This is a genomic window from bacterium SCSIO 12643 (assembly GCA_024398135.1).
Classification (GTDB): domain Bacteria; phylum Bacteroidota; class Bacteroidia; order Flavobacteriales_G; family Salibacteraceae; genus CAJXZP01.
Window position 1 is genome coordinate 3,460,286 of the sequence record CP073750.1, and the last position, 57,671, is coordinate 3,517,956.

Genomic DNA, 57,671 nt, shown 5'->3' on the forward strand with positions numbered 1-57,671 from the left:
CAAAAACTCTTAACAAAAGGGTAGATTTCCCCTTCATTTTCCTAACAATAATCGTATTTTCGCGGCACTTAAAAAATGCAGTGAAATGAGTATTAGATACGTTATTGTTGAGTCGGAAGTAGGTGCCGGAACGAGAGGTGCTTCATTAGGATTTAAAGCCATGGAAGTGGTGGGGTGGAACAATAAAAGTGAAACCTTATCTAAATACAATCACAAGACCGTTGAGGTATACAACCAAGATTTGTACCGAGACGTTGATACTCCTAATGCTATTCGTATTGAAACTGTAGTTAAAGTGCTGGAAAATGTAACTGAAGCAGTGCATACCGCTATGGAAACTGAGTTTCCGATTGTGTTGTCCGGAGATCATTCTATTGCTGCCGGGACGATTGCGGGTATGAAAAAAGCATATCCAAATAAACGCTTAGGTGTGGTTTGGATTGATGCTCATGCCGATATTCATTCGCCATATACCACACCATCAGGAAATGTGCATGGAATGCCATTAGGTTCTGCGTTAGGTTTGGATAATCTGGAATTAAAAATCAATGAGCTTAGCGATAAAGAAGTAGCTGCCTGGAATAGGATGAAAGGTCTTTCAGGAGTAGTTCCTAACGTATTACCAGAAGATACAGTGTATTTTGGAGTAAGAGATACAGAAGAACAAGAAGACGAAATCATTGCAAAACATCAAATCAGGAATTACCGGGTGGAAGAGGTCCGGCATAGAGGCATGGATGTTTGTATATCCGAAGCCATAGAAAGATTAGACCACTGTGATATGATTTACATTTCATTTGATGTAGATAGTATGGATTGTGATTTAATTTCTCATGGTACAGGAACACCGGTTTCAAAAGGGTTTGATGAAAAGGAAATCAAAGAAATCATTACAGCTTTTATTGAAACTGAAAAGGTAGGATGTCTGGAGTTTGTAGAGATCAATCCAACTTTAGACGAAAAGAAAAATAAAATGGCGGAAACAGCTTTTGAAATTCTGGAAGATGTATTGCCGCAAATTGAGAAGGTAAACCAGTAAAGTTTATCAGCGAAGAATGGAAAAACCACGATGGTTTTTTACAAAAAGCATAGCAATGAATATTGAACAAAATATAATAGAAAACGTAAATAAAGTATTAATCAAACTGTTTGGAGATCAGGATTTCCCTTCGATTCAATTACAAAAAACACGTAAAGAATTTGAAGGAGATTATACTGTAAATGTCTTTCCTCTTTTAAAGATTAGTCGTAAAAATCCAATGGAAACGGCTCAAATGATTGGAGAGGAAATGACCCAGATGGTTGATTTTATTGAATCTTTTGAGATTGTAAAAGGATTCCTGAATTTAAAAATCAGCAATTCATACTGGAACGATCTTTTCCAACAAATTGCACAAACTGAAAACTGGGGATTTGCGCCAGATTCAGGAAGAACAGTAATGGTTGAGTATTCTTCACCGAATACGAATAAGCCGTTGCACTTAGGTCATTTAAGAAATAATTTCTTAGGGTATTCGGTAGCAGAAATTCTTAAAGCAAACGGACACCATGTAGTAAAAACACAGATCATCAACGATCGTGGAATTCACATTTGTAAATCCATGATCGCATGGCAACGTTTTGGAGATGGTGAAACACCGGAATCATCAGGACTTAAAGGAGATCATCTGGTAGGTAAATACTATGTGAAATTTGATCAGGAATACAAAAAGGAAATTGCTGATTTAGTAGCAAAAGGGGCAGAAGAGGAAGAAGCAAAGAAAAATGCACCAATTCTTAAGGCAGCACAAGAAATGCTGCAGCAATGGGAAGCAAAAGAGCCTGAAGTATATGCACTTTGGGAAAAAATGAACGGATGGGTTTATGCTGGGTTTGAAACAACCTATAAATCAATGGGAGTTGATTTTGATAAACTTTATTATGAGTCAGATACTTACCTGTATGGGAAAGACTTCGTAACAGAAGGATTGGAAAAAGGAATTTTCTATAAAAAAGAGGATGGTTCAGTTTGGATTGACTTAACAGCTGAAGGTCTAGATCATAAACTGGTTTTACGTGCAGATGGAACTGCGGTGTACATGACACAGGATATTGGTACAGCGATTCAGAGATACAAAGATTATCCAAATCTAAATCAACTGATATATACAGTAGGAAACGAACAGGATTATCACTTCAAAGTACTGTTTATCATTCTTCAAAAACTCGGATTTGATTGGGCCAAAGAATGCTATCATTTGTCTTATGGCATGGTGGAGCTTCCTCATGGTAAAATGAAGTCTAGAGAAGGAACAGTGGTCGATGCAGATGATTTGATGCAGGGCATGGTAGATGATGCTAAAAAGGCATCTGAAATTCATGGACATATTTCTGATCAGACCGAAGAAGAACAAAATGCACTAGCCGATAAGGTGGGTAAAGGTGCTTTAAAGTATTTCATTCTTAAAGTAGATCCGAAAAAGAAAATGTTGTTTGATCCGTCAGCATCTATTGATCTGAATGGGAACACTGCACCGTTTATTCAATATGCACATGCCAGAATTCAATCAATCATTCGCAGAGCTGGAGGTGTAGAACCAGTAAAAATATCAGAAGATCATCTGACCGAAAAAGAATTGGATTTGATCAAAACGATGAATGATTACCCATCAATCATTGCGGAAGCAGGGAAAAACTATAGCCCGGCTAACATCGCGAATTACATTTATGATTTGGTGAAAATGTATAATTCATTTTATCAATCTACCCCAATCTTCAACGAAGACAATGAACCTTTAACGCAATTCAGAGTTTTATTGTCCGATCAGGTCGGTAAGACGATTAAATCAGGTATGAAGCTTTTAGGTATTCAGGTACCTGACAGAATGTAGCCATTTTGAAGAAGCTATCGAAGTGAAACAGATGAACATCGAACGAAAACAATTATTATTGCAGCTATAAAATACATCCATGTTTAATAGATTACAAGAGAGATTAGAAAAGTCGTTTCAGACCCTAAAAGGTCAGGGGAGTATTACGGAAATTAACGTAGCTCAAACGATGAAGGAGATCCGTAGAGCGTTGCTGGATGCGGATGTGAATTATAAAATCGCGAAAGAGTTTACCAATACGGTAAAAGAAAAAGCTTTAGGTGCGGATGTACTGACGGCAATATCTCCTGGTCAGTTATTGACTAAGATTACCCATGATGAGTTAGCGAACTTGATGGGAGAAACCGTTGAAGAATTGGATTTAAGTGGAAATCCAGCGGTGATCTTGATGGCAGGACTTCAAGGTTCTGGTAAAACCACCCATTCAGGTAAATTGGCAAATTTCTTAAAAACCAAGAAGGGAAAGACTCCGTTATTGGTTGCTGCCGATGTTTACAGACCTGCAGCGATTGATCAGTTGCATGTGGTGGGAGAGCAAATTGGTGTGGATGTATATTCTAACAAAGAAGAAAAAGATCCGGTAAAAATTGCTGAAGCAGGTATTGCCCATGCAAAAAGTAATGGACAAAATGTGGTAATTGTTGATACCGCTGGTCGTTTGGCTGTTGATGAGCAAATGATGCAGGAAATTGCTGCTATTAAAAATAGCATCAATCCGAAAGAAACTTTGTTTGTCGTGGATGCCATGACCGGTCAGGATGCGGTAAATACTGCAAAAGAGTTTAATGATAGATTAAACTTTGATGGGGTAATTCTTACCAAATTAGATGGTGATGCTCGTGGTGGTGCCGCTTTATCGATTCGTCACGTTGTTAAGAAACCAATTAAGTTTATTGGTACCGGTGAGAAAATGGAAGCGTTGGATATTTTCTATCCGGAACGTATGGCCGACCGTATTCTCGGTATGGGGGACGTGGTTTCCTTAGTAGAGCGTGTTCAGGATCAATTTGATGAAGAGCAGGCCCGTAAGCTTCAAAAGAAAATTGCGAAGAACCAGTTTAACTTTGATGATTTTCTACAACAAATTCAACAAATCCAGAAAATGGGTAATGTGAAGGATTTGATGGGAATGTTGCCAGGTATGGGGAAAGCAATGAAGAATATTGACATTGAGGATGATGCTTTTAAACATATTGAAGCAATTATCTATTCAATGACACCTAAAGAAAGACAACAGCCACAGATCATTAATGGTTCACGTAAAAAACGAATCGCAAAAGGAAGTGGAAGAGATGTTCAGGAAGTGAATCAGTTGATGAAACAATTCAACGATACCAAGAAAATGATGAAACTGATGAACAATAAGTCTGCGATGGCCAATATGATGAAACATTTGGGTGGAATGCCAGGAATGGGACAATAATAGCAATCAAAACGAAATTTAACTAAACAGAATAACGAAATGACTTTATTAGACGGAAAGAAAACTTCTAACGAGATTAAAGAAGAGTTAGCCATTGAGGTAGCTAAGATTAAAGCAGAAGGAGGAAAAGTACCTCATTTAGCAGCAATATTAGTTGGAGATAATGGAGCAAGTATCACTTATGTGAATGCTAAAGTGAAAGCTTGTGAAAAAGTTGGTTTCGGTTCTAGTTTAATTAAAATGCCTGTCGAAACAACTCAAGAAGAATTGTTGGCTAAGATCGAAGAGTTAAACAATGATGATGTGATTGACGGATTTATTGTGCAGTTGCCATTACCGGATCATATCGATGAAGAAACCGTTTTAAATGCTGTTTCTCCTATCAAAGATGTGGATGGATTTCATCCGGCAAACTTTGGTAAAGTAGCTTTAGGGTTGCCTTCATTTATTCCGGCAACACCAAACGGAATTTTAGAATTGTTGAAACGCTACAATGTAGAGACTTCAGGAAAGCATTGCGTGGTTGTTGGAAGAAGTCATATCGTAGGATTACCGATGTCCATTTTAATGGGACAAAACAATTATCCGGGTAACTGTACGGTAACTTTAACGCATTCCAGAACAAAGAATCTGGCAGAGATTACTAAAACTGCAGATATCCTTATTGTCGCGTTAGGTAAGCCTGAGTTTGTAACTGGTGATATGGTAAAAGAAGGCGTAACGGTGATTGATGTAGGTATCACACGGGTGAAAGATGAAACGAAAAAATCAGGTTTCCGTTTATTGGGAGATGTTCATTTCGATTCAGTAGCACCAAAGTCTGAGTTCATCACTCCGGTTCCAGGAGGTGTAGGACCAATGACAATTGCATCATTAATGCAAAACACTTTAAAAGCCATTGACTTGAAGTAAGAATCAAAAGATAATAATAGGAAAACCGATATTAGCGTATCGGTTTTTTTGTGGAATAAATTAAGGATAAAATGAAAGGTTTAATAATACATGGTAGTTCAAGAAAAGATGGCAACACGAGTTTAGCGATTGAAGAATTGAGAGGACTTTGGAGCTCTGATAGAATAGATTTAGTAGATTATGCAATTGCCCAATATGATTATGAACATCAATATAACGATGATGACTTTATAGCGTTGATGCGTCAAATCGTAGAATACGATGTGATCGTTTTTGCCACACCGGTATATTGGTACGCCATGAGCGGAGTAATGAAGACCTTTTTTGATCGAATCACAGATTGTTTAAAGGTTGAAAAAGAACTGGGACGGAAACTCAGAGGTAAAAAAATGGCTGCAATATCGTGTGGCTCAGAATCAGGAGAAGTATTTGGGTTCTTTTATCCATTTGAAAGTAGTGCTGATTATTTAGGAATGGATTATTTAGGACATACACATACCTGGGTTTCTGATACGGAGTTGACTGATGAGGTGAAAGAAATTATTGCAGAGTTTAAAAATAAACTTGAAGTTTAACCCTATCTAAAATTGAGATTAAAGTTTATGAAAAAGTGGATATTATTCGTTCTATTATTTGGACTTGGGACACTGAAAGCGCAACAAGCCATGTATGAGATTTGTCCGATTAAAAATTCTGAAAGGATTCCGGATGTTGAGGTATTGGATCAAAATGGAGAGTCAGTTAATTTAAAACAATATATTGGAGAGAGGCCAGTGGTGGTGGTTTTCTACCGTGGCGGTTGGTGTCCATTTTGCATGCGTCATTTGGCAGCTTTACAGGAAGTACATGGAAAGATTAAAAAAATGGGATTTGAACTCATAGCCGTCACACCAGATGATTTTATTCACTTTGATACGACCATTGCAAAAAGTGGAGGTATTGATTACAAATTGTTTTCTGATAAGAATATAAATGCTATTAACGGATTTGGAATTGGATGGAAGATTGATGATGAATTATATCTGAAATATAGAAATGAATATCATATGGATACCGAATGGTGGACCAGTTCAATTCATCACGTATTACCGGTACCTGCAGTATTTGTGATCAAATATGGTATTGTTCAATATCAGCATGTAGATCCGAAGTATTCACAAAGATTGTCACCAGATATCCTAATTAGTTTCTTAAAGGCCGTACAGGAGAAGTAAGTTTAAATTAGGAATACAACCTTGAAACCAAAGTTTAAGTATATCTTGTCAGATGTTATAAAATTCGGGATAAAATGCGATATATAGGGTTTTTATTGTTTCTGTTTTCATTGCACGCGGTGGCACAAAATCCACATCTGGAAGCTTTTGCTCCCCTGGTGAATAAAACCTGGAAGGCGGAAGGAAAATGGAGTAATGGAAGTAAATTTATACAAGAAGTAAGTTTTAAATATGACTTACAGAAAAACGTTGTGGTTACGAACTCCAAAGGGTTTATCGACTACTCTCAAACGAAATTAGGAAATCGGAATCATGGTGTACGTATGTGGGTCAATGAAGCCAAAGCAATAAAGTTTTGGGAGTTTGATGTCTTTGGTGGAGTTACCAAAGGTACCGTGACTACTGAGAATAAGAATTTCGTTTATACCTACGATTATGGTGGTACAATAGTCACTGATATGTGGGAATACGTTGATGAGAATACATACAGATTTGTGGTGGGTGTATTTAAGGATGGAAAATGGGAGAGCATTTATCTAGATACACAGTTTAAAGCCGTACAGTAAGAATATTAATAATGCCAAAAAGCTTTTATTTCATAATGATTTGTCTTTTCACTTATGCTTGTGAAGGGTATGAAGTTAAAAATGGACAGGTATATTATAAAGATTGGAATGAGGCGCATGGAACACGAGAAAATATAATTTCGAAAGCAGATGCGCAGACTTTTGAAATACTGGGAAATGAAGCCTATGCGCGAGATAAGAATTATGTGTTTTACCATGGGCAAATTATTCATGGAGCCGATCCGGAATCGTTTGAACCTTTAGAAGGGCTATTTGCCATAGATAAAGAACGCGCGTATTATTCAGGAGATTCGATAGAAGGAGCAAGTAGCCGGGATTTTAAAGTTTTAGAAAGTGGATATTCTGCCGACTATAAAGACATATACCTGCAAAGAAAACCATTGCACGTATGTTCTGTAGAAGGTTTTAAATTCATTGAAGCCACAGATGATAAGAGGTTTTTCACCAGATGGTCTACTGATGGATGTCATTACTTTTATTTAGAATATAAAGTACCTTCGGACGATTATGAAAAGATAAAAATTTATCCAAAAGGAGAAGGGTTTTCAACTGATGGTACGTATATCTACTTCTGTGGAAGAAATATAATGTTTAACAAAGAAGGAGAACGAATACTAGATACGGTGGATCTCGCTACTTTTGAAGTGGATGGTATTGATTGTAGAGATAAGTTTGGATGTATCAATGTTTTCCATGGAAGAGAATTCTGCGAATAAATATGAATTTAAATCAAATCACTATACCATCTGTTGATGTAAATCGGGCAGTAGATTTTTATCAAAAACTAGGATTAGATTTAATAGTAAAATCTAATGATCATTATGCCAGATTTGTATGTCCTAATGGGAGTAGTACTTTTTCCATTCATGAAGTTTCTGAACTGAAAGAGGGAGAAGGAATTTACGTGTATTTCGAATGCGAAAATTTGGATGAAAAAGTTCGGGAGTTAAAAGCAAAAGGTGTTGAATTTGAGGAAGACCCTACCGATAGAAGTTGGCTTTGGAGAGAAGCCAGACTTAAAGATTTGGATGGGAATCAACTGATTTTATATTTTGCTGGAGAGAATAGATTAAATCCACCCTGGAGATTAAAAAATACTGAAATAAAAGGATGAAGATTTTACTGATCGAAGATGAAGCCAGTGTATCATCTTTTATAAAAAGAGGGCTTGAGGAAGAAGGGCATATTGTAACTCAGGCATTTGATGGTGTTACCGGAGTTAAACTGGCAGATGATTCGGAATTAGATTTAATTATTCTTGACGTTATCATGCCTGGAATGAATGGTATTGAAGTCTGTAATATCCTAAAAAATGAAAAGGAAATTCCAACACCGATCATTATGTTAACAGCTTTGGGAACAACGGACGACATAGTAACCGGGTTAGATATAGGAGCAGATGATTACTTAACCAAACCGTTCAAATTCAAAGAATTATTAGCCCGGATAAATGCACTAACCAGAAGACGAAAAAAATCAGAAAAAAAGGAAAACGAATATTTACAGGTTCAGGATTTGACTATGAATCTAGGCTCAAAAGAAGTATATCGAAATGGAATTCAAATTGAATTGACCGCCAGAGAATTTAAGCTATTAGAATACCTCCTTAAAAATAAGAATAGGGTGGTTTCACGAACCAGTATTCTGGAAAATGTATGGGAAGTAGATTTTGATTTGGGAACTAATGTGATTGATGTATACATCAATTACCTTCGGAAAAAAATCGAACAGGGTTTTGATTCCAAAATCATTAAAACGGTAATTGGAATGGGGTATATCATTAAGGATTAGATTATGCGGATCAGTACCAAATTATCCATTACATTTTCGATCATTGCAAGTGTCATTTTTGTGGTGTTTGGGATTCTATTATATTGGTTTTCATCTGATCATAGAAAAAATGATTTTCTGAAACGATTGAGAGAACGTGTGGAGATCACGGAGAAAATCTTTTTAGAAAAAGACTCCTTTTCTGATGAAGAGTTTGAAAAAATTAATGATCAGTTTTTACATACTTTACCACAAGAGACTGAAGAAGTGGTACCTATTGTTCATGGCCGGAAGCCTCAATTTAAATATGATTATCCCAAGGAAGTGGTCATCAGCTTAATCCGCAATGGGAATATAGAATTTGAGTGGGATGGAAATCAGGGCGTCAGTAAGCTATTTCATGTAAAAGGAAAGGATTATCTCATTATTGTAACAGCAAAAGATGAGGTAGGATTAGATTATTTGAAATACCTGCGAAACATTGTGGTATTGTTGGTCCTATTAGGGATTCCCATCATTTTTGCTTTAGGGTTTGAAGTGACAAAACGTGCTTTAAAACCCATTTCATTGAAAATTCAGAACGCGAATAAGATTAGTGCTTCGAGTTTACATTTAAGACTCAGTGTTTGGAATGAAAATGATGAACTTGGAGAATTGGCGATTTCCTTTAATAAGCTTTTGGATAGATTAGAATCTGCGTTTGAGGCGCAAAAGTCTTTTATCAATAATGCGTCTCATGAGCTAAGAAATCCGTTAACTGCCATTTTAGGAGAAGCAGAGTTGGCGGTAAGTAAATCCAGAACCAATGAAGAATATGTAGCGTCTCTCAAAGCAATACTAAACGAAGCAGAAATTTTGAATTCTACGGTGAATAATCTACTTCAACTATCAAAGATATCGGTTCAGGACATTGGGCTAACCTATAAGGAAGTAGAATTTGAAACATTCCTGGGTTCTGTGCGTGATAGTTATGAGTTCATCAATCCAGAACATCAGTTAAAATTAGATATAGAAGAAGTTAAAGACAATAAGATTCTATGTAATCAAAACCTGCTCAAGACTGCATTGATCAATATTTGGGACAATGCATGTAAATTTTCTTCCAATAAACCGGTTGAGATAAATGCTCAGTTAGATAACGGATGTATCATCTTAAAAGTGGTTGATCAGGGAGTAGGAATTGAAGCTGAAGATTTAGATAAAATTGCAACCCCATTTTATCGAGGTAAGAATGTAATCAATGTAAAAGGATCAGGAGTGGGCTTGTCATTAAGTGCAAAAATCATTGAATTACATAAAGGGAAGTTATCAATAGATTCCCTTTTAAATGAGGGTACAACTGTTACCATTTCTATGCCTGTAATCTGAGATTAAGAAGATTCTAATCTGATTTTAATGTCAGATTAAGATGGTTCTAATATGATGTTTGGATTATTGTTATTAACCTATAAAAAATGTATACATGGAACAGACATCTATTCAAAATTCAGGATTATTTGCGCATATTAAACAAGACTTACCATCCAGTATTGTAGTCTTTTTCGTTGCTTTACCACTATGTTTGGGTATCGCATTAGCGAGTGGGGCCCCACTATTCTCAGGGTTAATTGCGGGTATTGTTGGAGGTATTGTAGTTGCAGCAATTAGTAATTCTTCACTAGGAGTTAGTGGACCGGCAGCAGGTCTTGCTGTAATCGTATTAACATCAATCAAATCTTTAGGTGGTTTTGACGATTTCTTGGTAGCTGTGATTATCGCTGGAGCAATTCAAATTGTTCTTGGATTATTGAGAGGTGGAGTTATAGGTTACTATTTCCCGTCTTCCGTAATTAAGGGGATGTTGGCGAGTATTGGGATAATCATTTTCCTAAAGCAAATTCCACATGCATTTGGGTATGATGCGGACTATGAAGGTGATATGGCTTTCCAACAAGCTGATGGAGAAAATACTTTTTCGGAGTTAATCAATATGTTGGACTATATAACTCCTGGAGCAGTAATTATTAGTGTGATATCTTTAACGATTCTGTTAGTTTGGGACAATTATTTATCTAAGAAGCATAACATTTTTAAGTTAGTCCAGGGTTCCTTAGTAGCCGTAGTTTCAGGTATTGTATATCAAGTTTTGGCTACAAAGTATTTTCCTGAATATGCAGTCTTAAAAGATCATTTAGTAGAAGTTCCTGTATCAAAAGACTTATCTAGTTTCTTAGGACAGTTTACATTACCTGATTTTGCCAGAGCTTTTGATAGTGATATATGGGTTGTTGCATTTACAATAGCAGTTGTAGCAAGTTTAGAGACACTTTTAAGTGTGGAAGCTACTGATAAATTAGACCCAAAGAAAAGAACAACAAATACCAATAGAGAGCTATTGGCTCAGGGAACAGGAAATATGATTTCGGGTTTAATCGGAGGTCTTCCAATTACACAGGTAATTGTTAGAAGTTCGGCTAATGTTCAGTCTGGAGGGCAAACAAAATTATCTGCAATCATGCATGGATTCTTCTTATTGATTTGTGTGGCATTTATACCAGACATTTTAAATATGATTCCATTAGCATCTCTGGCATGTGTACTTTTCATTGTAGGGTATAAGTTAGCGAAACCAAGTCTGTTCAAAAGAATGTATGAATTAGGTTGGAGCCAGTTTTTACCATTTATTGTGACCATTTTAGGTGTTGTATTTACAGACTTATTAAGAGGAATTGCTATGGGAGTAGTAGTAGCAGTAATTGTTTTGTTAAGAAACAGTCTTAAAAACTCTCACTTCTTACATCCTAAAACAACAGACAATGGAGAGCATAAAGTAAAAATGACTTTAGCGGAAGAAGTATCATTCTTAAATAAAGGCACAATCCTAAAAGAATTAAATAGTCTGCCTAAAGGAACTCATTTAGTTATTGATATGAGCCATTCTGTAAGTATTGATTATGATGTGTTAGAGATTATCGATAATTACAAGAGTACCGCTAAAAATAAAGGAGTAACTGTGGATCTGATCAATAGAGGAGACGAGCCAACAGCCGACTATTAAGCAATGGTCTTCGGACCTCATTGAAATCAAAGCTTTGAAAAAAGAGAATCAATATAAATCATACGATTATATGGTGCTTATGGATTTTTCTGAAGCATCATATATCGCTTTGAAGTATGCGATTTCAATGGCAAAGGTGCAAAATGCATGTATCCATATATTTCATGTGATTGATCAGGATGAGAAAATCGCAGATGAGAATCTGGATTCTTTGACACAGATTATCGAAAAAGAACGGAAGTCAGTCACTATTTTGCAATCTTCCATATGTGAGATGATTCATACTGAGGGGATTGAGACGAAATCTTTAGTAGAGTTTGGTGACCTTATATGGATGATTAAAGATCAAACACAGAAGATTAATCCAGATCTTGTTTTCGTAGGTAAAAAAGAAGGAAAAAATAAAAATGATAGTCGTTTAATTAAATATCTGCTAGACGATTACAAAGGTTCCATTTTGATTGTTCAAAAAGATCAACAATTTAAAGAGTCGTCACAAATTGTTTTAGGGTGTAGTAAGCGAACACTTAGATCTTGTAACATTGATTTTGCTTTGGAGTTGGGAAAGCTTACCCGCAAAGCTTTGCATGCATTTCATATACAGAAAAGCAATTTTTATTCTAAATCGGAAGGTTTATCTGATGAGTGGAAACAGCTTGAGAAAAATAACCCCGAGATAAAATGTACCTATCATAAAGGGGCGCAAATCATAGATGGAATGATCACTTTTATGCAACAAAATAAAAGTGATTTGGTATGCTTAGGGAGAGGTAAAAGAAGAGAATCTCTATGGAGTAAGGTCTTTGACTCTTCAGGTTATTTGGATCAATTAGTGGATCGGATCAATATTCCAATATTAGTTTTAGAAACTAACCCTGAAATGTAAAACAAGTTGTTTTGCCCTTATTTAGAAGCTTTCAAAGAGAATTTGCTGGAGATAAAGTAGCGAAAATTCCGCAATATATTTACATTCGCATATGCTTTCTCGAAAAACTAAATATGGATTAAAAGCACTGACCTACATTGCCCGACACCAGGAAAATGCTCCTGTGCAGATTTCTGTCATTGCTGAAAGTGAAAATATTTCGCATAAGTATTTAGAGAGTATTTTGTTGTCGCTTAAGAAAATGGGGTATGTAGGGTCCAAGAAGGGTAAAGGGGGAGGATACTACCTCCTAAAATCACCCGCTGAGATTGGTATGACTGATTTAATTCGAAATTTGGAAGGCCCAATTGCCATGTTACCATGTGTAAGTTTAAATTACTATGAAAAATGTGATGATTGCCCGGATGAAGATGCGTGTTCTGTGCATTTACTGATGATTCAGGTTAGAGATAGTACCTTAAAAGTCCTTGGAAATAATACCCTGGCAGACATTATTTAACATTTTACTGGATAATTAATTTCTAAATTATAGTTCACTAATGGATTTCGTATATACATTTGCATAATTATCCTAGTATTCCGATAGGGTAATAGTAATTTAAAAGAAAATCTGGGATGGGCATAATTCAATTGAAAGGTGAACAGCGTAATTATCAATCCGATAGCACATCTGAAAAACCAATCCGAAGTGTAGTAAAATCAATAAGTTGGCGTGTAGTAGGTACAGTGGATACAGTATTGATCTCCTGGTTGATTACGGGCACACTTACATTGGCATTTTCCATCGGTGCAGTGGAGTTGGTGACGAAGATGTTGTTGTATTTCTTTCATGAAAGAGTTTGGGCATCTATAAAATGGGGGAAGTCAAATGGATATTAATGAGGTTAACAAAGAATTAAATCAGAAATCTCCGACTGAGATTATACAGTGGGCTCTGGGTTTAAACAAAAAGTCTGTGGTGACAACAAATTTTAGACCTTACGAAGGCGCTATTTTGCATGCGGTTAGTAGAGTCAAAAATGATATCGATGTGATTTGGTGTGATACAGGTTATAATACTTCTTATACTTACAAACATGCAGATGAACTAATTAGAACCTTAAACTTAAATGTTCATATGTATGTCCCGCAACAAACTGAGGCTTATAGAAAAGCCTTGATGGGAATTCCGGAGGTGGATAGTGAAGAACATAAGGTATTTACAGACCAGGTGAAGTTAGAACCTTTTAGAAGAGCAATGGCCGTCCACCAACCTGAAGTTTGGTTTACCAATCTAAGAAAAAATCAAACTGCATTTAGAAATAGTATTGATGTGGTTTCTTTAAGTGCTGATGGAGTGATTAAAGTAAGCCCGTTTTACAATTATTCTGACGAAGAATTAGATGCGTATTTGGAAGCACATAATATTCCAAATGAAACAAGATATTACGATCCAACCAAAGTTTTGGAAAATAGAGAATGCGGGTTACACGCTTAAGCAAACAGGATGAAGGAAGTTTTAAGAGAGAATGCTTTAGAAAGTGAAGCAATTCATATACTTAGAGAAGTTATAGCGCAGTTTGAAAAACCAGTGTTATTATTCTCAGGTGGTAAGGACTCAATTACTCTCGTAAGATTGGCGCAAAAAGCGTTTTATCCAGCGAAGATACCATTTCCATTAATGCATATCGATACGGGGCATAATTTCCCGGAAACTATTGAATTTAGAGATCGATTGGTTGAAGAGTTGGGTGTTGAACTAATTGTAAGACATGTTCAGGACAATATTGATTCAGGAAAGGTAAAAGAAGAGTCAGGGAAATATGCAAGTAGAAATATGCTGCAAACGGAGACTTTATTAGATGCCATTGAAGAATTTGGATTTGATGCATGTATTGGAGGAGCCAGAAGAGATGAAGAAAAAGCAAGAGCCAAAGAGCGTGTGTTTTCTGTAAGAGATGATTTTGGTCAGTGGGATGAAAAGAATCAAAGACCGGAGGTATTCGATATGCTTAATGGTAGAATTGATTTAGGGCAAAATGTTCGTGTATTTCCAATTTCGAACTGGACCGAATTAGATGTGTGGAGTTATATAGAAAAAGAGAATATTGAGATACCTTCAATATACTTTGCGCATAAGAGATCTATTTTCTGGAGAGATGGTTTGATTTGGTCAGCTGAGGATGATGTGGTGTATAGAGAAGAAGATGAGACCGTGGAAGAACAGGTGGTTCGTTTTAGAACTGTTGGAGATATGAGTTGTACCGCAGCAGTATTATCAGAAGCATATACGATTACAGATGTTGTGAGTGAAATTAGAAGTTCAAGAATATCTGAGCGAGGAGCGAGAATTGATGATAAACGTTCTGAAGCGGCCATGGAGAAAAGAAAAAAGCAGGGTTATTTTTAATAAATAGTAGACGAAAACATGGAAGTATTAAAGATAGCTACTGCGGGTAGCGTAGATGATGGAAAAAGTACGTTGATCGGACGTATTTTATATGATACGAAATCGTTGACAGAGGATAAGCTGGAAGCCATTCAGCTAAGTAGTGCCCGAAAAGGTTTAGATTATTTAGATTTCTCATTGGCAACAGATGGGTTGGTAGCAGAAAGAGAACAGGGGATTACCATTGATGTGGCACATATCTATTTTTCAACGCCTCATAGAAGTTATATTATCGCTGATACACCAGGGCACATTGAGTATACTCGAAATATGGTGACGGGTGCTTCGACTTCTCAGGCTTCTATCATTTTGGTGGATGCTAGAAATGGAGTGATTGAGCAAACCGCAAGACACTTTTATATCAATAATTTACTTAGAATTAAGAATATAATTGTTGCGGTGAATAAAATGGATTTGGTAGATTTTTCAGAGGATAAATTCAATCAGATCAAAGAAGATATTAAGAAGCTGCAAAGTGCAGGTACGTATAAAAATCAACAAATTACTTTTATTCCAATAAGTGCTCTGCATGGAGATAATGTAGTGGAGTCTTCTGAAAGAATTTCATGGTATTCAGGAGAAACGTTGATGGACACTTTGGAAAATATGCAGGCAGAAGATATCTATGAGAAAGCTTCAGCAAGATTTCCAGTACAGACTGTGATTAGACCCAAAACGGAAGAATATCATGATTTCCGAGGATATGCAGGTAAACTATATGGAGCACATTTATCGGTAGGTGATGCTGTTCAGGTCTTACCTTCAGGTACAAAGTCTACAGTTAAGGAGATTCATTTTTTTGATGATGCGTATCAAAAGGCAAAAGCCGGAAGCTCGATTACCATCACTTTAGTGGATGATATTAATGTGAGTAGAGGTGATATGATAGTTAAAGATGGAGAGTTGCCTCAAGTGAGCAAAGAACTCAAAGCTACAGTGTGTTGGATGGATAAATCAGCGTTAAGAGTAGGAGGTAAATATCATCTTCAACATGGAGTACATACGGTATTAGCGAAAATAGGTGGAGTACAATTATTAGACGGAGCAAATTTTGCTAAGAATGATATTAATGATCAGACTTTGACATTAAACCAGATTGGAGAGGTCCAATTGAAGCTAAACCAACCGATATATTTTGATCGTTTTAGTGATAATAAAGAAAATGGTTCGTTTATTTTAATTGATGCGCAAACCAATACCACCGCTGGAGTAGGATTTATTAGTGGATAATAGATAGAAGCTTTATTTGTTTGAGTCCTAAATAAAGTTTCAGATAAAAAATCCAACTAACATCGTTAGTTGGATTTTTTTATGTTTTAAAACGAAAACCTACTTTTTAAGACGTGATGCCAAAAAAAACTGTAAAAACTATTTTTTTGATATTTTGGGTTTAAAGTGTTGATGTTGATATGTTTATAAGACTTTTTTAGCTTTTGGGGAATTACAAAAAATACGTATTTACCCTGATACCAAAAGTGCGAACGCCATAGTAAATTGCCGCGATTTTATTTGGTGTTGGAGTATCATAGAATAAGTATTTACCACACCATTAAATGAATTAAGAAATAACTGAACAGAACCGAACAAACCTGGTGTGACTATGACGGCACATGCATCTGATCTGAATAAAATACTCAGACATCTTAGAGACCACTATGATGATTCAGTCATGACAACGTTTTATGCGTTTTATGAATCTGGGTCGATCATTACGAATGCACAAAGAGAAAAACTGGAAAAATTACAGGAAAAACTAATAGCAGACCATAATGTCAAGATAATTTCAAACAAAGGCGTATATGGGCCGGAAGGTTTTCCATTTTTAAGCTTAACGCATCAGGGGTTTGATTTTATTCAATCTGGAGGATATAAATTTTATTCATCTATTTCGAACAACCAAAAAAGAGCAGAACGTTGGATTCGGATTCGGTTTTTATACATAATTCTTCTAGGTATGTTGGCCATTGGATTAGCTTATGTAGCTGTTCAGAAAATTCTTGAAATTAGAGAGTTAGAAAAGGAGAATGAATTATTAAAAAAGGAATTAAGAAGACAAGAATAAAACGTAAGTTATTTATTATTAAGTGACTATAAGAATGCCGCTGTAGGATACATGTATATTTTTTGATTTTTTTGATGTCACTAGTGTTTAAGGTGTAAGTGGTTGTTTATTAGTGCTATATGTGCTTAAATGCGTAAAGTCACCAATATAAAAAATACGTATTTACCCTGATACCAAAAACAAAATAAGATGTTTAATTTTAAGGCAGCGAAAAAGAACCGAATTAAAAGATTTGTTTTTAATATCTAAAAACTAGACTTTTATGAAAATGACAGGATTCGTTTTAAATAAATTTTCAGTCATTTAAACTTAAAACAACCAAACAAACATAACCATGGCGACAATTAATGAACTTACTGAAGACCAGTTTAAAAGTCTCTTAGACGAGTACTTTGCTCCGGCAAGTAAAAGGTCTAAAATGACTGATGCAGAGATTAAAGATTTAGCTCAAAGGCTCAATCAAAAGATAAACGTGCCTATTATCAATGAAACAGGAGAAGAGAAAATTCTAATCAAAATTGTGATTAAAATTGATCGCTTTTTATATGATAATCTTCCGAATGAATTTTATGATTTGGTAAGAAGTCTGGATAAAGGTATTGACGATGAGGAAGCCAAACGCTTAATCGTACGTCTATCTAAACTAGCCAATGAAAAAATAAATATTCCCTATTTACCTGAATCCGTTGAATATATAGCCATAAGGTTTGTAATAGGAGTTATTATCAACGCAGCAAGAAAGCAATGGGATATGAGCAAGTCTAAAGAAATGGCTTTGGATATGAATATTCCAGCGCATAAAGAAGCATCAGTTGTTGAATTAAACCACATGTTAGCTTAAAAAGATCACCTATGAAAGCACAATTATTTTTTGCAACAAATAGAAACCATCAGGGGAATGATAGGTGGAATCCAACGGGATATGGCCCAAAATTCAGTAGTGATGGACATTACAATTTGAGATTTGGAGAGTTGACATTAGATATAGATCAAAAGATTGTAGAAAAGCATTTGAACAAGAAATTCAAATCAGGAAGGGAAGGGGATGGAGAAAGTTTAGCTAATTATTTGACGAAACAAGCACGTCACGCTCATATTAAGGCTTACGAAGATCAAACCGGAAAAACAGATCAAGAAATTACATTTGATGATAATTCTTCTACACGTTTTTTCAAGGGTTTAAAAAACTACATGGATCAGACTTCGGATGTCCTGGTATATATGCATGGATTTAATGTGTCATGGGATGAGGCAGTAGGTGCAGCATTAGCTATGGAGTTTATGGTGAACCGTAACAATTCTGATGAGGATACAATGATCAAAGTAGTCTTGTTTTCCTGGCCATCAGATGGAAGTATGATGCCTTTTGCTGCGTACAAATCTGATAGAAGTGATGCACGGGATTCTGCGCAGTCCATTGCGAGAGGCATTTTAAAGTTGAGAGATTTTTTATATAAAATACATCGATCTTCAGATCAGGAATTACAACCATGTGGGCAATCCATTAGTTTATTGTGCCATTCCATGGGAAATTACGTATTACAGAATGCACTAAAGAAAATTATTGGATATTCTAACTCCAGACAAATGCCAAGAGTATTTGATAACCTCTTTATGTGTGCCCCGGATGTCAATGACAATGTTTTTGAACATGATCAACCAATGGCACAGATTCATGAATTGAGCAATCATATTAGCGTATATTATAATAATGGAGATACAGCAATGTATATCTCCGATTTTACTAAAGGAAATACCCAAAGATTAGGACACACAGGTACCGCACGACCACAACTCATACATAACAAAATACATCAAGTAGATTGTTCACCAATCGTAAAAGGACTGGTTGAGCATAGTTATTATTTATGGGCAACCGTGAATGATGATATTACCATGACCTTAAGAAATGTACCATTTGATGCGAAATCCAGAGAAAGAAAAAAGCTGGCGAATAGCAGAGAGTGGCAAATGGAATAAGGTTTAGGTCTATTTATAGACGAACGTTTAGTACCCGATTTAGTAGATCATGCCGGGTTTAGGTTAAATCATTAAACGTAAGTATTATGAGAAAAATTGTTATTATTAATCGCGCTCCTGAGTGGAATATGCGGATGGCTTCAGAAGCATTTACTGCAGGTTTTTTTGCACGTCTGGGTTATAAAATATCTAAGCCACATGGCATAGAGGACTCCCATTACAATTTCAAAATCACCTTAGATGAAAATGAAATTAACGTTGCTGTAAAAGGAAGTCAGGATGGTTTGTGGCGACTTACACAAGATTATGTGACTCGCGGTAAACGAGATTATATTAAAGCTGCAGAGCGTTGGTTTTCCAGATTTGGACCACATACTATATTTAGTCTGGTACAGTTCAAGGATGTGGAAAAACTGGATGCACCACGGATATATCTGGCAACTCCTAAAGAAATATTTGAACGTCTCAAAAACTCATCATCCGGTAAAGGTGGTTGTAACCTATATGAGAATAAAGTATGGGTGAAGAAGGCCTCAGGATATGGAACTACAGATAAGGTTCCGGAAAACTGGATGATGACTGAGAGTAGGATTAAAAGTTTATGTAAATCTGCTTCGTTATTATTAGAAAAACAAAACGCATAATACCAATTTAAAGGTATTTGAAAATGATCAATTAACTTCTAATATTGGGATTTCGTGAAAGGAACAATAATCAACCAATATCAAACCAGATGAAGTTATCTGAATTTACCGAAGAAGATTTAAAAGAATTAGCTAAACAATTAAGCCAGCCTACTGGAGATATTGGTGTGAAGGTAGCCAATACCATGAATGAAACCAATATATCCATGACATTAAATGCGATAGGTCATTTGGATGTACAAAAAGGCATGCAGGTTTTGGAGATTGGTCATGGAAATTGTCGACATTTGCCCGAAGTGCTTAACCAGGCAGAAGCAATCCGATATTTTGGATTGGAAATATCGGATTTAATGTATGCCGAAGCTCAGGAAATCAACATCCAATTTATAAAACAAGGGAAAGCGGAATATCATTTATACGATGGGCAAACGATTCCTTTTGAATCGGATACTTTCCAAAGAATATTCTCAGTGAATACGATATACTTTTGGCAGAACCCAGTGGCTTTCTTTAAAGAAATATATAGAGTATTAAAACTCGAAGGTAAGGTCTGCATTTGCTTTGTCCATAAAGAATCAATGAAGACGTTACCGTTTACCAAATGGGGGTTCGAGTTTTATGATCAGGACAAAATCAAAAATCTAATTGACCAAACGCAATTTGAGATTGAAGCGATTCCAGGTTTTGAAGAACAAGTAACTTCAAAAGTTGGTGAAAAGGTAAGTCGTAGATTTAATACTTTGATCTTAAGAAAGCGTTAGATCATAATTTTCCAAAAGTTGCCGTATTTCTGGGGGACTTTTTCGATAACCCCATTTGAAACCAGTACTTCTAAGTTTTTTTCAGTTTCATGATCAGATTGAGACAATACAAAAGCAATTTCCCTTGTAGCCATATAACTATATTTCTTCAATAGTTCCAGTTCGTTTAATTTGATTTTTTTAGGTTCAATGGTCTCTCCATAAACTTTTTCAAGTGCAGTGATGTAATTTTCGTAAGACGACATGCCTGAAATTTTGAGCCCGTTCCCTGTTTCATCAACAAAAATAAATGTTGGAAAACCACGTACACCAAGGTTTCTACCATCCTGAATTTCGGTATAAAAGGCCTGTGCTGTTAATGGATTATGATAATCCTGTAAAAATTGTGTAGAATCCCCACCACAATCGGTTACAGCTTTAATGAGGTGTACTTCTTTGGTGATATTTTTTTTCTCTAGAAAAACCATTTCACGTATTCTTCTTAAAAATTGTAAAGCCAATACATCACTTTGTTTTTGCATGGCTTTTACGGCAATGGACGGAGGATAAGAAGAGGATAGAGGATCTTGTAACCAAACATCACCGTCAATACTCATTCCCGAGTTTTGACCTACTTCGTCCCAGTGATGCGATACATCCGATGGTTTGGATATACCATTTGCTTTATCTGCAAAGCCTTCCCATCCTGGTAATAAACCTCCCATTTTATAGTCAACCTTTACAAAGTCACCATATTCTAATTTGAACTTCTTTAATGCTGGTTCGATAGCCCAACAGGCAGAGCAAATAGGATCAGTGTAATAGATCAGAGTTACTTTCTTTGTTTGCGGAATTTGAATTTCTTCTACGTGATTTTCAACTACGGTATCACAGGTACCTGTTTCTACATCACAGCTGTAAGATTTAGATTGATTTGTCATAGATTTAGTATTTGTTATCGTGGTATTACAAGCGCTATTAAACGTGAGTAGTAGGAGTACATAAATCCGAAAAATGTTCATCTATACATGTTTGTTACAAAACAATAATTTAGGTTTGTTTTATACAAGTAGTCATTTTTTTTAATCCTTAGGTCATTAAATCATACTTTTGTTGTTTTTCAAATAAATATAAGCTAAAATGATTAAAAATAAATGTCCAATGCGTGAAATTCTTAAGGTGATAGGTGGAAAATGGAAACCACTTATTCTTCAGGAATTGAATGGAGATATCAAGCGTTTTGGAGAATTTCAAAGGTCGATCCCGGAGATCACCAAGCAAATGCTCACCAAAAGTTTACGTGAGCTGGAAAGTGAGGGGATTGTGCATAGAAAAGTATATCCGGTGGTTCCACCGAAGGTAGAATACTCGTTAACAGAATCAGGCAAGTCATTAATTCCAATTTTAGAATTGATGGCTACATGGGGGCAGGATAGATTGTCTCAAAAATCAAATTAGATAAACAGATTAGAATTAAAGAAACGATGGAGAATCAAAACATTGAAATAATAAAGGATTTATATAAACATTTTGCGGCAGGAAATGGAGCAGAAATAGCCGCTATATTCGCTGAGAATATTGAATGGGTTCAAATGAAGGGCTTTCCGGGAGGAGGTCATTTTATTGGATTTAATGATATTGCAAATAATGTATTTAAGGGTTTTGGAAAAAACTGGACGGATTGGAAAGCATCAGTAGATGAGTTTGTTGATGCAGGAGCAGATGTATTTGTATTTGGTAAATATTCGGGAACATATAAGGATACTGGTAAATTTATGGAAGCTGAATTCGTTCATCGATATACCCTCATGGACGGGAAAGTGGAAAGGTTTAAGCAATATACTGATACAAAATTGGTTGCAGACGCAGTAAGCAGTTAAAAACAGGTATTTTCCTATTGGTTTAAAAACAGGTAAATTTTCGCTTACCGGGTGTCGAAATCATAAATAAATTGCATGTCATAATCAAAGTGATTGATATTTTCTAAGAATCTAAAAGCAGGAGTGAGCTATTTACATATTGGAAATTAAAATGATAGAATTACAAGAATTTACACCCTTAGATTTTGACACTTTTATATCCTGGATTAATAACGAGAAAGAGTTGTTTCAATTTGCCGGACCTATTTTTACTTTTCCATTGACGAGAGAACAATTAGAGAATTATCTGAAGATGGATGATTTGGTTCCTTTTAAAGTGGTATGGAAAGAAACGAATGAAGTTATAGGGCATTGCGAATTAAACTATCAGAAAGGACATTATAGGTTATCCAGAATTTTGATCGGTGATAAATCGTTTAGGGGGCAAAAAATCGGTGAGCAAATTGTGTTTAAAATGGCCGAGAAGTTTTTTGATGACCCAAAAGTCGATAAGGTTGATTTAAATGTTTTTGATTGGAATTTAGCAGCCATTAAATGTTATGAAAATGCGGGGTTTAAGATAAACCCGTTTTATATACGAACGATGCGTGTGACAGGAGATACGTGGGTTAGACTCAATATGGATCTTACTAGAGAAAGATGGAATTCATTAAAAAGCAATTCTTAAATTAGAGCGTATCCAACCAGTTTGAAATAGCTTTAAAACTTTCTTCAGGTTGTTCCACCCATGGGAAATGACCAGATTTAGGAAGTAATACTAAAGTCGAGTTTGGTAATTGAGCATCTAGCTTTTTTGCAAGCTTAGGAGGATTGTTGGAATCAAATTCACCCTGTAATATAAATGTTGGACATTGAATTTCGTGATAGCGGTTTTGATAGGAATGAACTCTGTCAAATAACTTTTGGCGTTCCTCTGATGTTGAAAATGGCGATTGACCATTTATAGTTTTACGTCTGCCAGTTTGAGAAATAAGGTTATAAATGGGAATGACCTTTTGCGCACTAGCGGAATCATAACACCACCATTTTATAGGGGCATATGTTAAATCACGACCATTAGAATCCGTTAGAGTTTGAAACTCGATACGATATTCCCAATCATTAACAACCTGATTAAACCACTGGTTTTGACGTCTTGTATTTTCAAATTCTCGCAGTTCATATAGTTCAGACGGGTTCTGTTCAACAAAATGAGTACCGCTCAGGATCAATCCTTGAATATGTCCCGGGTATTCAATGGCATATTCCATGGCAATTTCGCTTTGATCAGAGTGTCCAAAAATCCATATTTTATCTAATTCAAGGTGCTGTCTAAGTAGGTCAATTTCTTGAATCAAATGATCATATTCATAGTCAGTAACGTGCTTTGGTGCTTCAGATTTACCGGTTCCTCGCGGGTCATAATATATCATGGTAAATTGATCTTCTAATTCAGAGAGCGTTTTTTCGTATCCGATTTTACCCGAGTTTAAATGTCCGACAAACATGGCCGGACCGATACCTTTAATTACGTAGTGAATATCTAAAGAATCAATTTGGGTATGGAAGTTTCCCGATTGAAGTAAGGGATCATTGTTACAAGCATATATTCCCAACAAGAGTAATAAATAGTAAAATTTCATTGCGTAAGATCTGGAGTTACGAATTAAATAAAATCACAGGTTAAGCAAAAAAAATCGCTGGATTCAAATCTTAAATTTTACTAATTCTAGAAGTGTTTTTGATGAGCTAGTTGTAAGTATTTGGAATTTAGAGTCTAAATTCTCCGAATAGATGTTTTATTCCGTAATTCTTAAAATAGAAAATACGTGTTTATACGGATACCAAAAGTCACTTTTAGATTTTAGATTGCGAACCATAATTACTTATGTGTGATGCCAATTGACATTGGTTAGTTGGTGATTTAAGGCTGCCATTTCGTTTATCCTGCTCTTGTGTTCACAGATGGAGACGAAGGATGAAATTTGAAATAGTAGAATCAAAACAAAGTGATGAATTGCCCCACATCACTTTGTTTTTTTTATTTCTAAGGTTCTTGTCTTGTAGCTGCAATAACGATTTCTCTAATATTCACTCCCTGAGGTTGGTTGTATGCATACCACATGGTATCTGCAATATTTTGAGGAGAGAGTACACCTCCCATATCATCTTTCCATGATTTGTAATTGCTTTTGATATCATCTGAAGTTGTATGAGATAATAGTTCTGTTTCAACCGCTCCTGGTGCAATAGTTACCATTCTAATATTTGAAGAAGCAGCTTCTTCACGAGCGTTTTCTGTGATGGCATGGACTCCAAATTTTGTCCCGCAATAAGCAGCATGATTTGGAAAGGTTTTACGACCAGCAATGGAACTGGTATTTATGATCGTTCCATGTTTTCTGTTTTTCATTTGAGGTAAAACTGCTTGCATTCCGTTTAAAACACCAATAATGTTGACATCAAACATGGTTTTCCATTCTTCGGGATTTTGATTGGCAATGTCTCCCAAAAGCATCACACCCGCATTATTAATCATACAATCTACTGGGCCGAATTGTTCTTCGGCTTCTTTGATCGCTCGTTTTAATTCATCCATTTGTGTGACATCTACTTTTTTGCAAATGGTATTTGGGAGTTGAAGAGATTCGATTTTATCTATTCTTCTGGCCATAAGTAATAGAGGATGGCCGTTTTGAGAAAATAATTGAGCTGTTGCAGCTCCAATTCCGGAACTTGCACCAGTGATGGCGATTAATGGTTTATGTTGCGTATCCATAATTATTATTTTTGATAAAAGATTTGTAAGCTTTGATTTTACAAAGTTAGATTACCATTTTATGGTGGTGAAATACCAATTTTAAATGTTTATCATAATTAAAAATTATGGATGTTAGATTGCTGAGATTTTTTATTGCGGTATATGAGCAGAAAAATTTAACCCGAGCCGCAGATATATGTTTTGTATCTCAACCCAATATTTCTAATGGGATTAAGCAGCTTGAAGCAGAATTAGGAAAAACATTGTTTGATCGGCATAAAAGAGGTGTTGGAATCAGGCCAGAAGCCCATTATTTGTATCCCATAGCCAGACGACTGGTAGGAGAGATGAACGGATTGTCGCAAATATTTGCCGAGTCCACATACAAAAACAAAGTGATTATTGGTGTCGCAGATAGTTTACCGCAAGAGCATAAGCAGCAGTTTTTTAGAAAAGCTTCAAAATTGTTAGATACGATTGAGTGGGATATCCAGCCCATTAGTAGAGAATGCGAAATGAATTTATTGGTAAGAGAGTGGAAGTATGCCGAAGATTTATTTCTTCCACTATGGAAAGAAGATTACGTATTGTGTATTCCGGACGGACACCATTTGTTAGGTAAAGAGGTTATTGAATTATCCGATTTATCCAATGAACCATTTATTCATTGTCCACCTTGTGAAGCGCATCAGCAATGTTTATCCATTATCCAACCAGAAACAGGAGGATGGAATACCGTTGCTAATTGCGCCACAAAAACCGAAACATTGACCTGTTTAATGGCTGGATTGGGAATTACGTTTTTACCTGAAGGTTTTATTGATGGCTGGTATGGATTTGAGGTAAGACCATATAATGGACCAAGATATTTTCGCGAAGTAGGATTATCCTATCCAAGAAAAAGTTTGCGAAATACTGCGGTATCGGAATTAATCTCTTACTTTTCTAAAAATAAACTGAATAGCCAAAATTTTAGAAGCTTTGGAAATGGATAAAACCATGAATTTAAAAGAAGTCTATATTCAACTTTGTTTAAACTATTTGAATGATAGGGATTTGATTAATCTGCAATGGACAAAAATTGAAAAGGCTTATACCGACTCCAAGAGATACTATCATGGATTAAGGCATATTGAACATATTTGGATTGAATTAAATAAAGTGAAGGAGAATGTGAGGAATTGGAATGTGATTCTGTTTACCATGTTTTATCACGACATCGTGTATAAAGCACATAAGCAAAACAATGAAGAAGCCAGTGCTGAATTTGCTCAAAAGGTGATGCGAAAATTGTCTGTGGGTGAAGAAGATATAGATTTATGCTACCAGCAGATATTAGCCACAAAATCACATATCAAAAGTACAGATTCCGATACGAATTATTTTGTAGATACGGATCTGGCAATACTTGGAAGTTCCGGGGAGATATATCAGAATTATACTTTTCAGATTCGAAAAGAATATTCAATATATCCTGATATTTTATATAAACCAGGCAGAAGAAAAGTGATCCAACACTTTTTGAATCAGGAACAGATTTTTAAAACGGATTTTTTTAGAGATTTATATGAAAGTAAAGCGAGACAAAATCTGAGCAACGAATTAAATTCATTGAGTTGAAGAACAGTATGATAAGTTCTGAGTTTTGGGTGAAGACTCATTTTACCCTTTTACTGATTTTAGTCTTAAATTCTGTAGCAAAGAATATATGGAACGTAGGATTGATATATGAAATAGAGTTTGTTTTTGATTTAGTTTTAATTGTTACAGGGTGGAGTTTATTTTGGAATTTCTTTAAACAAGTGTCTAAGTGGAAGTATTACTTCGGTACCTATGTGCTGGGTTCTTTGGTCGCAGTAGTGGCTTTGGTTTTTAGAGGAATTGTGGGAGCTCTGGTGCTAAGTTTTCTTTTATATCCGTTTTATCCAGATACATTAGCCTGGAAGAAAGACAATTTTCGTATTTATGAACCATATCAGGGTATGATGCAAAGTTGTTGTGTTTATACCGTGGCAGAAACCAAATGGGTTTGTTTTGAAAAACGATATGATACGTTTATGAGTGAAGGTATAATTGATTTGACCACACTTGAATTAAAAGATTTTGAAGATAGAATAGAAGTTTTTTACCACTTAAAAAATGTTCCGGATAAGAAGAAAGATATCCTAATGAAATAATAAAACCTTTTTAATTTTCGTATAGTAATGTCATTTTGGTATGACATATGTTTGTGGCCTTTTAAAATTTAAAATTTTGGAGTCTTAAAATGAGGTTTGTTTATCACAGATTCTTTCTTGTTGTTTGCGCCATGCTGCTTACAATCACAGGGAAACCAAAGGATGTTGCAGATTCTGTAGACCAGGTTTTACATATCCCATTTTATCAAAGCTTGTCGGATTCGCTTACGCTAAGACTTTTGGTTGTAGACCGATTTAATTCTTTTGAGATACAAGATTATCGAACTGAAGAAACCGTAAGTTTTAAACCGAATAGTAATTTACGATTAGGCTTCGGGTTTAACTACAAAAAAGTAGGTTTGAATATCCTGTTCAATGTACCGGGTGTAAGTATTGGTGATGGATCCGGAGAATCTCAATATTTTGACTTTAATTTAACGCATTATGGGCGGAAATTTGGGTTTGATATTGCCTACAATAAATATTCAGGATATTATTGGAGTAATCCCCAAAACATTTTACCGAAATATAATACGGAAGTATTAGGGTATCCTGTTCGACCAGATTTAAGTACTGGAATTTTAGCGGTTTCTGGATACTTTAATGTCAATCATAAAAAGTTTTCGTACTTAAGTTCATTTGCGCAAAATGAGCGCCAATTAATAAGTGCAGGGTCTCCGATTATTGGAGCATATGCGAATGTTTTTGAGTTGGCATCAGTAGATTCTGCAACAGTTTTACCTCAGGCTGTGATTCCCCCAGATGAACCGGAATTGTATTTCTATGATGACTTACATTTTAAATCTATTCAAACCCGAAATGCTGGTTTAAGTGCCGGATATATCTATTCGTTTATCATCAAACGAAATTTCTTTATCACTTTGTCATTGCAAATGGGAATGGGGATAGAGAGTACGGATGTAAGTTATGATCAACAACCTACACGTTATTTGGATGGGTATAACATATTCGGAGTATCACGTGCAGCTATGGGCTATAATGGACCGCTATATTATGTTGGATTATCAGCATATACCACGAATTTTTTAACTGGTTCAACCGATAATCTGAATGTGCAGTATAATCTGGGATCAATTCGATTGGTTCTGGCAAGAAGGTTTTCTGCAGGTTTTATTAGAAAGATGTTTAAGAAATAGCGTCAAAGCCTTTAAATGATCAGAATAAAAAAATGCTATTTACGTTTCCCTTAAATGAAGATCATTAAATGGATTTCCCTTGCTGTAATGTTGATCACTCTCAACTGGTTTATCATAGAAGGTCTGCTACGGGTGAATGGGGTTTACCGGATCTTTATTGAAGCTAAATTGGACAAAGAACTACAATCAGCTGATGTGATTTTAGGATGTGATTCAAGTATGAATAAACGTCTTCAGAATTTAAATCAGGATTTGAAGTGTGATTTTGATTTGTTTTGGGATGGGAAAAGAATCCCTTATGAAGATATTGAGAGATACAATCCTTATCCACCCATATTACATTTGATGGATTCCGAATATATCATTTATAAGAAAGGTGGAAGGTTGAGACAGATAACGATTTTAACCGGAGAAAGTGATGCTACACCATCTCTTTTGGTGAAGAAAGCGAGAGGCGAACAAACCGGTTTTGGCGATCATTTTGTGACCTATATTATATACAATGATCTGGAGGGAAATAGTTATGATTATGATGCCATAGATTGGTATTCATGGAAAGGTGGTAGCTATGATGGTTTTGAGGAACTATGGCAATTTCCCATGCTTCTTTTTGAGTTGTTGTTAATTGTAGGATATGTAAAATGGAGCGGTCATAAAGAATAATTAAAAGTGTTAGTCTTTTGGTAAAAACATAAAATGATAAAATAGTACTTAATTTAAAAATCAAAAAAATGAAGAAAGTACTTTTTGCCTGTCTAATTACTTTACAGTCGTTCACCCTTTTAGCCCAGTTTGGGAATGGTGAAGAACAAAAAAAATTAAATTATGGAATTAGTCTGGGATTGAATTATTCCAATATATTATATGAAGAATTCTCTCCATCCGTATATACTCAAGTGGAACCATCGAATGGCATGGGGTTTAGGTTCGGAATAGTTGCGGACTATAAAATTTCGAAAATCATATCCATTGCACCAAAAGCGGAGTTATCATTTAATGGGGGAGAAATTAGCGTTCAACATTTAAGCAATGGTAGTATTATTGGAAATAAGTCTTATGATATCATGCCCGTAAGCGCTGAAATAATGATGCATATCGTTTTTAAAAAAGGGAATAAAAACTGGAAGCCGTATTTCTTTATGGGACCTAACGTTAGATTACCCTTACGTCAATATAATTCTTCTCAGACATTTAAAAATAACATGGATGTTGCTCTAGATTTTGGTATTGGTGGGCAAAGAACCTTTACCACTTTTCATTTTTTACCTGAGTTAAGGTATACATTTGGTTTATTAGATTTAGCCCCGGATTCAAGATTAGAATCTGTGAACTTCCATAATATATCTGTAATATTTAGTATTTTGGGCTGATAGGTGCTACACATTCAGGATTTTGACCTAGATCAAAAGTTATCTAAATGTGGAGTCGTAAGATTGTAATCTAAATACCGTTCAATGAATTTATACAATAGATTATTCCATTTGATGCTTTTCGTTTTTATAGGATTAGCTTTTACTCAATGTACATCCAATAAAGAAACCATCAAATCCTCAACAGGAGTAGAATTAAGTCAGATCTCATATGATACTTATGTAAAGCCCATAATCTATAATTATTGTACGACTTGTCATGCGGGTAAAAGCCCAAGTGCGGGTTTGGATTTACAGACGTATGCAAATGTCAAAAATGCAGCTGAAAATAGAAATCTTTTAAAACGAATCAACGATCATAAGAATCCAATGCCGGTGGGAGGTTTAATGCCAAAGGAAGAGCGGTTGACCATTTTGAGATGGGCAAAGAATAATTTTTTAGAAAAAACTTCTACTGATTCTGCATCGAATGAAACTTCCGCTGATTATTCATTTGATCCTCCACAGATTACCCCAATAAATATCGAAAATCAGGGTTTTGCACTATTAGAGAATATGCAAGGTCATTGGGTGGGTAAAATGAATTTAATGGGAGAAAAAATGCCCTGGTTTGCGTTTGATTATCGCGCTATTGGTCCATCTCAGGTGCATGGGATTTTTGAAGGCGGTACGATGGGGAATTTATTTACATCATTTTTTCTGGCAAATTTTAAGGGAACAAAAACAATTATGGCTCGTAACGGTGGTGTTTTAAATGGAATTTATCGGACCAGTTACTTTGTTTTAACAGAAGCTAAAGAAGGTCCGAATAGCAGTTATTATAAATTGGTTGATGCTTATGGAGGGGCGCAAATCATGTGGATGGAATTAACTTTTACTGGAGATCAATTGAAGTTTAATTCTTATACGAGTAGAATGGGAACTTATCCTAAACCTACTTTGCACATGAAGTTTGAAGGAACTAAAAAGCATTTGGAACTCGCAAAGCAAGCAGCTGATCAATTTAATTTTCCATCAAAAAAAGATGTGGTGGACTTTTCTAAAGGAATGCCCACACCCAATTGGGGCAATACTTATCCCGTTGTAACTTCTGCAAGTTATTTAGCACAAGATGATGGTGTAACCGATTATAGTGTATTGGCCGAAATGGCTCAGGACCCATATAGAATGGAACAACTACCTGGGATTGCTTCGTTAAACCTAAAACTGCCTAGAAATGATGCTAGTAAAGGGAAAAAAGTAAGTATTTATTTGTCTAGACAACCATTAACCGATGCCCAGGGAAAGATTATTATGGAGTATGGTTATATCAAGCAAGATGTATTGGATGAAGTTTTATTATTTCCAGAGCTAGCGCAATCGGAAACAGAATTTAAACTCACCTATTTGCACCCTGGAAAATACTATGTCACAGCTGTATTAGATGAAGATGGAAATATGGTACCTTCTAAAGGGGATATCTCTAGTAAAAGTGCTTTGGTAGAGCTTCAACCGTTAGCCGAAGAAGATTTTACCATACCAACAATAAATAGTACCAACTAAAGGATTGAACGGTTTTCAAATTCGAATAACTCCAGGTGCTGTTTTTAAGTTAATCAGACCTGAACAATAGTACTGTATTTGATTTCTTCCAGAACAATTTGACTGTCAATATCACCAATGTTTTTTATTGCTGTGATTTCATTTACTAAGAAGTTTCTATATTCTTTAATGTTTGAGAATCTCACTTTGGCTAAAAAATCATAAGATCCGGAAGTATGATATAGTTCAACAATATCTTTTAAATTACTTATCTCCTGAACGAATTTTTGCCGATGTTCAATTTGGTGTTCTTTAATGGTGATGTTAAGAAACACAGTTAGCCCTTTATTTGCTTTTTCCGCATCAAGCAAAGCAACATATTTTTGAATAATCCCTGACCTTTCAAGTTTTTTAATCCTTTCGTATACCGGAGTAGGGGTTAATGAAAGCTTTTCCGCCATTTCTTTAGCGGTCAATTTCGCATCACTTTGGAGAAATTCTAGGATTTGCTTATCAATTGCATCCATTTTAATTGTTTTATTCTAAAAAATAAATCTAAAATAGTTTATTTTACTTATTTGATGTTATTGTGTAAATAATATTTCTAAATTTTATTACTTGCGTAATAAATTATACTTTTTAAAATGACATTAAGAATATGAAAAAGACGATTAAAGAATATTCTAAACTGTCGAAATTCGACAGAATGGAGTTGGATGGTTTAATCTTAAATGGAGATACCCGAATGATTACGGTACCATTTAAAGGTGATTTGGTACGTGCATATAGATGTCGATTATCCGGGACAGAAGTTCTTGTTGTCATGGATGATGATTTTGAGGATTTTACACAAGACGAGGATTGGGGGTATGATGAAGAATATGGCACATACTAGGTAGTAATTTTTATAAAAGTTGAAATATGAAAACAAACATTCCTTTTCATTTTGCATTTCCTGTGAATAACATAAAAGAAACAATCGATTTTTATGTAGGGGTATTGGGATGCAAGATAGGTAGATCAGCTTTACATTGGGTAGATTTTGATTTTTACGGGCATCAATTGACAGCTCATGAAAATTCGCAATTTGTGATGAAAATGGAACATAAATGGAGGAAGGATTCTAAATATCCCATTATTCATTTTGGAGCCATTTTAGAATGGAGCCAATGGCATGAATTAAAGGCTACGTTTATAGAAAGTAATATCTCATTTGTTGTAGAGCCACATGTTGCTTTTTTAGGAGAGGTAGGAGAACAAATGAGTATGTTTTTAGAAGATCCAAGTGGTTATGCAATTGAATTTAAGACATTTGAATTTCCAGATAGAATATTTTTAAGTAAATGATAGATGCGGGTAAATTCAATTATAATTACCGGGCCATTAGCTGTTGGAAAAAGTACCATTGCACTTGAACTTTCTGAAAGGATAGGGTGGGGGAATTACCCGGTAGACAGATTAAAATGGTTTTATCGATTTAATAATGGCTATGATTTAGTAGCCGGAACAAGAGTGCTTAAGGAACATGGTTTCGGAGCATTGATTGATTATGCCAGTGAATTCTTTGGTCCAACTGAATTAAAGGATATCTTTAGTAGATTTCATGGAATTATAGATTTGGGAGCAACAGATACTTACTGTTGCTCTCCAAAAAGATATACAGAGTTAAAGCAAATATTTGATGCTTTGAATAATGTATTTCTACTGCTACCGTCTAAAAACTCTCAGAAGTCGGAAAATATTTTAGCAAAAAGATTGAAAATTCGCTACGAAAATCATCCGTTTAAGGAGATGGTTTTACAGTCGTATTTGGATAAGAATATGGAATTTATAAACAGTTTTTCTCAATATTTACTGGCAAAACACATTGTTTATTTGGAGGATAAAACTATTGATGAAATATGTTCGGAGATTATTGAAAAAGTAAAATTTCAAACTCCAATTCATGCAATATAAAGAATTGTAATAAATGAAAAATACCTACTTTGACTTAATAGAGCAGAGTTATTACTTTCCTCAGGAAGGTTTTGATTTAAGAGATGAGTCTCTAACCTTTCATGGTGTATCGCTCAAATATCTGATTAAAAAATATGGAACTCCTTTTCGATTTATTTATCTCCCTAAGATTGGCGATCAAATAAAAAAAGCGCGTAATTTATTTCAGATCGCTATAAAAAATAATGGATACAAGGGTAAATATCATTTTTGTTATTGTACAAAATGTAATCACTTTCATCATGTGATAAAAGAAGCTTTAAAACATAAAGTTAATCTTGAGACTTCATCGGAATTTGACATAGACCTAATTTTAAGATTGAATGCCGAAGGTTTGTTTAGTAAGGATAGAATTATTGTCCATAATGGATATAAAACAGATGGATATTTAAGAAAGATTATTGAACTCCAAAAAAAAGGATTTAAAAACTCAATTATCGTATTGGATAGTGAAAATGAGTTTGACCGACTCGAAAAAATAAAGGTGGATCATGTGGTTAAGATCGCATTTAGAATGGCGATTAATGAGGAAGCACAATCTGCTTATTATACTTCACGTCTGGGGATGAGGCCTAATGATATTTTGAATTTATATGCACAAAAGGTGAAGAAAAATAAGAAAATGGAATTGAAGATGTTACATTTTTTTGTTGATTCGGGAATTAAGGACACGTTATATTATTGGGGAGAGTTCCAAAAAGCTTTGAAGTTATATGTAGAACTCAAGACAGATTGTAATTCTTTAAACGCTTTTAACCTGGGAGGAGGTTTTCCTATCAGAAATCATTTAGGTTTTGAGTATAAATATGAATACATCATTAACGAGATTGTTCTTAATATTAAAAATGCATGTGCTAAAGAAGGGGTTCTTGAACCTGATATATTTACTGAATTTGGAAAATTTACCGTAGGTGAGGCAGGCGCAATAATTTTTGAAGTTCTGGAAGAAAAAAAGCAAAATGATACTGAGTCTTGGTATATCATAAATAATAGTTTAATGAATACAATACCTGATGCCTGGTCAATACATGAAAAGTTTATTTTACTTCCAATCAATAAATGGAATAATGAGTACCAACGCGTTAATATAGGCGGGATAAGTTGTGATCATTCTGATTATTATAATTCTGAAGATTTAAATCAAGAGGTATTGTTGCCTAAGCATTCAAATAAAGATAAAGAACCTTTATTCATAGGTTTTTTTCATACCGGAGCATATCAGGATTCAATTAGCGGCTATGGAGGTATTAAGCATTGTTTAATACCCTCTCCCAAACATGTGATTATAGACCGAGACGATAAAGGAAATTTTGTAGACTATGTGTATAGAGAAGAACAGTCTGCAGATGAGATGTTTAATATTTTAGGATATAAATAGATGAAAACTAGAGTTTTTGGAGGAATTCCTGAAGAACTGGCAACATTTGAAAATGCAAAAAATTTGCTTTTATCGATACCATATGACGGGACAAGTACCTGGGGAAAAGGGGCTGATAAAGGCTTTGACGCTTTTTTGGATGCGGCTGAAAATATGGAATTATATGATATAGAAACCGATTCGGAAGTGTATAAAACAGGAATACATATTTTACCTGAAATCACAGAAAATCGATGGCCAGAATCAGTAACGGATGTTGTATTTGGAAAAACGACCGAGTTATTGAAAACAGATAAATTCTTAACTTTTTTTGGAGGAGAACATTCCATTAGTATTGGAGTTATTAAAGCATTTAAAAATAAGTTTAAAGATTTGACGGTATTGCAATTAGATGCTCATGCAGATCTTAGAGAAAGTTATAATGGATCGGAATATAATCATGCCTGCGCTATGCATTTAGCAAGTAAAACAACGAATTTGGTTCAGGTAGGAATAAGAAGTATGGATAGTTCCGAATTAGGGTTCATGGATAAATCCAGGTGTTTTTTTGCAGAAGACATGTACAGAAACAACGATTGGCAGGAGGATTCAATATCCTTATGTGGGGACAATGTATACATTACTATTGATTTGGATGTTTTTGATCCATCCATTATGCCATCCACCGGAACACCCGAACCTGGAGGATTACTTTGGAATTCTACGATAGAATATTTGAAAACCGTTTTTCAGAAAAAAAATGTGGTAGGATTTGATATTGTAGAGCTAGCGCCAATTGAAAATCTTCATGCACCCAATTTTTTGGTTGCAAAATTATATTACAAACTACTTTCTTATAAATACAAATACAATCATGGATAAAGGACCAATTAGTCAGTTTATGCATAGGCATTTTAAGCACTTTAATGCAGCCAGTTTAGTTGATGCAGCTCAGGGATATGAGCAGCAATTGTTAAAAGGAAATAAAATGATGGTTACTCTTGCTGGGGCCATGAGTACAGCGGAGTTGGGTAAATCATTTGCGGAAATGATTCGCCAAAACAAGGTGCATATTATATCATGTACCGGAGCTAATCTGGAAGAAGATATAATGAATTTAGTTGCTCATTCCAAATATGAGAGGATTCCAGAGTACCGCGATTTAACATCAAAGGATGAATGGGAACTATTAGAGAAAGGATTAAATAGAGTAACAGATACTTGTATTCCTGAAGAAGAGGCTTTTCGAAGATTACAAAAACACATTTTTGATATTTGGAAGGATTCTGAATTGAATGGCGAGAGATATTTTCCACACGAATTTATGTATAAGCTGCTGTTATCGGGGGTATTGGAACAGTATTATGAAATTGATCCGGAAGATTCATGGATGCTTGCTGCCGCTGAAAAAAATATTCCTATCATAGTTCCCGGGTGGGAAGACTCGACCATGGGAAATATTTTTGCTTCACATTGTATTAAAGGAGAGTTACAACCATCCACTGTAAAATCAGGGATAGAGTATATGACTTTTCTGGCAAGTTGGTATAAATCGAATACATCTGATCATGGCGTAGGTTTTTTTCAAATTGGTGGTGGTATAGCAGGAGATTTTCCAATATGTGTAGTTCCTATGCTATCACAAGATTTGGAATTAGAGGATACTCCTTTTTGGAGTTATTTTTGTCAGATTTCTGATTCTACCACCAGTTACGGATCATATTCCGGAGCAGTTCCCAATGAAAAAATCACGTGGGGTAAACTGGGCATTACAACCCCTAAATACATCATTGAATCTGATGCAACAATTGTAGCTCCTTTAATATTTGCTTACCTACTGGACTGGTGATTGCATTTGACAGAATGTTTCATAAGAGTTCAACTGTATTTTAAATGAAGTTTAGAATTCTTATGAAACATATTAAATGAATTCATAAATAATTTATCTTCACCGCTATTAAAATAGCATTATGAAGATCATTAGCTCGAAACCTTTTTTAGTTCTTGTTTATGTTTTAATTGGTTGTGTTTGTAGTATTCAAGCACAGTCCATTGAGGAATCTGTAGAATTTCAGGAAACATTAAACAAAGAGTATGCAGATACGGAAACCTCTCCTTTAACCCCTAAAGCCTTAAAGAAATTCAAAGGTTTAGAGTTTTTTCCGGTAAGTAAAAAGTATATAGTTACGGCTAAATTTGAGAGAGTTCAGGATGCAGAACCTTTTAAAATGGCTACTACAACAGATAGAGAACCGGTATATCAGTTGTTTGGTATTGCCACATTTGAGATAGATGGGAAAACGTATACGTTAAACATTTATCAAAGTCACAAATTGCGTGAAATGGAGGAGTACAAAAATCATTTGTTTCTTCCTTTTACAGATTTAACCTGTGGTGTAGAATCATATGGGGGAGGAAGATTCATTGATTTAGAGATTCCAGAAGGTGATGAAATTATTATTGACTTCAATCAGGCGTATAACCCATACTGTGCTTATAATCACAAATATTCGTGTCCTATACCTCCAGCCGAAAATGATTTAAAAGTGGAGATCAGAGCTGGGGTGATGCATGACAATCAAAAACATAAATAGATATGAAAGATATAGATCAGTATATGTCTTTCGAAACAGAAAGATTGATTGTGCGTCCAACAAGTCTGGAGGATGCTTCGTTTTTATTGGAATTGATGAATACACCGAAGTGGATTCAGTTTATTGGCGATCGGAAAGTGCATACAGAAGAAGATGCGAAACGGTATATTGAAGAACGGATGTTTCCACAATTAGAACGTTTGGGTTACTCAAACAATACGGTTATTCGTAAATCAGATATGATAAAAGTAGGCTCCTGCGGTTTGTATGATCGTGAAGGATTGGAAGGTGTAGACATTGGTTTCGCCTTTTTACCTCAATTTGAGGGTAAAGGTTATGCATTTGAAAGTTCAGATATGCTTAAGAATTTAGCAATAGAGAAATGGAATTTAAAGAAAATTGGAGCGATCACTCTGGAAGATAATAAAAGCTCGCAACGTTTATTGGAGCGATTAGGTTTGAAATTTCAAAAGTTGATGCGGTTGGAAGGAGACTCTGAGGAATTGATGTATTATCTCTGGGAGGCTAAAAAATAATCGGATTAAAAAGTAGAATAATTTGAGACAATGTAGCCACTTTATTGCGCTATATTCGTCTTGAAATAAAACAAAATATGAGCAGATTTTTATTAGTGTTGATTGTAAGTGTATTAGGTTATCAAACGCTCAATGCACAGAATTTAAATGGAAAGAAATTACTAAAAAGTGTTCAGAAATTAGAGCAAAATAAACAGTATGGTGAGGGGATCCAATTGATTCAATCAAATATAGATTCTACTGATAAAATGTTTAATCAGATCGTATTGAAACTGGTTGAACTACAAGTAAAATTAAGACTTTTAGATTTAGCTAAAATTAACTTAAGTGGAATCAAAAACGTTTCTGATGTTGCAGTTGAAGCGAAATCAAAAGAACTTTCTTCAGAAATTGAAGCACAAAAGAATAAGTATAATACTGAAGTGGCTCTAGGGCGTAAACATGTTTATGACAGGGAATTTGCAAAAGCAAATGAAGCATTTCAGGAAGCTTTAAAATATGATACTGGAAATTATGAAGTCTGGTTTAGAATGGGGGAGCAGGAGCACTATACCGGTTCTGTTCAAAAAGCAGAAGAATTATATAAAAAGTCCCTGAAAAAGCACTTTGATAAGGAAGAAGGTAAATCACATGTATATGTGCATTTGGCTGAAGTATATATTATCCAGAGAAATTTCGAATCAGCTGTAGAAATGTGTGATGTGGCGTTAAAAATCAATAAAAAGGAAGATGAAGCATTGTTTATTAGAGGACAAGCGCTGTATTTCCAAGGAGATTATGCCAGAGCTTCTATCAATTTTACCGGGTTTATTAAATCTAATCCGAAAAGCATTTTAGCATATAATATGCGTGGAAATTGCTATATGGAAATGGAAAGATATAGTTCAGCTATTGTAGATTATTCTGAAACCTTGAAGTTAGATTCAAATATGCATGATGCGCTAAGTAACAGGGGGAGGTGTTACTATTTCTTGAAGCAATACGATAAAGCGATTAAAGATTTTGATAAGATGACCGAATCTTATGATGGGAATTATAAAGCTTTAAATGCATTGGGATTATGTTATTACCAAAAAGGAAATTATAAAAAAGCGGTATATTATTTTGAACAGGTAACCACTATATCCTCTATAGAGGCGTACAAGTTTAATTTGGCGATTTCATATTACAGAAATAATCAGTTTAAACTGGCATTGAGATACTTCAATGAACTTGGAGAATCAAGGAGGAATCAACCAAATTATAATGTAGGACACACCTGGGTGTTAATCTCATTAAAGCAATATGAGAAAGCCAGAACCTGGTTGGATGCTTCTATGAAGATGAATCCTCATGTCAAGGAGTACTACGAACTAAGTGCAGAATTATACACCAAAGTTGGAGAAAAAGAAAAGGCGGAAAAGGAGCTTAAAATTGCGCATAAGATTTCGGGAGATGCTTTGAACTTTGACCCGGTCTTTTAGATGATCAAGAGATCACTCCTGAGCCAATAAGTTCATTATCATGATACCAGGCCGCAAATTGTCCAGCAGCTACCCCTCGTTCATCTTCATCAAAAATGATATAGATACCTTCTGGCTCACAGTGTAGTGTTGCACCAACTAAAGGTTGTCTGTAACGGATACGTACCGAATACTTTTTTTGTTCGCCAACGGCCATTTTTAGATCTTCCCGAACCCAATGCACTTCATCATTCGGAATGAATAGTCCGGGTCTTAATAAGCCTGGATGATGATCCCCTTGTCCGGTATAAATATGATTCGTTTGGGTATTCGTTGCAATTACATAAAGTGCTTCTTTGGTTCCGCCTACTCCAAGACCTTTTCTTTGACCAATAGTATAATAATGTGCTCCATTATGTTGACCAACAATTTTTCCATTCTCTGGTGCATATACATGTGGAGAAGTCAACGCAATCAATCGTTCTTTTTCATCTTCGAATTCGCTTTTTACACTATAAGGCGTATAATCAGCATCTATTTCTATAATATCACCCGATTTGGGTTTCAATTGTTGTTTTAAGAAATCCGGAAGTTTGACTTTCCCAATAAAACATAAACCCTGAGAATCTTTTTTATCAGCTGTGATTAGATCCTGAGCCGCAGCAATAGCACGTACTTCACTTTTTTGAAGATGCCCAATTGGAAACAATGCTTTTGATAACTGATCCTGATTTAACTGGCATAGAAAGTAACTCTGGTCTTTATTTTGATCAGCTCCAGCGAGTAGTTGATAAACCTTTTGTCCATCGACTTCAATTTCTCCCTTTTGACAATAATGACCGGTGGCCACGAAATCTGCACCCAGTTTTAACGCGGCATCCAGAAAAATATCGAATTTGATTTCACGATTACACAACACATCCGGATTCGGTGTACGTCCTTTTTCATATTCGTTAAACATGTAATCTACAATACGGTCTTTGTATTGCGTACTTAAATCAATAGTTTGATAAGGAATACCCAGTTTTTCAGCAACTTGTAAGGCATCATTACTGTCATCAATCCAGGGACATTCGTCACTGATGGTTACAGAGGTATCATGCCAGTTTTTCATAAATATTCCGATCACTTCATAACCTTGCTCAATCAATAAATGTGCAGCAACACTTGAATCAACACCACCTGATAAACCGACTACGACTCTTTTTTTCTCCATGATTACCTCCGAAAATAGTGGGCGCAAAATTATTCATTTTAAGAATAGAAGGCGTTATGAATGTGTTATAGAATATTGAATAATTTAAATGACAGAAGTACTTAAATGAGTGACTGTAGAAGGAAAAAAATGCACTGGACATTTATGTTATAGACCTGTTTTTTTGATGTTATGATTTTGTTTAATAGCGCTTTAAAGATGTTGTATAGTCAAAGTAAAGTTGGTTTTGCTGAAGAGGTTAGAGATTATAGAAGCTTGATGTTTTACGTTTGACGATGTTGGTTTGGAATTAATTAATATTTGATTCTGAATAGTCTCACATAATGTTAGAAGACATAAGTAAGCTCGTGTTATTTTGCTGTGATAGTGAATCATAGCGCACCTACAACTGGACCGAGTTCTAACACGCAAAAAAAATTATTTTTATACCTGAAATAGATTATATTTGGGATAATCAGTGTTTTATGAAAAGGATATTATTAACTACAACTATTATACTTAGCTACACATTGGGTTTTGCGCAATGTGTAAACAATTCATTGAACCTTGGAAATGATACCACATTATGTGTAGGTGATAGTTTAACCATTCAGGCTCCAGGTAGTTATTTAAGTTATTCCTGGAATACGGGATCTGTTAATTCCTCTATTACGGTGGGTACTACCGGACCATATATTTGTACGGTTCAAGAGTTTGATACCACCAATCTCGTGGTGAATGGGGATTTCTCTGCTGGTAATACAGGATTTTCAAGTAATTACATTTACGGTACTGGTGGAACATGGGGGTTGTTGTCAAATCCGGGACAGTATGCAATTAGTACCAATGCCAATTTAACGCATAATAACTTTGTTAATTGTACCGATCATACGACAGGAACCGGAAATTATATGATCATGAATGGTTCTTCGGTTCCGAATACCAATGTATGGTGTCAGACCGTTACAGTATCACCTTCAACAGCATACGTGTTTTCGGCCTGGTTTACTTCGGTTGTATCATCGAACCCTGCAAGTTTAAATTTCACCATTAATGGTAATACGATTGGCTCAGTGTTTAACTTGAGTGCAACAACGTGTAACTGGCAAAATTACTTTCAGGTTTGGACTTCTGGGCCTACGCAAACTACAGCAACTATTTGTATCACCAATCAAAATATTGCAGGAGGAGGGAATGATTTTGCGATTGATGATATTTGGTTTTCAAAAATTTGTCAATCTGTAGATACTTTGGTAGCTACGTTTGACCCTTATCCAAATGTAAACCTAGGAAATGATACTGTGATTTGTCCAGGGAATAGTTTGGTTTTGGATGCTACTGATGATCCGGGATATAACTATGTATGGAATGATGGAACCAACTCAGCTATTAATACGGTAACAACTACTGATAGCAATTTGGTGGTGAGTGTGAGTAATGGAAACTGTACTTCAGAAGATACCATTATTGTAACGGTTTCAGCGCAACCGGTAGTAGATCTGGGAGATGATTCGATTTTATGTCCCGGAGATACGCTCCCATTAGATGCATTTTGGCCCGGAGCTACTTATTTATGGCAGGATAACAGTACTTTGAGTACATTTAATGCCACACAAACCGGACAGCATTGGGTCCAGGTCACGGATAACTGTGGTACCTCGACCGATACAATTAATGTGAATTATGTGGTGTTTCCATTGGCTTCTCTGGGCAATGATACGACTTTGTGTGATGGGCAAACTTTAACTTTAGATGCAACACATGCCAATGCCAGTTACATTTGGAATGATAATTCAACGAATCCAACATTAGATGTGACTCAAACCGGACAATATAGGGTATCTGTAACGGTTGATAATTGCCTGGATGCGGATACCATACAAGTTACATTTGATCCGATGCCAGTAGTGAATTTGGGGAATGATACCGCTTTATGTCAGGGGCAATCTTTTGTATTACATGCAAATAATCCCAATGCGACTTACCTCTGGTATGATAATTCTACTAATCCGATTCATTTTGTAGCATTTGCAGGAACTTATTGGGTACAGGTATCCATTAATGATTGTCATGCTTCAGATACGATCAATGTTTCGGTATTACCAACACCAACTGTAGATTTAGGAAGAGATACGGCTATCTGTGAAGGGGATCAATTTGAAGTGAATATTGCACAGCAGGGAGGGGCCTATTTGTGGCATGATGGTTCTACGGATTCTGTTTTTACCATAACGCAACAAGGACAATATTGGGCAGAGATAACCAATAATTGTGGTACAGCATCAGATACATTGAATGTAAATGAGAAGCCAAAACCTGTGGTAGATTTAGGAAACGACACCACTTTGTGTGATGGCGAAACTTATGTACTGGATGTGACCACACCAAGTGCAATATATCAGTGGCAGGATAATTCGAATAGTCCTACGTATAATGTAACACAGACGGGGAAATATGTAGTGAGTGTAACATTAGTGGGGTGTTCAGCAGAAGATTCGGTAAACATTAATTTTGATGCTTCTCCAAAAGTAAATTTGGGTAGTGATACGACCATCTGTTTTAATAAAACCATAGTATTAGATGCTACCAATAACAATGCGACATATTTATGGAATGATGGTTCAACGCTGCCGACATTAACTGTTGTGAACACTGGATTACAATCAGTGATGGTGACCATTGGAAATTGTAATGCAACGGATTCTATTTGGATAGATCATGAAGTATGCGGAGTATTTGTAGAAATGCCGAATATTATTACTCCTAATGGAGATGGCTATAATGATGTTTTTATTCCAATTAGCTTTTTAGGCATCAAAGAGGTTACCACAATAATTTATAATCGATGGGGGAATGAAGTCTTTATTACAAAAGACCCTCAAGTGAAATGGGATGGTAAGGATAAAAGAAATGAAATTGTTCCGTCAGGAGTGTATTACTGGACCATGCAGATTGAAGGATTGGATGGGGAGAAAGTCACAAAGAATGGACATGTTACAGTAACGGAATAGCAAAGCATTTTTGAATTTCAACCGCAGTTGGTGGTCACTTTCTTTTAGCGATCTCTTTCAAAATTCGATTGAAAGCTCCAATTGTACCATCATGAATTATTTTTTTTGTAGTAGGTCGTTTCATATAAGAATTTCCACTAAAAGTATTGTGTTTTGTTAAAACTTGTAACTCACCATTTTGGGCATACAGTTTCATTTCAATTTCGGCATCATAGTATTTCATAATTGGAGTATAAGTCGAGGAATAAGCAACAGGGATAAACCTTATTTTGCTAACAATTATTCCATCAAGACCATTTGCATTACAAATGTTTGTAATTTGTTGGTTATTAGCGTTGTTAAATGAGAGCTTAAAATGAATTTCGTTTCCATTTTTATAACCGTTGGTTTTTAAAGCATTGCTTAAAGTTTCAGAATAAATATTTGATGTGTTGGAACGAACCTGAAAAGAAACCAAATTATTATGAATAAATGTTGTGTCAAAATTTAATGTAACAAAGCCAACTTTCTCCAGACTAATTTTATGATCTACACAATAAAGAGTTCTGGACCCAACTGCCGCACAAGAAGAAAATAAAACTACGATTACGGAAATTTTAAAGCATTCTAATATTATTTTATAATATTCGGTATTGCGCTTCCTCATATTCTGTTGATTAGGATAGTAGGTTAGTTTTAATAAGTATGAATATACTAATAAATAAGCATAAAAAAACCGTCCTCAATTCTTTGGGGACGGTTTTTTCTTTTCAAAGAATATGTTTACTCACAAGACTTAGCTAGAGTAGTGGTGATTTCCACTTCAACTTCGCTCCACAATTGGCTTACACCGTCATCTCCGGTATGTAAAACTTCACAAGCTTTGTTTAAAGAAGCCACTGCATTTTCTGCAGCCCATTTAGAAAGATCTAAGGTCGCAGAAAGTGTCAATACGGTACCTTCCAAAGTATACGTTGCGTTTTCCTGTTTGGTTTCACCATTCATAGTAATGTTGATGATGGCTGCACCTTTCCCGTCAACTGCTTCACTGATTTTATCAATTCCACCTTCGATAGTCATTGGATCAACCATTTGATCAAAGAAGAATTCTACGAGCTTAGGATCTCTGGTTTCATTTCCAGAATTAACCGTAGCAGTTTCAATAGTGAAAGTTGCATTTTCAAAAACAGCTGATTCGCTTTTAGAGTCTACCGTGTTTTCTACAGCGAAGTTATCAAACGTTCCGCCTACAGCAACTTTAGCAGAAGTTTTAAAAGCTGTCCAGGTCAACTTGGTGGTACTTGCATCGTAAGAAAAAGTACACACTTTAGCAGTAGATTTTTCTACAGGAGCACTTGCTGGTTCAGACTGATCCTGATTGGTTTCATTAGATCCGCAAGAAGCAAAAAATAGCGTTGCGAATGCAATAAGTGATATGTTTATTGTTTTCATGTTTTTATTATTGATTGTTGTCCAACAAATTTAGTTTCTATTTTAATCCTATTTCAATAAGTCTTTCTGTAAGATATTCACCGGCTGTGATATCATCGTATTTTTTGGGATGTGCTTCGTCAATAGTTTCCGGTAAACAATTTAACGGCATTTCAGAAATCGGATGTAAGAAGAATGGAACCGAATATCTGCTTGTCCCCATTTTAGCTTCCGGTGGATTAATCACGCGATGCGTTGTTGAACGCAGTTTATTATTCGTTAATCTTTGAAGCATATCGCCCACATTCACCACAATATGATTTTCAATTGCGGTCACATTTTTCCATTCACCTTGTTTGTTAAGTACTTGCAGTCCATCTGCAGAAGCGCCCACCAAAAGAGTGATCAGGTTAATATCTTCATGCTCTCCTGCGCGGACAGCCTTGGTCTCCAATGTTTTTACCGGAGGGTAGTGGATAGGTCTTAAAATGCTGTTGCCATTATGTACGAATTGATCAAAATAGTTTTTCTCCAATCCTAAATATAGCGCAATAGCACGAAGCATATGTTTACCTGTATTTTCAAGAGTTTGATACGTTTCTTTTCCGGTTGCTAAATATCCGGGTAATTCTTTTACATCTAAATTATCAGGATATTCCGCTTTTCTTTTTTCATCGTCTTCAACGAATTGTCCGAAATGCCAAAACTCTTTTAAATCTCCTTCGGTCATTCCCTTAGCATGTTCTTTACCAAATGAAGTGTAACCTCTTTGCCCAGCTAATTCAGGAATTTCGTAAGCTTTTTTCACCTCTTCAGGAAGTTCAAAAAACTTTTTGTTCATATCATACATTCTATCAATCAATTCATCAGAAACCTGATGATTTCTAACTGCTACAAAGCCAATTTCTTCGTAAGCATTTCCCAATTCAGCAACAAATTTGTTGATTCTATCTTGATCACCTGATAAAAAATCAGCTAAATCAACAGAAGGAATTCCTTGTGGTGTACTCATAATTCTAACTATTTTGGAATACTATTTTGTAGTATTTTAAACTCTGGGTGTTCCCGATATTCTGTATTGTATTGATACCGTTTTGCCCATTTTCGTATTTTGTGTATTCTATTTTCTGTATCCGGATGTGTACTCAAAATAGGAGGGATTCTCACATCTTTTCCACTGGCTACCAGTTCTTCAAAGAACTCGGCTAAAGCACTACTGGAATAATTAGTTCCAGTTCCTAAATATTTGACAGAATATTTATCCGCCATTCTCTCTTGATCTCTACCTAGTCCTAATCCCAATATTTTATTTCCCACTTCTACAGCAATAAAAACCCCAAATGAGGCCCCAGCTGCTGCGGCTCCGGCAATAATGATGGCTTGTCGTCCCACACCTCTGGAAAGCTTTTTTACCGAATGGCGTAATTCGGCATGTGCAATTTCATGACCAATTACAGCTGCCAATTGATCTTCATTTTTAGCCATTTTGATTAATCCCGTATACACAAAGATATAACCTCCAGGGGTACAAAAAGCATTTACAATTTCATCATCATGAATAATAGTAATGGAATCGTATGCAAAAAACTCTTTATGTTGAATTTCAGGAGAGCTCAGGATATTATCCACGATACGCTGTAATTGCTTATAGCTTTCCGGATAATCGGATTTACTTAATAAAGGAAACCTTTTAGGATCTGAATGAATTTTGTTGGATGTTAATGCGCCCAATTGTACATCTTTTGACTTGGGGATTGCTTTATAACATGAATTTAATCCCAGTGAAAGTAAGATTGCAATGATTGGTAGAAAGCTTTTAAAACGCATGAATTATCTGGTTCTTGATCAACTCAGCAAAGAAATAAAAAAATCAACGCAAAAGACCGTATTTACTGAATTCAGTATGCTAAAAATCAAGGTTTATCGCACGAGCAGCCCAAGCACTCATGGAAAAACATCCCTGAAGTAAAAATCCTCCTGTTGGCGCATCCCAATTTACCATTTCTCCCAGGCACATTAAATGCGGATGTTTTTTTAGTTTGAGTTCTGTATCCAATGCATGAATATCAATGCCTCCCACAGTAGAAATGGCTTCTTCAATGGGACGTAATGAATGAATAGGAATTTCTAAAGCTTTTATTTTTTCTGAGAATTTTGAAGGTGAGATATACTCTTCTTTGGACATAAAAGTCTTCACCAGAGCTAGAATATGACTATTCAATTTTAAAGTCTTTCCGTAATTGGAAGGTTTTTGATTTCGAATTTTACGCTGAATGTCTTGTGTACTTAATGAGGGCTTGAAATCAATTTGAATTGTAGCTGTTGATTTCTGCGTTAGGGTGTTTCGCACAGATGTTGAAATGGGGTATATCGCATTGCCTTCCAAACCATATTCTGAAATAACTGCTTCACCTTTTATTTGCTGAGAGCCGTGAGTGATTTTTATGTTTTTAAGTGGTTTGCCAATATGAAATTCTGAAATAGAAGTTGGCCAGTCAACGTTTAAACCACAGTTTGACACAGCAAATGGGAGGGTGCTGACGCCTATGTTTTTGAAATACGAGAGCCAAAGTCCATCTGACCCGGTGACTTTCCAGGAAGCACCACCCAAACAAAAAAGATAATGATCGGCCTGAATTTCAAATTCTTCTTTTGGGCTTTTTACAACCGGTTTTACGTTTTCTGAAAAGCCAATAAACTCCTGTTCATATTTAAAAGTAACACCTCGAGATAGTAGATGCCTTTTGATTTGTCTAAGTACATCAGCTGGAGAGATTCCCTTCTCCGGAAAGATTCTGGAACTGGAACCAACATAGGTGTCAATTCCCAGTTTGGAGTACCAGGCTCTTAAAGCTTTTACATCAAAGTGGTTGAGCATAGGAGCTAAAAATTCTGATGGAGTGTATTTCTGAATTAGTTCTTCGATTTCGATTTGATGGGAAATATTAAAACCGCCTTTACCCGCAACTAAAAATTTGCGTCCAATGGTTTTACCTTTTTCATAAATGATTACTTCATGATTCTGGCTTAGAATATCAGCAGCTACAAAACAGGCAGAACCTCCTCCTATGATCGCGATTTTTTTGATAGGCTTTTTGAGCAAATGTAAGATTCCCAAACGTTCTACTTTACCTTAAGGTAAATTTCATCCTTACCGGTAAATGATCGGAAATGGTTCCGGCTTCGGAAACTACTCTAGCATCAATAAATTGAATGAATTTAGGGTTGTAAAAGAAGTAATCAATTCTTTTGCTTGGAGATGCGCTACTAAATGTGAAATATCGATTTTCATTTTGCTGATTCTCTGAAAGGCCAATAGCCATTTCCATTTGATAGTCGGCCAATAACGTTTGAATTACATGGTCATCTTGCCAGGGATCAGATGCATTTGGAGGAGTACTATTAAAATCACCACAAAGGATTACCGGATATTTTTCAGAATATACATGAAAAAGCTCGAGTAATTTTTTGACCTGAATATTTCTGGTATTAGAATGAAAGGCTTCCAGATGAACGTTTATGATCACAAGTGGCTGTTTGTTGATTTCAACAACTGAAAGTTGGGCCAGACGATCTAAATAAAACGCATTGTAATAAAATGGATTCTCTTCAGGTTTGGCGAGAACATGTATTTCATTCTTAAGAATAGGATACACGCTTAAAACAGCCTGTCCGGAAACCACTTTACCAAAATGTAGACTGAATGGCCAGTAGGGGAATGGAACATAAGTTTTGTCCCAGTTGATAGCTTGTGCCGCATATGGGAATTGATTTTTTTGACTAATCTCAAGCATCTGATTGACATGAAAACTCCGATGTGCGTCAAAATCAATTTCCTGAAAAGCAATAATATCTGGCTGAAGTTGCTGAATGAGCCGAGTGGCAGAATTCAAATTTTGTGAAAAGAAAGTATCTGTTCTTTCCAAAGGAAGGTTGTTAGTCATTCCGGATAGGTAGCCCAGATTATAAGTAAGAATAGAAAAAGTATCCTTTTGAGTGAGGGAAGTATCATCAAACTTGTAAATTTTATTATAGGTCTCAATAGATAGAGTAGCGCTGCTTCCCCAGAAGTAGAAAAAAATAACTCCGGCTAATAGAGCGGTGAAAAATACCAGGAATATACGCTTCATAATCAGAATTTCAACAAAAATAAGTATTTGAAGAAGTATATGTGGAAGATAGAATGTTATGCGAAGTTTCTCAAATTGTAAAAAAAAATACCTAAGAAATTTAGGTAAATATTGTATACTTAAGATTCTTATGTATATTTGCCTTATGTATTCATCAGAACTTATAAAAGGAACACTTAAAACGATTGTACTGAACCTTCTCAAGGAGAAAGGCAGAATGTACGGTTATGAAATTGCCCACACGGTTAAAGAACTAACAGAAGGCAAAATTGAACTCACCGAAGGAGCTTTGTATCCAACTTTGCACGCGTTAGAAAAAAACGGGGAACTCGAAACTGAGAAAGAATATATAGGTAAAAGAGTACGTAAGTACTACTCGTTGACGCAGCAGGGAAAGATGACGGCTAATGAACGTGTGAATGAATTTTCCGATTTCATTAAAACAATGTCCTATCTGCTAGATTTAGAAACAAAACTGGGTAATGCATAACGTAACAGACGAAGAGGTTGATTTTATTCTGGATGATATAAAAGCGCGTGGGGTTGTACTTGAAGATCTGCAATACAACTTACTAGATCACATGTGTTGTATCATTGAGAATGAAATGCCGGAAAGTGAGAACTTTTATAAGTTCTATGAATCTATGCTTCCTCGTTTTTTCAAAACGGAATTGAAAGAACTTCAGGAGGAGGTAGATATTTTATTACAGTTCAAACATTATTACGCCATGAAAAAGACGTTGAAAATAGTAGGAATCATTGCATCCGTACTGATTCTTTTAGGATCGATATTAAAAATATTACATAAACCGGGAGCCTCCGTTGCGCTAATTTTAGGAGGAATGTTATTTAGTTTCCTGTTCCTCCCATTGATGATTATTCTAAAATTCAGGGATGAAGAAAATGCTGTGGATAAGTGGGTTTTATCTACAGGTTTTTTACTGGCTATAGGTATGTCGGTAGGGATCATATTTAAGTTAATGCGATGGGATTACGCACAAGTATTAATGGTGGGTGGAGTTGTCCTATTTGTATTTGTATATGTGCCTCTGTACTTTTTTACCAGAATACAAAGGCCTGAACTAAAGTTTAACACCATTGTGAACTCTGTGTTGATGATGTGTTGTGGAGGAATGCTTTTCGCATTATTTAACTTAAATCATATCCAATCAAAGGATACGAATCATAAAATCAAGAAAAGTCAAACCTCTGAAATTTCGAACCTAACAGAACGCACCTTATTCACCTTTATGGTAGAATAATATGAAAACCATCGAATCAATAATTCGGTGGTTTCCATTAAAATAAATGTTGGTTTTATGAATACGTATAAGACGCTATTAACTCTTATTACGATCCTTTTTGTGACTATTGTTAGAATAGACTCATATGCATGTAGTATGTACAAGATAACCTTTGATGGTAAAACAATGGTGGGATGCAACGAAGATGCGTGGAGAATTAACTCTAGAATATGGTTTTTAAAAGCGAATAAGAGTACTGAATATGGAGCGGGTTTTACCGGCTCCAGACAAGTTGGGGTGAATCAGTTTGCACCTCAATCCGGGATGAATGAAGTTGGGCTGGTATTTTCTCGTTTAGGCTCATATCATCCAAAACAAAATCTGCCTTTAGGTAAAAAAAAGAAAATCACAAACGAGGTCGACTTTTTGACAGATATCCTTCAAAAATGTGCGACTGTAGACGAGGTTAAAAAGTATATAGAACAATATGATCATAGTATTTTTATTGATGATGTCTTTATGTACATAGATCGTACAGGAAAATACCTGGTGGTAGAGCCGTATAAGCTCATAATCGGGGATGACCGGAATTATGTGTTGTCCAATTTCTGTCCTTCAATAACCGATGATCAGGATGCTCGAAGATTGGAGCGTTATAGAAACGGAGCGGATTATTTAAAGTCACATTCTGTAAATGCTTCGCTGGATTTTTGCAGGTCACTTTCAGATACTATGCATGTGTGTAGAAGCAGGAATGGTGATGGAACTTTGTTGACTTCTATTTGGGATATTCAAAAAGGGAATATCAACCTCTATTTTTATCATGATTATGATTCTACTGTTCAGTTTAATTTAGCTGAAGAATTAGAAAAAGGAAATCACATCATTGATGTAGAGACTTTATTTCCAATAAATTCTGAATTTAAAAGATTAGCTAGTTATAAAACACCGTTTAATACTCCGATTTTAAGAATTCTCCTAGCAGCATTAGGAGGTATATTACCATTTATATCACTACTGTTTATAATTGGATTTGTAAGAAACAAAAAGGTGTTAGATGAATCTAAAGTATTGATATTGATTATCATTCTAAATGTTGTATTGGCATTATACTTTTTTGTTTTAACCACAAATATTGGGATCTATTATTTTGATGCGCCATATGAACATCATGGATCGAAAGCCATTACCATATCGTCCTATATTCCATATGTATTTTCGTTATTCATTGTACCTGTAGGAATATTAACATTTAGATTTTTCAGAGCTCAAAAGAATGCCAAGTGGACCAAAGGGTTATTACTCTTTAACAATATGATTTATGTGGCCGCTGTTTTGGCTTTCGTATATTGGGGACTGCTTTGATATATGATGGTTTTTAGAGAATTATAAAAAATATTCTTGGATGTTGTAATAAATGGATTGTTTAAGCATCTAAAGGATAAATAATTTATAAAACTCAAGAAAATGGAGCAAAAACAAAAAGCGATAATTCTACTGGTAGTAGGAATTTTACTAGTTGGATTAATTCAAATGTTTAATTATTTGACAGAGGTCACAGATTGGGTTGTGGGAATAGTTTTGGGAACCGGAATAGGTCTGTTAGCTGTTTCTGTAATCAAGTTACAAAAGCTCCGTAAAATTGCAGGTGCTAAAACCGAGTAGTTAGTTTAATATCAATTGATCTTATTCTGAGAATGCCTCATAAAGAGCAATATTTTAAGACCGTCCTGTCACAATCTAAAGACAAAATTTACAGATTGTGTTTGGGCTATACAGGTAATCGCATGGATGCAGATGACCTGTTTCAGGATATCAGTATAAAAATATGGCAAAATTTGAGTTCGTTTAGAGCGGAAAGTCACATTGATACCTGGATTTATAGAATTGCAACAAATACAGCTCTGTTATATGTCAGGAAAAAGAAGAGGATACATAAAACGAGTGATATTACTCGTGAAGAATCTGATTTAGTGGATGCGGAGGTACATGGTTTAGGTGATTCTGAGGATAATCTGGGGCAATTATATAAATCTATTTCATCCTTAAAAGAGATGGATCGGATTATCATTAGTCTGGTTTTAGAGGGACATAGTTATCTTGAGATTGCAGAGATTACCGGGATGAGTATGTCCAATGTAGGAGTGAAAATCAATAGGATAAAAAAAGCTTTAGCGGTTAAAATGAGAAGTTATGGATAAGGAATTAATGCAATGGCAAGAACTTTGGAAACAAGGAAATGCTGAAGAAATAGTTCTGGATGACTTGGTTCGCAAAATGAATAAACTGGAGCGAGTGACAAGGATTCAAAAAATTTTTGTACCCACTATGTTTCTTTTTTCCTCTTTTATGATGTTCTGGAGATTGTCTTCTAGTTGGTATAATATTATTGCTATATCTATGATTATTGTTGGTTTTTTAGTACTGGTGATCCCATTGTATCTTAGTCAAATTAGAGTAATAGAAGGTGTTGGGGCTTTGAATAATCGTGAATTGGTTCAAGCACAAATAAGAAAGTTGAAATTCAGGCTACGCATTTCAAATCAGTTTTTCCTGATATTTATCTTATTGTTCACCGGTGCTTTAAATATTGCTTTTTGGGGAGTAGAATCTGAGGTGCCCAAATGGATTTTGCATATGATGACGTTTGTTTTATTTCTGATATTGTTACTGGCAAGAAAAATAAAACAGAAGTCATTTTATAGACACATTACTCCAATGATAAATCAATTGGAACGCTTATACCAAGAGGGCGATTTCGATCAGGATTGAATTACCGGAGGAATACATCTGACACAGATCAGGAATTAAATACTTTAATTTCAATAAATTCGTTACGGATTAAAACTTTCATAGTAAAGGTTTCGTATATAATTAAAGTATGTTCTGATCATGAAAAAGTTCGCCTCCATATGTTTTTTTTCGTGTTTAATTGTTTTCAATTTAAATGCGCAGTCTGATACCACCAAAAAGTGGGGGATTGATGTAAAGAAAATAACAGAATACGATTTTGCATTTATTCGTTATTGGGAGTATTTAGATCCATTGAGTGTGATCATATCAAAAGACTCAATAGTTGTAAATAATAATAAGGAGTATCCAGTGATGATTCCAACGGGACTGCCCTTAAATCAGGAGGTTATTTATGAAACCAAACGAGATAAAATAAACTACACACTTAAGGTAAAGAGAGTAAACTATACCAACGTAGAATTCGAAATTATTGGAAAGCGTAAAAAGAAAATTGTTTTAGAGCGAAAAGGAACAGCAGTTCTGGTTCCGTCATTTCATTTAGGAGCAGCGGGAGTATATGAAAAAAGTGAAGAAGAAGTCTATCGAATGGATAAGTATATGATAAGCTCAAAAGAATATACCGAACAGAGTTTGTTAATTCCAGATGGAACTATTGAAGTCATAGACTATACGGAAGTGATAGATTCAAAAGAGTTGATTTTGAATTTTATAATCACCAGATAACCTCCCCCTGATTTTTTTAGCAAGTTACTTAATTGATTAAGAGCTCCTCTCATATTTTGTTTATATGTTGATCCGATGTTTGATGATGTGTGGTTACATTTGAAAGCATATTTATTGCTATAGCTTATGCATATCCCTAACATTATTCAGTATTATCATGATTGTTACAGATCTGATAATAGAGAATTAGTAATCTTTGATTTTTTAAATCGTAAAGTAGAGAATAAAGTCTTTTTTGATGGGAAAGAAGAATTACTTAATAACCTTTATCCTATAAAATCATTTCCAAAACTAAAGGCAGAAAATATAATCAAGAAATTAAAGCTTTATAGTAAAGAAAAAGAGTTGCTTTATGGTTCTTTTTTTATCTGCGGACAATATGTTGATCAAAGAGGAATAAAAAATAGATTATGTGCTCCACTATTTTATTATCCTGCCGAAGTTACTTACAAAGATGAATTTTACTACGCATCCATAAATGCAACGCATCAGAAATTAAACTATCCGTTAATTCAAATGTTAATGGAAGGTGAACAAGGAGAGATTTTCAATGATCCATTGTTTCAAAACCTTTCTAAATCTCATATCACATTTGGGGATATGAGTAAGCTTAAGAGAATCTGTAATAAGTATTTTCCTCAGCTGAATACAGATTATGTCTTAAGTTACCCGGATAATGTGAGTATAAAGACGGTTAAATCAAAGATTCAGCAGGTTATTACTAAAGATTCTGATGAATTGTTTCTGTTCCCAACAAGTATTATGGGAATAGTTTCTAAATCCACAAACACCAGAGGCGTATTAAATGAATTAACAGAATTGTATCATCAACAGGATTTTTCTATTCCCTTAAAATCCATATTTGATACGGATCAGATACAACCGGAATATAAACCATATCAGCGTACGGAGTTACCCATGATTTTAAGTGCAGCGCAAAGTGCTATTTTAAAATCTGCTTCAAGTAATCCACTCACCACGATTATTGGCCCACCCGGAACAGGAAAGACCTATACCATAGGAGCTATAGCTATGGATCATATGAGTAGAGGTGAGTCTGTTTTAATTGCATCGAGAACAGATGAGGCTGTAGATGTGATCATGCATAAAATATCGGATTTGGTTGGAATTGATAGATGTGTGGTTCGAGGCGGAAGGAAACGCACATATTCTACGTCATTAAATAGATTTCTGAAGGCATTGTTGACCAGAGTGCGAAAACTTCGCTATTTACAGAAAGAATTTGATGTTAATCTGAAGGGTGGGTTTTATGAGCTAGTAGAGAAAACTGAAGAGATTAGGGTAGGTACTGTGTATCGAAGAGATTGGATAGAAGAGTTGGAAAATCAAATTGTTGATGCGATAGATATTGAGCTTAAATGGGGCCGACACCTGAGCGAAGAGGATAAAACAATATGGAACAAGTTAAAAACGCGGTATCTAAAGTTTAGAAATTCTGTGCAAACTCCTCTTTGGGAGCACAGTGAAAAACTTCATCAATATGACCAATCTCAAATTCAGAAGGTAAGATTGTTAATTCGACAGAAGTATATAATTCAGATACTAGAAGTTTTGCAAAACAATTGGGGAGATCTGAAATCATTTTATGAGGCCATTAAATTGGCAAGTGATACAGAGAGGTTATCCAGATTTCAAGATATACACTTTAAGGCCATTCTTAAAGCATTTCCAATTTGGCTCACCAGTCTTACCGAAGTTAAAAATGTATTGCCTTTTGAAAAGGAGTTATTTGATGTGGTCATTATAGATGAAGCTACACAATGTGATATAGCGAGTTGCTTGCCAATGATACAGAGAGCAAAGCGAGTAGTTATTGCAGGAGACCCCAATCAGTTGAGACATGTCTCATTTTTATCCAGAGGAATGCAGGAGCTATATAAAGAAAAGTACCGACTGCAGAATTTTGATTCGAGCATGTTGAATTATCGTGATAAAAGTATACTTGATTTAGTGATGTCATCATTGAACTCCGGAGATCAGGTGGCTATGCTGGATGAGCATTTTAGGAGTAAATCATCTATTATTCATTTTAGCAATAAACATTTTTACGATGACGGGCTAAAAGTGATGACTTCACGGCCTGATGAACGAGAAGAAAGTTTGGTAATTGTTCAGTGTAATGGACATAGAACAAAGGATGGGGTGAATAGGGAAGAAATTAAACAATTGCTGGAGGATGTTGTGGTTTTAATCCAATCAGAGAAAGATATCGATACTGATCAATGTACTACCATTGGAATTCTTTCACCGTTTAGATCCCAAGTAGAAGCAATTGAGGGAGGTTTGCACGGTCGCGTTTCTATAGAAGAAATCGAAAAGCATAAGTTAAGAATAGGAACAGCCTATAGTTTTCAAGGAGATGAAAGAGATGTCATGTTTTTATCTTTTGTGGTGGATCCAAATAGTCATCATTCAGCTTTGATTCATATCAATAAAGAAGACGTTTTTAATGTAGCGATTACACGTGCCAGAAATAAACAATACGTGTATGTTTCTGTTACACCTAAAGACTTGAAGACAAACTCTGTACTTTATTCCTATCTTGCAAAAGGTCATAAGACGATACATTCAGAATCGGATAATAATTTACATGATCGGTTTTTAGCAGAAGTAAGAGATTATATCCAGGAAATAGGAATTCTTACGAGTTGGGAAGGTTTTATGATAGCAGGTACAACTTTAGATTTACTGGTGAAATCAAACGATACGTATGTGGCTATTGATTTGATAGGTTATCCTGGTGAATACGAACATTCTTTTGGAGTTGAACGATATCGGATACTAAATAGAGCAGGAGTTCGCATATTTCCATTGTCCTATTCTGATTGGTATTTTGATAGAGAGGTAGTTCAGGAAACGTTAAAGAATGTGTTGTTCAGGAAAACAAAAATCAGGATCGAAGAATGACCCTGTAACATTCATCACATCATTCACTTCAATTGGGATCTTAGATTTGCAGGTCACAATTGAATGATGTGAAGAGAGGAATTCAACTACAAAATATTGTAAAATTAAAGAAGCCATTAAAAATTTGGTTGTTAGGTATTATTGTATTCCTGGGAATGGGAAGGGTTGGATTCGGACAACAAATTAGCTATACCAATCAACAGTGGTTTCAGTACTATAATAAGTTGAAGTTTAATGATCACTGGCTTTTACTTTCTGATGCCGGTTACAGATTTAGAAATGGATTTCAGCAGAAATCACAGTATTTAATTCGTGCGGCCGCAGGATATAAATTGAACAAGAATTTGAGGTTTGCGGCTGGAATGGCGCATTTAGGATTCTATGGTACTGAAAAACTAAGAATGGTGGAGTTTCGGCCACATCAACAGTTTACCATATTTCATGAAGGAAAACGATCCAAATTCAAACACCGATTTAGATTAGAAGAACGCTATTTTGAGACCATCAAAACGGAACATGTGGATAAGGTTTATCGATTTAATCTAAGATGGCGATATCGTATTTTATGGAATTATTTGTTGAATCCAAATGCATCTAAAAGCACCAGTTTTTGGTTTCACCTGGGAGATGAAATATTATTGAATGCTGGAACTGGTATAGGTCATAGAGTATTTGATCAAAATAGATTTTTAATAGGAGGTAGTGCCAGATTTAACTCTATGTTGGTATTTTCGTTTACATACAATTATCAGTGGAGATCATCTGTAATACCTGATAACTACGTTCAGGATTCAATCTTTTGGTTTGGAATAAAGCAAACCCTAAAAGCAAATAAGGATTAAAGACTTATTTTCGGAGGGTGGAAACTCCAGTCCAAATCACATATCGTACAGCTTCTATCGAAGATATTCCGGCCATTTTAATCGTGCGAAATTCAGTTTTGGAAAATAGATT

At 35.3% G+C, this 57,671-nt stretch carries 64 protein-coding genes (1 of these 64 cut by a window edge); 53 read left to right on the plus strand and 11 right to left on the minus strand.

The window, feature by feature from the left end:
• The first annotated feature begins 85 nt into the window (after positions 1-85).
• The 23 genes from rocF to KFE94_15255 all read left to right on the plus strand — a co-directional run bounded on the left by rocF (position 86) and on the right by KFE94_15255 (position 20,574).
• Entirely contained in the window at positions 86-1,039 is a 954-nt protein-coding gene (gene rocF / locus KFE94_15145; GenBank protein UTW65974.1) for an arginase, read from the plus strand.
• Positions 1,040-1,094: 55 nt separating this feature from the next.
• The gene (locus tag KFE94_15150) at positions 1,095-2,870 is read left to right on the plus strand and encodes an arginine--tRNA ligase (GenBank protein UTW65975.1); all 1,776 of its coding nucleotides are present in this window, start codon (positions 1,095-1,097) and stop codon (positions 2,868-2,870) included.
• Between the two features lie 79 nt (positions 2,871-2,949).
• Positions 2,950-4,293, plus strand: coding sequence for a signal recognition particle protein (gene ffh, locus KFE94_15155; GenBank protein ID UTW65976.1), 1,344 nt, complete (start codon positions 2,950-2,952; stop codon positions 4,291-4,293).
• Between the two features lie 39 nt (positions 4,294-4,332).
• A complete protein-coding gene (locus tag KFE94_15160; protein ID UTW65977.1) occupies positions 4,333-5,205 on the plus strand; it encodes a bifunctional 5,10-methylene-tetrahydrofolate dehydrogenase/5,10-methylene-tetrahydrofolate cyclohydrolase in 873 nt (290 codons plus the stop codon).
• A 71-nt stretch (positions 5,206-5,276) separates the two neighbouring features.
• The gene (locus KFE94_15165) at positions 5,277-5,780 is read left to right on the plus strand and encodes an NAD(P)H-dependent oxidoreductase (GenBank protein ID UTW65978.1); all 504 of its coding nucleotides are present in this window, start codon (positions 5,277-5,279) and stop codon (positions 5,778-5,780) included.
• A gap of 27 nt (positions 5,781-5,807) precedes the next feature.
• Complete coding sequence (locus tag KFE94_15170; protein UTW65979.1) at positions 5,808-6,419, plus strand: AhpC/TSA family protein; 612 nt, start codon at positions 5,808-5,810, stop codon at positions 6,417-6,419.
• Between the two features lie 74 nt (positions 6,420-6,493).
• The gene (locus tag KFE94_15175) at positions 6,494-6,985 is read left to right on the plus strand and encodes a hypothetical protein (GenBank protein ID UTW65980.1); all 492 of its coding nucleotides are present in this window, start codon (positions 6,494-6,496) and stop codon (positions 6,983-6,985) included.
• Positions 6,986-7,020: 35 nt separating this feature from the next.
• Entirely contained in the window at positions 7,021-7,722 is a 702-nt protein-coding gene (locus KFE94_15180; GenBank protein UTW65981.1) for a DKNYY domain-containing protein, read from the plus strand.
• A 2-nt stretch (positions 7,723-7,724) separates the two neighbouring features.
• Entirely contained in the window at positions 7,725-8,120 is a 396-nt protein-coding gene (locus KFE94_15185) for a VOC family protein (protein UTW65982.1), read from the plus strand.
• A complete protein-coding gene (locus tag KFE94_15190; GenBank protein UTW65983.1) occupies positions 8,117-8,797 on the plus strand; it encodes a response regulator transcription factor in 681 nt (226 codons plus the stop codon). Before KFE94_15185 ends, KFE94_15190 begins: the two co-directional genes overlap by 4 nt.
• 3 nt (positions 8,798-8,800) lie before the next feature.
• Complete coding sequence (locus KFE94_15195; GenBank protein UTW65984.1) at positions 8,801-10,144, plus strand: HAMP domain-containing histidine kinase; 1,344 nt, start codon at positions 8,801-8,803, stop codon at positions 10,142-10,144.
• Positions 10,145-10,238: 94 nt separating this feature from the next.
• On the plus strand, positions 10,239-11,813 hold the full coding sequence (locus KFE94_15200) for a SulP family inorganic anion transporter (GenBank protein ID UTW65985.1): 1,575 nt from the start codon (positions 10,239-10,241) through the stop codon (positions 11,811-11,813).
• A gap of 34 nt (positions 11,814-11,847) precedes the next feature.
• Positions 11,848-12,699 (plus strand): universal stress protein, encoded by an 852-nt coding sequence (locus KFE94_15205; GenBank protein ID UTW65986.1) that lies wholly within the window; start codon positions 11,848-11,850, stop codon positions 12,697-12,699.
• A 91-nt stretch (positions 12,700-12,790) separates the two neighbouring features.
• A complete protein-coding gene (locus KFE94_15210; protein UTW65987.1) occupies positions 12,791-13,198 on the plus strand; it encodes an Rrf2 family transcriptional regulator in 408 nt (135 codons plus the stop codon).
• A gap of 116 nt (positions 13,199-13,314) precedes the next feature.
• A complete protein-coding gene (locus KFE94_15215; GenBank protein UTW65988.1) occupies positions 13,315-13,578 on the plus strand; it encodes a DUF2061 domain-containing protein in 264 nt (87 codons plus the stop codon).
• Complete coding sequence (locus tag KFE94_15220) at positions 13,568-14,176, plus strand: phosphoadenosine phosphosulfate reductase family protein (GenBank protein UTW65989.1); 609 nt, start codon at positions 13,568-13,570, stop codon at positions 14,174-14,176. Before KFE94_15215 ends, KFE94_15220 begins: the two co-directional genes overlap by 11 nt.
• Before the next feature lie 9 nt (positions 14,177-14,185).
• Entirely contained in the window at positions 14,186-15,088 is a 903-nt protein-coding gene (cysD, locus tag KFE94_15225; GenBank protein UTW65990.1) for a sulfate adenylyltransferase subunit CysD, read from the plus strand.
• Between the two features lie 18 nt (positions 15,089-15,106).
• The gene (locus KFE94_15230) at positions 15,107-16,357 is read left to right on the plus strand and encodes a GTP-binding protein (GenBank protein UTW65991.1); all 1,251 of its coding nucleotides are present in this window, start codon (positions 15,107-15,109) and stop codon (positions 16,355-16,357) included.
• A 370-nt stretch (positions 16,358-16,727) separates the two neighbouring features.
• Positions 16,728-17,189, plus strand: a complete 462-nt coding sequence (locus KFE94_15235) for a hypothetical protein (GenBank protein ID UTW65992.1) — start codon at positions 16,728-16,730, stop codon at positions 17,187-17,189.
• Between the two features lie 334 nt (positions 17,190-17,523).
• The gene (locus KFE94_15240) at positions 17,524-18,030 is read left to right on the plus strand and encodes a hypothetical protein (GenBank protein UTW65993.1); all 507 of its coding nucleotides are present in this window, start codon (positions 17,524-17,526) and stop codon (positions 18,028-18,030) included.
• An 11-nt stretch (positions 18,031-18,041) separates the two neighbouring features.
• A complete protein-coding gene (locus KFE94_15245) occupies positions 18,042-19,169 on the plus strand; it encodes an alpha/beta hydrolase (GenBank protein ID UTW65994.1) in 1,128 nt (375 codons plus the stop codon).
• A gap of 86 nt (positions 19,170-19,255) precedes the next feature.
• A complete protein-coding gene (locus KFE94_15250; GenBank protein UTW65995.1) occupies positions 19,256-19,813 on the plus strand; it encodes a hypothetical protein in 558 nt (185 codons plus the stop codon).
• 89 nt (positions 19,814-19,902) lie between these two features.
• Positions 19,903-20,574 carry a class I SAM-dependent methyltransferase gene (locus KFE94_15255; protein ID UTW65996.1) on the plus strand — a complete coding sequence of 224 codons (672 nt, stop codon included), beginning with the start codon at positions 19,903-19,905 and terminating at the stop codon, positions 20,572-20,574.
• Here the strand turns inward: KFE94_15255 and KFE94_15260 are convergent.
• Complete coding sequence (locus KFE94_15260; GenBank protein UTW65997.1) at positions 20,571-21,494, minus strand: DsbA family protein; 924 nt, start codon at positions 21,492-21,494, stop codon at positions 20,571-20,573. The two genes, KFE94_15255 and KFE94_15260, sit on opposite strands and share 4 nt — an antisense overlap.
• A gap of 199 nt (positions 21,495-21,693) precedes the next feature.
• On the opposite strand from KFE94_15260, the gene KFE94_15265 reads away from it, so the two are divergent.
• From KFE94_15265 to KFE94_15275, 3 genes are all read left to right on the plus strand, one after another.
• Positions 21,694-22,011 carry a helix-turn-helix transcriptional regulator gene (locus KFE94_15265; GenBank protein UTW65998.1) on the plus strand — a complete coding sequence of 106 codons (318 nt, stop codon included), beginning with the start codon at positions 21,694-21,696 and terminating at the stop codon, positions 22,009-22,011.
• 26 nt (positions 22,012-22,037) lie between these two features.
• On the plus strand, positions 22,038-22,433 hold the full coding sequence (locus KFE94_15270; GenBank protein ID UTW65999.1) for a nuclear transport factor 2 family protein: 396 nt from the start codon (positions 22,038-22,040) through the stop codon (positions 22,431-22,433).
• A 151-nt stretch (positions 22,434-22,584) separates the two neighbouring features.
• On the plus strand, positions 22,585-23,100 hold the full coding sequence (locus KFE94_15275) for a GNAT family N-acetyltransferase (GenBank protein ID UTW66000.1): 516 nt from the start codon (positions 22,585-22,587) through the stop codon (positions 23,098-23,100).
• Position 23,101: 1 nt separating this feature from the next.
• Here the strand turns inward: KFE94_15275 and KFE94_15280 are convergent, their stop codons facing one another.
• Both KFE94_15280 and KFE94_15285 read right to left on the minus strand, forming a co-directional pair.
• Positions 23,102-24,055 (minus strand): alpha/beta hydrolase, encoded by a 954-nt coding sequence (locus KFE94_15280; GenBank protein ID UTW66001.1) that lies wholly within the window; start codon positions 24,053-24,055, stop codon positions 23,102-23,104.
• Positions 24,056-24,459: 404 nt separating this feature from the next.
• Positions 24,460-25,191, minus strand: a complete 732-nt coding sequence (locus tag KFE94_15285; GenBank protein UTW66002.1) for an SDR family oxidoreductase — start codon at positions 25,189-25,191, stop codon at positions 24,460-24,462.
• Between the two features lie 107 nt (positions 25,192-25,298).
• Between KFE94_15285 and KFE94_15290 the strand changes: the two genes are divergently transcribed.
• The 7 genes from KFE94_15290 (at position 25,299) to KFE94_15320 (ending at position 31,419) form a co-directional block, all read left to right on the plus strand.
• A complete protein-coding gene (locus tag KFE94_15290; GenBank protein UTW66003.1) occupies positions 25,299-26,168 on the plus strand; it encodes a LysR family transcriptional regulator in 870 nt (289 codons plus the stop codon).
• A 4-nt stretch (positions 26,169-26,172) separates the two neighbouring features.
• Positions 26,173-26,793: a hypothetical protein gene (locus KFE94_15295; GenBank protein UTW66004.1), complete on the plus strand. Its 621-nt coding sequence runs from the start codon at positions 26,173-26,175 to the stop codon at positions 26,791-26,793.
• Positions 26,790-27,350 carry a hypothetical protein gene (locus tag KFE94_15300; protein ID UTW66005.1) on the plus strand — a complete coding sequence of 187 codons (561 nt, stop codon included), beginning with the start codon at positions 26,790-26,792 and terminating at the stop codon, positions 27,348-27,350. Before KFE94_15295 ends, KFE94_15300 begins: the two co-directional genes overlap by 4 nt.
• An 89-nt stretch (positions 27,351-27,439) precedes the next feature.
• Complete coding sequence (locus tag KFE94_15305) at positions 27,440-28,507, plus strand: DUF4421 family protein (GenBank protein ID UTW66006.1); 1,068 nt, start codon at positions 27,440-27,442, stop codon at positions 28,505-28,507.
• Positions 28,508-28,561: 54 nt separating this feature from the next.
• Complete coding sequence (locus KFE94_15310) at positions 28,562-29,170, plus strand: hypothetical protein (protein UTW66007.1); 609 nt, start codon at positions 28,562-28,564, stop codon at positions 29,168-29,170.
• Between the two features lie 68 nt (positions 29,171-29,238).
• Positions 29,239-29,877: a PorT family protein gene (locus KFE94_15315; GenBank protein UTW66008.1), complete on the plus strand. Its 639-nt coding sequence runs from the start codon at positions 29,239-29,241 to the stop codon at positions 29,875-29,877.
• An 84-nt stretch (positions 29,878-29,961) separates the two neighbouring features.
• On the plus strand, positions 29,962-31,419 hold the full coding sequence (locus KFE94_15320; protein ID UTW66009.1) for a hypothetical protein: 1,458 nt from the start codon (positions 29,962-29,964) through the stop codon (positions 31,417-31,419).
• A 53-nt stretch (positions 31,420-31,472) separates the two neighbouring features.
• On the opposite strand, the gene KFE94_15325 is transcribed toward KFE94_15320, so the two are convergent.
• Positions 31,473-31,925 carry an Lrp/AsnC family transcriptional regulator gene (locus KFE94_15325; protein UTW66010.1) on the minus strand — a complete coding sequence of 151 codons (453 nt, stop codon included), beginning with the start codon at positions 31,923-31,925 and terminating at the stop codon, positions 31,473-31,475.
• A 131-nt stretch (positions 31,926-32,056) separates the two neighbouring features.
• On the opposite strand from KFE94_15325, the gene KFE94_15330 reads away from it, so the two are divergent.
• The 9 genes from KFE94_15330 (at position 32,057) to KFE94_15370 (ending at position 39,343) form a co-directional block, all read left to right on the plus strand.
• Positions 32,057-32,293, plus strand: a complete 237-nt coding sequence (locus KFE94_15330; protein ID UTW66011.1) for a hypothetical protein — start codon at positions 32,057-32,059, stop codon at positions 32,291-32,293.
• A 26-nt stretch (positions 32,294-32,319) separates the two neighbouring features.
• A complete protein-coding gene (locus KFE94_15335) occupies positions 32,320-32,745 on the plus strand; it encodes a glyoxalase (GenBank protein UTW66012.1) in 426 nt (141 codons plus the stop codon).
• Between the two features lie 3 nt (positions 32,746-32,748).
• Positions 32,749-33,354, plus strand: coding sequence for a hypothetical protein (locus tag KFE94_15340; protein ID UTW66013.1), 606 nt, complete (start codon positions 32,749-32,751; stop codon positions 33,352-33,354).
• A 13-nt stretch (positions 33,355-33,367) separates the two neighbouring features.
• A complete protein-coding gene (locus tag KFE94_15345) occupies positions 33,368-34,771 on the plus strand; it encodes an arginine decarboxylase (GenBank protein UTW66014.1) in 1,404 nt (467 codons plus the stop codon).
• The gene (speB, locus tag KFE94_15350; GenBank protein ID UTW66015.1) at positions 34,772-35,632 is read left to right on the plus strand and encodes an agmatinase; all 861 of its coding nucleotides are present in this window, start codon (positions 34,772-34,774) and stop codon (positions 35,630-35,632) included.
• Positions 35,625-36,599: a deoxyhypusine synthase family protein gene (locus KFE94_15355; GenBank protein ID UTW66016.1), complete on the plus strand. Its 975-nt coding sequence runs from the start codon at positions 35,625-35,627 to the stop codon at positions 36,597-36,599. The genes speB and KFE94_15355 overlap by 8 nt, the downstream gene beginning before the upstream one ends.
• Positions 36,600-36,720: 121 nt before the next feature.
• A complete protein-coding gene (locus KFE94_15360) occupies positions 36,721-37,344 on the plus strand; it encodes a DUF1684 domain-containing protein (protein ID UTW66017.1) in 624 nt (207 codons plus the stop codon).
• A 2-nt stretch (positions 37,345-37,346) separates the two neighbouring features.
• A complete protein-coding gene (locus KFE94_15365; protein UTW66018.1) occupies positions 37,347-37,880 on the plus strand; it encodes a GNAT family N-acetyltransferase in 534 nt (177 codons plus the stop codon).
• 77 nt (positions 37,881-37,957) lie between these two features.
• Entirely contained in the window at positions 37,958-39,343 is a 1,386-nt protein-coding gene (locus KFE94_15370; GenBank protein UTW66019.1) for a tetratricopeptide repeat protein, read from the plus strand.
• Positions 39,344-39,347: 4 nt separating this feature from the next.
• On the opposite strand, the gene mnmA is transcribed toward KFE94_15370, so the two are convergent.
• On the minus strand, positions 39,348-40,538 hold the full coding sequence (mnmA, locus tag KFE94_15375; GenBank protein ID UTW68293.1) for a tRNA 2-thiouridine(34) synthase MnmA: 1,191 nt from the start codon (positions 40,536-40,538) through the stop codon (positions 39,348-39,350).
• 464 nt (positions 40,539-41,002) lie between these two features.
• Between mnmA and KFE94_15380 the strand changes: the two genes are divergently transcribed.
• Positions 41,003-43,528 (plus strand): gliding motility-associated C-terminal domain-containing protein, encoded by a 2,526-nt coding sequence (locus KFE94_15380; GenBank protein UTW66020.1) that lies wholly within the window; start codon positions 41,003-41,005, stop codon positions 43,526-43,528.
• Positions 43,529-43,562: 34 nt separating this feature from the next.
• On the opposite strand, the gene KFE94_15385 is transcribed toward KFE94_15380, so the two are convergent.
• From KFE94_15385 to KFE94_15410, 6 genes are all read right to left on the minus strand, one after another.
• A complete protein-coding gene (locus KFE94_15385; GenBank protein UTW66021.1) occupies positions 43,563-44,174 on the minus strand; it encodes a hypothetical protein in 612 nt (203 codons plus the stop codon).
• A gap of 116 nt (positions 44,175-44,290) precedes the next feature.
• A complete protein-coding gene (locus tag KFE94_15390; protein UTW66022.1) occupies positions 44,291-44,959 on the minus strand; it encodes a YceI family protein in 669 nt (222 codons plus the stop codon).
• A 37-nt stretch (positions 44,960-44,996) separates the two neighbouring features.
• Positions 44,997-45,950, minus strand: a complete 954-nt coding sequence (locus tag KFE94_15395; GenBank protein UTW66023.1) for an isopenicillin N synthase family oxygenase — start codon at positions 45,948-45,950, stop codon at positions 44,997-44,999.
• A gap of 8 nt (positions 45,951-45,958) precedes the next feature.
• Positions 45,959-46,765 (minus strand): M48 family metalloprotease, encoded by an 807-nt coding sequence (locus KFE94_15400; protein ID UTW66024.1) that lies wholly within the window; start codon positions 46,763-46,765, stop codon positions 45,959-45,961.
• Between the two features lie 79 nt (positions 46,766-46,844).
• Complete coding sequence (locus KFE94_15405) at positions 46,845-48,056, minus strand: TIGR03862 family flavoprotein (protein ID UTW66025.1); 1,212 nt, start codon at positions 48,054-48,056, stop codon at positions 46,845-46,847.
• Between the two features lie 10 nt (positions 48,057-48,066).
• A complete protein-coding gene (locus tag KFE94_15410) occupies positions 48,067-49,068 on the minus strand; it encodes an endonuclease/exonuclease/phosphatase family protein (GenBank protein UTW66026.1) in 1,002 nt (333 codons plus the stop codon).
• A 145-nt stretch (positions 49,069-49,213) separates the two neighbouring features.
• Here KFE94_15410 and KFE94_15415 point away from each other — a divergent pair, with 145 nt between their 5' ends.
• The 10 genes from KFE94_15415 to KFE94_15460 form a co-directional block, all read left to right on the plus strand.
• Positions 49,214-49,558, plus strand: a complete 345-nt coding sequence (locus tag KFE94_15415; protein ID UTW66027.1) for a helix-turn-helix transcriptional regulator — start codon at positions 49,214-49,216, stop codon at positions 49,556-49,558.
• Positions 49,551-50,330, plus strand: a complete 780-nt coding sequence (locus KFE94_15420; GenBank protein UTW66028.1) for a hypothetical protein — start codon at positions 49,551-49,553, stop codon at positions 50,328-50,330. Before KFE94_15415 ends, KFE94_15420 begins: the two co-directional genes overlap by 8 nt.
• 57 nt (positions 50,331-50,387) lie before the next feature.
• Positions 50,388-51,677 (plus strand): hypothetical protein, encoded by a 1,290-nt coding sequence (locus KFE94_15425; protein UTW66029.1) that lies wholly within the window; start codon positions 50,388-50,390, stop codon positions 51,675-51,677.
• A gap of 102 nt (positions 51,678-51,779) precedes the next feature.
• Positions 51,780-51,977: a hypothetical protein gene (locus tag KFE94_15430; protein ID UTW66030.1), complete on the plus strand. Its 198-nt coding sequence runs from the start codon at positions 51,780-51,782 to the stop codon at positions 51,975-51,977.
• 32 nt (positions 51,978-52,009) lie between these two features.
• Positions 52,010-52,513: an RNA polymerase sigma factor gene (locus KFE94_15435; protein UTW66031.1), complete on the plus strand. Its 504-nt coding sequence runs from the start codon at positions 52,010-52,012 to the stop codon at positions 52,511-52,513.
• Positions 52,506-53,084, plus strand: a complete 579-nt coding sequence (locus KFE94_15440) for a hypothetical protein (GenBank protein UTW66032.1) — start codon at positions 52,506-52,508, stop codon at positions 53,082-53,084. Before KFE94_15435 ends, KFE94_15440 begins: the two co-directional genes overlap by 8 nt.
• A 120-nt stretch (positions 53,085-53,204) precedes the next feature.
• Positions 53,205-53,789, plus strand: coding sequence for a hypothetical protein (locus KFE94_15445; protein ID UTW66033.1), 585 nt, complete (start codon positions 53,205-53,207; stop codon positions 53,787-53,789).
• A gap of 126 nt (positions 53,790-53,915) precedes the next feature.
• A complete protein-coding gene (locus KFE94_15450) occupies positions 53,916-56,717 on the plus strand; it encodes an AAA family ATPase (protein UTW66034.1) in 2,802 nt (933 codons plus the stop codon).
• A gap of 68 nt (positions 56,718-56,785) precedes the next feature.
• Positions 56,786-57,559, plus strand: a complete 774-nt coding sequence (locus tag KFE94_15455) for a DUF2490 domain-containing protein (protein ID UTW66035.1) — start codon at positions 56,786-56,788, stop codon at positions 57,557-57,559.
• A 35-nt stretch (positions 57,560-57,594) separates the two neighbouring features.
• Positions 57,595-57,671 carry the 5' portion of a GNAT family N-acetyltransferase gene (locus KFE94_15460; protein ID UTW68294.1) on the plus strand. It continues 364 nt past the right edge of the window, so only the first 77 of its 441 coding nucleotides appear in the window; it begins with the start codon at positions 57,595-57,597; its stop codon lies beyond the right edge, outside the window.

Coding starts and splice junctions, on each gene's coding strand:
- KFE94_15165 (UTW65978.1), top strand. CDS start 5,277: ATGAAAGGTTTAATAATACATGGTAGTTCAAGAAAAGATGGCAACACG.
- KFE94_15415 (UTW66027.1), top strand. CDS start 49,214: ATGTATTCATCAGAACTTATAAAAGGAACACTTAAAACGATTGTACTG.
- KFE94_15235 (UTW65992.1), top strand. CDS start 16,728: ATGACGGCACATGCATCTGATCTGAATAAAATACTCAGACATCTTAGA.
- KFE94_15400 (UTW66024.1), bottom strand. CDS start 46,765: ATGCGTTTTAAAAGCTTTCTACCAATCATTGCAATCTTACTTTCACTG.
- speB (UTW66015.1), top strand. CDS start 34,772: ATGAAAACTAGAGTTTTTGGAGGAATTCCTGAAGAACTGGCAACATTT.
- KFE94_15210 (UTW65987.1), top strand. CDS start 12,791: ATGCTTTCTCGAAAAACTAAATATGGATTAAAAGCACTGACCTACATT.
- KFE94_15315 (UTW66008.1), top strand. CDS start 29,239: ATGAAGAAAGTACTTTTTGCCTGTCTAATTACTTTACAGTCGTTCACC.
- KFE94_15435 (UTW66031.1), top strand. CDS start 52,010: ATGCCTCATAAAGAGCAATATTTTAAGACCGTCCTGTCACAATCTAAA.
- KFE94_15290 (UTW66003.1), top strand. CDS start 25,299: ATGGATGTTAGATTGCTGAGATTTTTTATTGCGGTATATGAGCAGAAA.
- KFE94_15340 (UTW66013.1), top strand. CDS start 32,749: ATGCGGGTAAATTCAATTATAATTACCGGGCCATTAGCTGTTGGAAAA.
- KFE94_15310 (UTW66007.1), top strand. CDS start 28,562: ATGAAGATCATTAAATGGATTTCCCTTGCTGTAATGTTGATCACTCTC.
- KFE94_15425 (UTW66029.1), top strand. CDS start 50,388: ATGAATACGTATAAGACGCTATTAACTCTTATTACGATCCTTTTTGTG.
- KFE94_15355 (UTW66016.1), top strand. CDS start 35,625: ATGGATAAAGGACCAATTAGTCAGTTTATGCATAGGCATTTTAAGCAC.
- KFE94_15430 (UTW66030.1), top strand. CDS start 51,780: ATGGAGCAAAAACAAAAAGCGATAATTCTACTGGTAGTAGGAATTTTA.
- KFE94_15170 (UTW65979.1), top strand. CDS start 5,808: ATGAAAAAGTGGATATTATTCGTTCTATTATTTGGACTTGGGACACTG.
- KFE94_15245 (UTW65994.1), top strand. CDS start 18,042: ATGAAAGCACAATTATTTTTTGCAACAAATAGAAACCATCAGGGGAAT.
- KFE94_15445 (UTW66033.1), top strand. CDS start 53,205: ATGAAAAAGTTCGCCTCCATATGTTTTTTTTCGTGTTTAATTGTTTTC.
- KFE94_15270 (UTW65999.1), top strand. CDS start 22,038: ATGGAGAATCAAAACATTGAAATAATAAAGGATTTATATAAACATTTT.
- KFE94_15220 (UTW65989.1), top strand. CDS start 13,568: ATGGATATTAATGAGGTTAACAAAGAATTAAATCAGAAATCTCCGACT.
- KFE94_15180 (UTW65981.1), top strand. CDS start 7,021: ATGATTTGTCTTTTCACTTATGCTTGTGAAGGGTATGAAGTTAAAAAT.
- KFE94_15330 (UTW66011.1), top strand. CDS start 32,057: ATGAAAAAGACGATTAAAGAATATTCTAAACTGTCGAAATTCGACAGA.
- KFE94_15190 (UTW65983.1), top strand. CDS start 8,117: ATGAAGATTTTACTGATCGAAGATGAAGCCAGTGTATCATCTTTTATA.
- KFE94_15305 (UTW66006.1), top strand. CDS start 27,440: ATGAGGTTTGTTTATCACAGATTCTTTCTTGTTGTTTGCGCCATGCTG.
- KFE94_15390 (UTW66022.1), bottom strand. CDS start 44,959: ATGAAAACAATAAACATATCACTTATTGCATTCGCAACGCTATTTTTT.
- KFE94_15295 (UTW66004.1), top strand. CDS start 26,173: ATGAATTTAAAAGAAGTCTATATTCAACTTTGTTTAAACTATTTGAAT.
- KFE94_15260 (UTW65997.1), bottom strand. CDS start 21,494: ATGACAAATCAATCTAAATCTTACAGCTGTGATGTAGAAACAGGTACC.
- KFE94_15250 (UTW65995.1), top strand. CDS start 19,256: ATGAGAAAAATTGTTATTATTAATCGCGCTCCTGAGTGGAATATGCGG.
- KFE94_15185 (UTW65982.1), top strand. CDS start 7,725: ATGAATTTAAATCAAATCACTATACCATCTGTTGATGTAAATCGGGCA.
- KFE94_15150 (UTW65975.1), top strand. CDS start 1,095: ATGAATATTGAACAAAATATAATAGAAAACGTAAATAAAGTATTAATC.
- KFE94_15280 (UTW66001.1), bottom strand. CDS start 24,055: ATGAAATTTTACTATTTATTACTCTTGTTGGGAATATATGCTTGTAAC.
- KFE94_15335 (UTW66012.1), top strand. CDS start 32,320: ATGAAAACAAACATTCCTTTTCATTTTGCATTTCCTGTGAATAACATA.
- KFE94_15175 (UTW65980.1), top strand. CDS start 6,494: ATGCGATATATAGGGTTTTTATTGTTTCTGTTTTCATTGCACGCGGTG.
- KFE94_15365 (UTW66018.1), top strand. CDS start 37,347: ATGAAAGATATAGATCAGTATATGTCTTTCGAAACAGAAAGATTGATT.
- KFE94_15370 (UTW66019.1), top strand. CDS start 37,958: ATGAGCAGATTTTTATTAGTGTTGATTGTAAGTGTATTAGGTTATCAA.
- ffh (UTW65976.1), top strand. CDS start 2,950: ATGTTTAATAGATTACAAGAGAGATTAGAAAAGTCGTTTCAGACCCTA.
- KFE94_15200 (UTW65985.1), top strand. CDS start 10,239: ATGGAACAGACATCTATTCAAAATTCAGGATTATTTGCGCATATTAAA.
- KFE94_15160 (UTW65977.1), top strand. CDS start 4,333: ATGACTTTATTAGACGGAAAGAAAACTTCTAACGAGATTAAAGAAGAG.
- KFE94_15440 (UTW66032.1), top strand. CDS start 52,506: ATGGATAAGGAATTAATGCAATGGCAAGAACTTTGGAAACAAGGAAAT.
- cysD (UTW65990.1), top strand. CDS start 14,186: ATGAAGGAAGTTTTAAGAGAGAATGCTTTAGAAAGTGAAGCAATTCAT.
- KFE94_15345 (UTW66014.1), top strand. CDS start 33,368: ATGAAAAATACCTACTTTGACTTAATAGAGCAGAGTTATTACTTTCCT.
- KFE94_15450 (UTW66034.1), top strand. CDS start 53,916: ATGCATATCCCTAACATTATTCAGTATTATCATGATTGTTACAGATCT.
- KFE94_15285 (UTW66002.1), bottom strand. CDS start 25,191: ATGGATACGCAACATAAACCATTAATCGCCATCACTGGTGCAAGTTCC.
- rocF (UTW65974.1), top strand. CDS start 86: ATGAGTATTAGATACGTTATTGTTGAGTCGGAAGTAGGTGCCGGAACG.
- KFE94_15265 (UTW65998.1), top strand. CDS start 21,694: ATGATTAAAAATAAATGTCCAATGCGTGAAATTCTTAAGGTGATAGGT.
- KFE94_15255 (UTW65996.1), top strand. CDS start 19,903: ATGAAGTTATCTGAATTTACCGAAGAAGATTTAAAAGAATTAGCTAAA.
- KFE94_15410 (UTW66026.1), bottom strand. CDS start 49,068: ATGAAGCGTATATTCCTGGTATTTTTCACCGCTCTATTAGCCGGAGTT.
- KFE94_15230 (UTW65991.1), top strand. CDS start 15,107: ATGGAAGTATTAAAGATAGCTACTGCGGGTAGCGTAGATGATGGAAAA.
- KFE94_15380 (UTW66020.1), top strand. CDS start 41,003: ATGAAAAGGATATTATTAACTACAACTATTATACTTAGCTACACATTG.
- KFE94_15240 (UTW65993.1), top strand. CDS start 17,524: ATGGCGACAATTAATGAACTTACTGAAGACCAGTTTAAAAGTCTCTTA.
- KFE94_15420 (UTW66028.1), top strand. CDS start 49,551: ATGCATAACGTAACAGACGAAGAGGTTGATTTTATTCTGGATGATATA.
- KFE94_15395 (UTW66023.1), bottom strand. CDS start 45,950: ATGAGTACACCACAAGGAATTCCTTCTGTTGATTTAGCTGATTTTTTA.
- KFE94_15325 (UTW66010.1), bottom strand. CDS start 31,925: ATGGATGCAATTGATAAGCAAATCCTAGAATTTCTCCAAAGTGATGCG.
- KFE94_15195 (UTW65984.1), top strand. CDS start 8,801: ATGCGGATCAGTACCAAATTATCCATTACATTTTCGATCATTGCAAGT.
- KFE94_15360 (UTW66017.1), top strand. CDS start 36,721: ATGAAGATCATTAGCTCGAAACCTTTTTTAGTTCTTGTTTATGTTTTA.
- KFE94_15275 (UTW66000.1), top strand. CDS start 22,585: ATGATAGAATTACAAGAATTTACACCCTTAGATTTTGACACTTTTATA.
- KFE94_15385 (UTW66021.1), bottom strand. CDS start 44,174: ATGAGGAAGCGCAATACCGAATATTATAAAATAATATTAGAATGCTTT.
- KFE94_15215 (UTW65988.1), top strand. CDS start 13,315: ATGGGCATAATTCAATTGAAAGGTGAACAGCGTAATTATCAATCCGAT.
- KFE94_15320 (UTW66009.1), top strand. CDS start 29,962: ATGAATTTATACAATAGATTATTCCATTTGATGCTTTTCGTTTTTATA.
- mnmA (UTW68293.1), bottom strand. CDS start 40,538: ATGGAGAAAAAAAGAGTCGTAGTCGGTTTATCAGGTGGTGTTGATTCA.